63 protein-coding genes, 2 tRNA genes and 4 pseudogenes (1 of these 69 only partly in view) are annotated in these 56,059 nt (G+C 42.9%); 49 read left to right on the top strand and 20 right to left on the bottom strand.

What is annotated here, in order from left to right; translation table 11 throughout:
- Positions 1-641 carry the final stretch of a DEAD/DEAH box helicase gene (locus F967_RS00640; RefSeq protein ID WP_004797551.1) on the top strand. The gene continues 1,225 nt to the left of window position 1, outside the view, so the window shows 641 of its 1,866 coding nt (coding positions 1,226-1,866); its start codon lies beyond the left edge, outside the window; its stop codon occupies positions 639-641.
- 696 nt (positions 642-1,337) lie between these two features.
- Here the strand turns inward: F967_RS00640 and F967_RS00635 are convergent.
- The gene (locus F967_RS00635) at positions 1,338-2,267 is read right to left on the bottom strand and encodes an IS5-like element ISAba10 family transposase (RefSeq protein WP_004763228.1); all 930 of its coding nucleotides are present in this window, start codon (positions 2,265-2,267) and stop codon (positions 1,338-1,340) included.
- Positions 2,268-2,358: 91 nt separating this feature from the next.
- On the opposite strand from F967_RS00635, the gene F967_RS00630 reads away from it, so the two are divergent.
- From F967_RS00630 to F967_RS00610, 5 genes are read left to right on the top strand one after another with little or no spacing between them, the layout of a single operon-like run.
- Complete coding sequence (locus tag F967_RS00630) at positions 2,359-3,177, top strand: ABC transporter ATP-binding protein (RefSeq protein WP_004683298.1); 819 nt, start codon at positions 2,359-2,361, stop codon at positions 3,175-3,177.
- Positions 3,174-3,953 carry a lipid asymmetry maintenance ABC transporter permease subunit MlaE gene (mlaE, locus tag F967_RS00625; RefSeq protein WP_004678635.1) on the top strand — a complete coding sequence of 260 codons (780 nt, stop codon included), beginning with the start codon at positions 3,174-3,176 and terminating at the stop codon, positions 3,951-3,953. The genes F967_RS00630 and mlaE overlap by 4 nt, the downstream gene beginning before the upstream one ends.
- Positions 3,953-4,630 carry an outer membrane lipid asymmetry maintenance protein MlaD gene (locus F967_RS00620; RefSeq protein ID WP_004797548.1) on the top strand — a complete coding sequence of 226 codons (678 nt, stop codon included), beginning with the start codon at positions 3,953-3,955 and terminating at the stop codon, positions 4,628-4,630. Before mlaE ends, F967_RS00620 begins: the two co-directional genes overlap by 1 nt.
- A 20-nt stretch (positions 4,631-4,650) precedes the next feature.
- A complete protein-coding gene (locus F967_RS00615) occupies positions 4,651-5,283 on the top strand; it encodes an MlaC/ttg2D family ABC transporter substrate-binding protein (protein WP_004797545.1) in 633 nt (210 codons plus the stop codon).
- A gap of 11 nt (positions 5,284-5,294) precedes the next feature.
- Positions 5,295-5,582, top strand: coding sequence for an STAS domain-containing protein (locus F967_RS00610; protein ID WP_004797544.1), 288 nt, complete (start codon positions 5,295-5,297; stop codon positions 5,580-5,582).
- A gap of 45 nt (positions 5,583-5,627) precedes the next feature.
- On the opposite strand, the gene F967_RS00605 is transcribed toward F967_RS00610, so the two are convergent.
- From F967_RS00605 to recG, 3 genes are all read right to left on the bottom strand, one after another.
- Positions 5,628-6,641, bottom strand: coding sequence for a CorA family divalent cation transporter (locus F967_RS00605; RefSeq protein ID WP_004797540.1), 1,014 nt, complete (start codon positions 6,639-6,641; stop codon positions 5,628-5,630).
- 220 nt (positions 6,642-6,861) lie between these two features.
- On the bottom strand, positions 6,862-7,545 hold the full coding sequence (locus F967_RS00600) for a ComF family protein (RefSeq protein WP_212749253.1): 684 nt from the start codon (positions 7,543-7,545) through the stop codon (positions 6,862-6,864).
- Positions 7,538-9,583 carry an ATP-dependent DNA helicase RecG gene (gene recG / locus F967_RS00595; RefSeq protein ID WP_004797536.1) on the bottom strand — a complete coding sequence of 682 codons (2,046 nt, stop codon included), beginning with the start codon at positions 9,581-9,583 and terminating at the stop codon, positions 7,538-7,540. The genes F967_RS00600 and recG overlap by 8 nt, the downstream gene beginning before the upstream one ends.
- A gap of 18 nt (positions 9,584-9,601) precedes the next feature.
- Between recG and F967_RS00590 the strand changes: the two genes are divergently transcribed.
- Together F967_RS00590 and F967_RS00585 are read left to right on the top strand one after the other, a co-directional pair.
- The gene (locus F967_RS00590; RefSeq protein ID WP_004797535.1) at positions 9,602-10,420 is read left to right on the top strand and encodes an NAD-dependent epimerase/dehydratase family protein; all 819 of its coding nucleotides are present in this window, start codon (positions 9,602-9,604) and stop codon (positions 10,418-10,420) included.
- Positions 10,421-10,542: 122 nt separating this feature from the next.
- Positions 10,543-10,890, top strand: a pseudogene (locus F967_RS00585) (hypothetical protein).
- An 88-nt stretch (positions 10,891-10,978) separates the two neighbouring features.
- Here F967_RS00585 and plsB read toward each other — a convergent pair.
- A complete protein-coding gene (gene plsB, locus F967_RS00580) occupies positions 10,979-13,534 on the bottom strand; it encodes a glycerol-3-phosphate 1-O-acyltransferase PlsB (RefSeq protein ID WP_004797531.1) in 2,556 nt (851 codons plus the stop codon).
- A gap of 357 nt (positions 13,535-13,891) precedes the next feature.
- Here plsB and F967_RS00575 point away from each other — a divergent pair, with 357 nt between their 5' ends.
- Together F967_RS00575 and F967_RS00570 are read left to right on the top strand one after the other, a co-directional pair.
- Positions 13,892-14,764 (top strand): acyl-CoA thioesterase, encoded by an 873-nt coding sequence (locus tag F967_RS00575; protein ID WP_004678615.1) that lies wholly within the window; start codon positions 13,892-13,894, stop codon positions 14,762-14,764.
- Positions 14,765-14,898: 134 nt separating this feature from the next.
- The gene (locus tag F967_RS00570; protein WP_004760637.1) at positions 14,899-16,140 is read left to right on the top strand and encodes a dicarboxylate/amino acid:cation symporter; all 1,242 of its coding nucleotides are present in this window, start codon (positions 14,899-14,901) and stop codon (positions 16,138-16,140) included.
- Between the two features lie 54 nt (positions 16,141-16,194).
- Here F967_RS00570 and F967_RS14400 read toward each other — a convergent pair.
- The 6 genes and pseudogenes from F967_RS14400 to F967_RS00535 form a co-directional block, all read right to left on the bottom strand.
- Positions 16,195-16,704, bottom strand: a pseudogene (locus F967_RS14400) (metal-dependent hydrolase).
- 129 nt (positions 16,705-16,833) lie between these two features.
- Positions 16,834-17,610 (bottom strand): ribosome biogenesis GTP-binding protein YihA/YsxC, encoded by a 777-nt coding sequence (yihA, locus tag F967_RS00555; protein WP_004660333.1) that lies wholly within the window; start codon positions 17,608-17,610, stop codon positions 16,834-16,836.
- A 74-nt stretch (positions 17,611-17,684) separates the two neighbouring features.
- A complete protein-coding gene (locus tag F967_RS00550; RefSeq protein ID WP_004660334.1) occupies positions 17,685-18,137 on the bottom strand; it encodes an RrF2 family transcriptional regulator in 453 nt (150 codons plus the stop codon).
- A 79-nt stretch (positions 18,138-18,216) separates the two neighbouring features.
- Entirely contained in the window at positions 18,217-19,428 is a 1,212-nt protein-coding gene (gene hmpA / locus F967_RS00545) for an NO-inducible flavohemoprotein (RefSeq protein WP_004683279.1), read from the bottom strand.
- A 143-nt stretch (positions 19,429-19,571) separates the two neighbouring features.
- Positions 19,572-21,119 carry a helicase HerA-like domain-containing protein gene (locus tag F967_RS00540; RefSeq protein ID WP_004797525.1) on the bottom strand — a complete coding sequence of 516 codons (1,548 nt, stop codon included), beginning with the start codon at positions 21,117-21,119 and terminating at the stop codon, positions 19,572-19,574.
- A 19-nt stretch (positions 21,120-21,138) separates the two neighbouring features.
- A complete protein-coding gene (locus tag F967_RS00535) occupies positions 21,139-22,332 on the bottom strand; it encodes a PLP-dependent transferase (protein WP_004797523.1) in 1,194 nt (397 codons plus the stop codon).
- Between the two features lie 167 nt (positions 22,333-22,499).
- Here F967_RS00535 and F967_RS00530 point away from each other — a divergent pair, with 167 nt between their 5' ends.
- From F967_RS00530 to F967_RS00385, 31 genes and pseudogenes are all read left to right on the top strand, one after another.
- Complete coding sequence (locus tag F967_RS00530; RefSeq protein WP_004678598.1) at positions 22,500-23,228, top strand: type 1 glutamine amidotransferase; 729 nt, start codon at positions 22,500-22,502, stop codon at positions 23,226-23,228.
- Between the two features lie 226 nt (positions 23,229-23,454).
- Complete coding sequence (rpsJ, locus tag F967_RS00525) at positions 23,455-23,766, top strand: 30S ribosomal protein S10 (protein ID WP_000070912.1); 312 nt, start codon at positions 23,455-23,457, stop codon at positions 23,764-23,766.
- Between the two features lie 57 nt (positions 23,767-23,823).
- Positions 23,824-24,462: a 50S ribosomal protein L3 gene (gene rplC, locus F967_RS00520; RefSeq protein ID WP_004777442.1), complete on the top strand. Its 639-nt coding sequence runs from the start codon at positions 23,824-23,826 to the stop codon at positions 24,460-24,462.
- Between the two features lie 11 nt (positions 24,463-24,473).
- A complete protein-coding gene (gene rplD, locus F967_RS00515; RefSeq protein WP_004797521.1) occupies positions 24,474-25,076 on the top strand; it encodes a 50S ribosomal protein L4 in 603 nt (200 codons plus the stop codon).
- Complete coding sequence (gene rplW, locus F967_RS00510) at positions 25,073-25,393, top strand: 50S ribosomal protein L23 (protein ID WP_004678592.1); 321 nt, start codon at positions 25,073-25,075, stop codon at positions 25,391-25,393. The genes rplD and rplW overlap by 4 nt, the downstream gene beginning before the upstream one ends.
- A gap of 11 nt (positions 25,394-25,404) precedes the next feature.
- Positions 25,405-26,229 carry a 50S ribosomal protein L2 gene (gene rplB, locus F967_RS00505; protein WP_004678591.1) on the top strand — a complete coding sequence of 275 codons (825 nt, stop codon included), beginning with the start codon at positions 25,405-25,407 and terminating at the stop codon, positions 26,227-26,229.
- Between the two features lie 13 nt (positions 26,230-26,242).
- A complete protein-coding gene (gene rpsS, locus F967_RS00500) occupies positions 26,243-26,518 on the top strand; it encodes a 30S ribosomal protein S19 (RefSeq protein WP_004678590.1) in 276 nt (91 codons plus the stop codon).
- Between the two features lie 11 nt (positions 26,519-26,529).
- Complete coding sequence (gene rplV / locus F967_RS00495) at positions 26,530-26,859, top strand: 50S ribosomal protein L22 (RefSeq protein ID WP_004683272.1); 330 nt, start codon at positions 26,530-26,532, stop codon at positions 26,857-26,859.
- 1 nt (position 26,860) lies between these two features.
- Positions 26,861-27,680: pseudogene (rpsC, locus tag F967_RS00490) on the top strand (30S ribosomal protein S3).
- The gene (gene rplP, locus F967_RS00485) at positions 27,620-28,033 is read left to right on the top strand and encodes a 50S ribosomal protein L16 (RefSeq protein WP_004683271.1); all 414 of its coding nucleotides are present in this window, start codon (positions 27,620-27,622) and stop codon (positions 28,031-28,033) included. The pseudogene rpsC and the gene rplP overlap by 61 nt, the downstream one beginning before the upstream one ends.
- Entirely contained in the window at positions 28,033-28,230 is a 198-nt protein-coding gene (gene rpmC, locus F967_RS00480; protein ID WP_000849927.1) for a 50S ribosomal protein L29, read from the top strand. Before rplP ends, rpmC begins: the two co-directional genes overlap by 1 nt.
- Positions 28,227-28,484, top strand: coding sequence for a 30S ribosomal protein S17 (gene rpsQ / locus F967_RS00475; protein ID WP_004678586.1), 258 nt, complete (start codon positions 28,227-28,229; stop codon positions 28,482-28,484). The genes rpmC and rpsQ overlap by 4 nt, the downstream gene beginning before the upstream one ends.
- A gap of 92 nt (positions 28,485-28,576) precedes the next feature.
- A complete protein-coding gene (gene rplN / locus F967_RS00470; protein WP_004657680.1) occupies positions 28,577-28,945 on the top strand; it encodes a 50S ribosomal protein L14 in 369 nt (122 codons plus the stop codon).
- A gap of 9 nt (positions 28,946-28,954) precedes the next feature.
- Positions 28,955-29,272: a 50S ribosomal protein L24 gene (gene rplX, locus F967_RS00465; protein WP_004678584.1), complete on the top strand. Its 318-nt coding sequence runs from the start codon at positions 28,955-28,957 to the stop codon at positions 29,270-29,272.
- Positions 29,273-29,287: 15 nt separating this feature from the next.
- Complete coding sequence (gene rplE, locus F967_RS00460) at positions 29,288-29,824, top strand: 50S ribosomal protein L5 (RefSeq protein WP_004678582.1); 537 nt, start codon at positions 29,288-29,290, stop codon at positions 29,822-29,824.
- 9 nt (positions 29,825-29,833) lie between these two features.
- Entirely contained in the window at positions 29,834-30,139 is a 306-nt protein-coding gene (rpsN, locus tag F967_RS00455) for a 30S ribosomal protein S14 (RefSeq protein ID WP_004660360.1), read from the top strand.
- 11 nt (positions 30,140-30,150) lie between these two features.
- A complete protein-coding gene (gene rpsH / locus F967_RS00450) occupies positions 30,151-30,546 on the top strand; it encodes a 30S ribosomal protein S8 (protein WP_000062616.1) in 396 nt (131 codons plus the stop codon).
- Positions 30,547-30,559: 13 nt separating this feature from the next.
- Positions 30,560-31,093 (top strand): 50S ribosomal protein L6, encoded by a 534-nt coding sequence (gene rplF / locus F967_RS00445; protein WP_004678579.1) that lies wholly within the window; start codon positions 30,560-30,562, stop codon positions 31,091-31,093.
- Positions 31,094-31,107: 14 nt separating this feature from the next.
- Complete coding sequence (gene rplR / locus F967_RS00440) at positions 31,108-31,458, top strand: 50S ribosomal protein L18 (RefSeq protein WP_004678578.1); 351 nt, start codon at positions 31,108-31,110, stop codon at positions 31,456-31,458.
- Between the two features lie 2 nt (positions 31,459-31,460).
- Positions 31,461-31,958: a 30S ribosomal protein S5 gene (rpsE, locus tag F967_RS00435; protein ID WP_004678577.1), complete on the top strand. Its 498-nt coding sequence runs from the start codon at positions 31,461-31,463 to the stop codon at positions 31,956-31,958.
- A 6-nt stretch (positions 31,959-31,964) separates the two neighbouring features.
- Positions 31,965-32,141, top strand: a complete 177-nt coding sequence (rpmD, locus tag F967_RS00430; protein ID WP_000849088.1) for a 50S ribosomal protein L30 — start codon at positions 31,965-31,967, stop codon at positions 32,139-32,141.
- Positions 32,142-32,144: 3 nt separating this feature from the next.
- Positions 32,145-32,585, top strand: a complete 441-nt coding sequence (gene rplO / locus F967_RS00425) for a 50S ribosomal protein L15 (RefSeq protein ID WP_004760654.1) — start codon at positions 32,145-32,147, stop codon at positions 32,583-32,585.
- A gap of 45 nt (positions 32,586-32,630) precedes the next feature.
- Positions 32,631-33,950 carry a preprotein translocase subunit SecY gene (gene secY / locus F967_RS00420; protein WP_171062321.1) on the top strand — a complete coding sequence of 440 codons (1,320 nt, stop codon included), beginning with the start codon at positions 32,631-32,633 and terminating at the stop codon, positions 33,948-33,950.
- Between the two features lie 20 nt (positions 33,951-33,970).
- Positions 33,971-34,087, top strand: coding sequence for a 50S ribosomal protein L36 (gene rpmJ, locus F967_RS13395; RefSeq protein ID WP_000867907.1), 117 nt, complete (start codon positions 33,971-33,973; stop codon positions 34,085-34,087).
- A gap of 107 nt (positions 34,088-34,194) precedes the next feature.
- Positions 34,195-34,551: a 30S ribosomal protein S13 gene (gene rpsM / locus F967_RS00415; protein ID WP_004678572.1), complete on the top strand. Its 357-nt coding sequence runs from the start codon at positions 34,195-34,197 to the stop codon at positions 34,549-34,551.
- Between the two features lie 19 nt (positions 34,552-34,570).
- Positions 34,571-34,957, top strand: coding sequence for a 30S ribosomal protein S11 (gene rpsK, locus F967_RS00410; protein WP_001040166.1), 387 nt, complete (start codon positions 34,571-34,573; stop codon positions 34,955-34,957).
- Between the two features lie 12 nt (positions 34,958-34,969).
- The gene (rpsD, locus tag F967_RS00405) at positions 34,970-35,596 is read left to right on the top strand and encodes a 30S ribosomal protein S4 (RefSeq protein WP_004678568.1); all 627 of its coding nucleotides are present in this window, start codon (positions 34,970-34,972) and stop codon (positions 35,594-35,596) included.
- 18 nt (positions 35,597-35,614) lie between these two features.
- Positions 35,615-36,622, top strand: a complete 1,008-nt coding sequence (locus tag F967_RS00400; protein ID WP_004683263.1) for a DNA-directed RNA polymerase subunit alpha — start codon at positions 35,615-35,617, stop codon at positions 36,620-36,622.
- Positions 36,623-36,640: 18 nt separating this feature from the next.
- Positions 36,641-37,006: a 50S ribosomal protein L17 gene (gene rplQ, locus F967_RS00395; RefSeq protein WP_004641032.1), complete on the top strand. Its 366-nt coding sequence runs from the start codon at positions 36,641-36,643 to the stop codon at positions 37,004-37,006.
- Positions 37,007-37,460: 454 nt separating this feature from the next.
- Entirely contained in the window at positions 37,461-38,951 is a 1,491-nt protein-coding gene (locus tag F967_RS00390) for a flavin-containing monooxygenase (protein WP_004797514.1), read from the top strand.
- Between the two features lie 137 nt (positions 38,952-39,088).
- Positions 39,089-39,589 carry a DUF2059 domain-containing protein gene (locus F967_RS00385; RefSeq protein ID WP_004797512.1) on the top strand — a complete coding sequence of 167 codons (501 nt, stop codon included), beginning with the start codon at positions 39,089-39,091 and terminating at the stop codon, positions 39,587-39,589.
- Between the two features lie 52 nt (positions 39,590-39,641).
- On the opposite strand, the gene F967_RS00380 is transcribed toward F967_RS00385, so the two are convergent.
- Positions 39,642-40,814 carry an acyl-CoA dehydrogenase family protein gene (locus tag F967_RS00380; RefSeq protein ID WP_004683259.1) on the bottom strand — a complete coding sequence of 391 codons (1,173 nt, stop codon included), beginning with the start codon at positions 40,812-40,814 and terminating at the stop codon, positions 39,642-39,644.
- A gap of 186 nt (positions 40,815-41,000) precedes the next feature.
- On the opposite strand from F967_RS00380, the gene F967_RS00375 reads away from it, so the two are divergent.
- The 6 genes from F967_RS00375 to F967_RS00350 all read left to right on the top strand — a co-directional run bounded on the left by F967_RS00375 (position 41,001) and on the right by F967_RS00350 (position 46,541).
- Positions 41,001-41,258 carry an FAD assembly factor SdhE gene (locus F967_RS00375; RefSeq protein ID WP_010589142.1) on the top strand — a complete coding sequence of 86 codons (258 nt, stop codon included), beginning with the start codon at positions 41,001-41,003 and terminating at the stop codon, positions 41,256-41,258.
- Complete coding sequence (locus F967_RS00370) at positions 41,245-41,640, top strand: protein YgfX (protein ID WP_004797510.1); 396 nt, start codon at positions 41,245-41,247, stop codon at positions 41,638-41,640. Before F967_RS00375 ends, F967_RS00370 begins: the two co-directional genes overlap by 14 nt.
- A 207-nt stretch (positions 41,641-41,847) precedes the next feature.
- Positions 41,848-42,072 (top strand): hypothetical protein, encoded by a 225-nt coding sequence (locus tag F967_RS00365; protein ID WP_004678560.1) that lies wholly within the window; start codon positions 41,848-41,850, stop codon positions 42,070-42,072.
- 344 nt (positions 42,073-42,416) lie between these two features.
- Entirely contained in the window at positions 42,417-43,493 is a 1,077-nt protein-coding gene (locus F967_RS00360) for a hypothetical protein (RefSeq protein ID WP_004797507.1), read from the top strand.
- Between the two features lie 75 nt (positions 43,494-43,568).
- Positions 43,569-44,150 (top strand): rhombosortase, encoded by a 582-nt coding sequence (rrtA, locus tag F967_RS00355; protein WP_004797505.1) that lies wholly within the window; start codon positions 43,569-43,571, stop codon positions 44,148-44,150.
- A gap of 180 nt (positions 44,151-44,330) precedes the next feature.
- Positions 44,331-46,541: a TRAP transporter large permease subunit gene (locus F967_RS00350; protein WP_004797503.1), complete on the top strand. Its 2,211-nt coding sequence runs from the start codon at positions 44,331-44,333 to the stop codon at positions 46,539-46,541.
- Positions 46,542-46,645: 104 nt separating this feature from the next.
- Here F967_RS00350 and F967_RS00345 read toward each other — a convergent pair whose 3' ends face one another.
- The 6 genes from F967_RS00345 to rnr form a co-directional block, all read right to left on the bottom strand.
- A complete protein-coding gene (locus F967_RS00345; protein ID WP_004797501.1) occupies positions 46,646-47,530 on the bottom strand; it encodes a DMT family transporter in 885 nt (294 codons plus the stop codon).
- A 191-nt stretch (positions 47,531-47,721) separates the two neighbouring features.
- Positions 47,722-48,150, bottom strand: a complete 429-nt coding sequence (locus tag F967_RS00340) for a hypothetical protein (RefSeq protein ID WP_004797499.1) — start codon at positions 48,148-48,150, stop codon at positions 47,722-47,724.
- A 10-nt stretch (positions 48,151-48,160) separates the two neighbouring features.
- Positions 48,161-48,367, bottom strand: a complete 207-nt coding sequence (locus tag F967_RS00335) for a YheV family putative metal-binding protein (RefSeq protein ID WP_004660391.1) — start codon at positions 48,365-48,367, stop codon at positions 48,161-48,163.
- A gap of 38 nt (positions 48,368-48,405) precedes the next feature.
- Positions 48,406-50,445 carry a M3 family metallopeptidase gene (locus F967_RS00330; RefSeq protein ID WP_004797497.1) on the bottom strand — a complete coding sequence of 680 codons (2,040 nt, stop codon included), beginning with the start codon at positions 50,443-50,445 and terminating at the stop codon, positions 48,406-48,408.
- A gap of 90 nt (positions 50,446-50,535) precedes the next feature.
- On the bottom strand, positions 50,536-51,297 hold the full coding sequence (locus tag F967_RS00325; protein WP_004797494.1) for a VanW family protein: 762 nt from the start codon (positions 51,295-51,297) through the stop codon (positions 50,536-50,538).
- Between the two features lie 139 nt (positions 51,298-51,436).
- A complete protein-coding gene (gene rnr / locus F967_RS00320) occupies positions 51,437-53,857 on the bottom strand; it encodes a ribonuclease R (protein WP_004797492.1) in 2,421 nt (806 codons plus the stop codon).
- 259 nt (positions 53,858-54,116) lie between these two features.
- On the opposite strand from rnr, the gene F967_RS00315 reads away from it, so the two are divergent.
- Positions 54,117-54,206, top strand: a tRNA-Ser gene (locus F967_RS00315).
- A gap of 11 nt (positions 54,207-54,217) precedes the next feature.
- Positions 54,218-54,294 (top strand) — tRNA-Arg (locus F967_RS00310).
- A 42-nt stretch (positions 54,295-54,336) separates the two neighbouring features.
- Here the strand turns inward: F967_RS00310 and F967_RS00305 are convergent.
- Both F967_RS00305 and F967_RS00300 read right to left on the bottom strand, forming a co-directional pair.
- Positions 54,337-55,635: an SRPBCC family protein gene (locus tag F967_RS00305; protein ID WP_004797491.1), complete on the bottom strand. Its 1,299-nt coding sequence runs from the start codon at positions 55,633-55,635 to the stop codon at positions 54,337-54,339.
- A 117-nt stretch (positions 55,636-55,752) separates the two neighbouring features.
- A pseudogene (locus tag F967_RS00300) lies at positions 55,753-56,059 on the bottom strand (transposase); the annotation flags it as partial.

Raw genomic sequence — 56,059 nt, 5'->3', positions numbered from 1 at the left:
GCCGTGGTGGTTTCGGTGGTGGTCGCCGTTTTGAAGGTGAAGGTAACTTCAAGCGCCGTGAAGGTAGTGATGATCGTCCACGCCGTAGCTTTGATGATAAACCTCGTGGTGAGCGTCCAGCGTTTGGTGCTGAAGAGCGTCCACGCCGCGAGTTTAATTCTGATCGCCCACGCCGTGAAGGCGGTTTTGAAGACCGTCCAAAGCGTAGCTTTGGTGGTGAAGAGCGTCCACGCCGCGAGTTCAATTCTGACCGTCCACGCCGTGAGGGTGGTTTTAACGATAAACCACGTTTTGACGCGAATGATGACAACCGTGGCAACCGCGTAGACTATAAACCACGCCGTGAGGGTGGCTTCGGCGACCGTCCAAAACGTGATTTTGGTGATCGTCCACAACGTGAGGGTGGCTTCGGCGACCGTCCAAAGCGCGATTTTGGTGATCGTCCACAACGCGAGGGTGGTTTCAGTGACCGTCCAAAACGTAGTTTCGGTGGTGAAGATCGCCCAAAACGTAGTTTCGGTGGTGAAGACCGTCCAAAGCGTAGTTTCGGTGGTGAAGACCGTCCAAAGCGTGATTTTGGTGATCGTCCAGCACGTGAAGGTGGCTTCGGTGGTGACCGTCGTCGCAAAAATGACTTTTAATCGATAGAAACCGATGAAAAGAAGAAGCCAGTTGTAAAACTGGCTTTTTTGTTTGGGATTAGTCAGGTAAGATTGTCAAAATGTGTGCTAATTCAAATTTTGTATAAGAAATGAAAAGGGTTAATCAAAATAAAAGTCTTTTGAGTCAAATGTGGTTTTTCATATGCAATGATGGACTGCCATGCCTTTTTGTCATTTTGATGCTCTGTAATGGCCTGTTTTTCGCCTATGCACTTTTTGGTGACAATCACGCCGATTCCCTAAATGTCAATTCCAGTCAAACCACCAGTCAGGTCGTCTCAAAAAATAACTATATAAATTAGGGTCTGTTGACATTTCACAGATGCTTGCGACAGAGGATATTTTTTAGACGATACAAGGCATGGCTTATGAAATTTAGCTATTCTAAATGAATAAGGCATAACGCTGTAGCGGCAAAAAATGTCCCTGTCCCGCAGGGTTATGGCTAAAACCTCCCTAAACTGCGTTATGAAACTTGACAAGGGGGTCGCCATTGCCTACGTTTCATGCCTTGTTTATGTCGTTTTAGCCGATAACGCAAGACATGGCTGAAATGTCAACAGACCCTAACAATCTTCATACGTCGCTCATCAAAATAAAAACAACGATTTAGTCTTTCAGTGGGCTTTGTTGCACAAATAGACGAAAGGTAGAGTTGTTCTAATCTTCAGATATTTATGCAACAGCCACCGTTTTAGCTGTACCAAGTTGAGTAAATTTATTCAAAATATCGACTCTTATTTGCAAGTCAACCACCTGACGATTAAAGCATCGACTAGATACACCTTGTCCAAGTCGTTTCAAGGCAAACATTTTAGCCTCTATTCGGGATCGTCGATGATAACCAATATCTCGTTTCCACTGCTTTTGACCCTTGTCCCAACAGCCTTGTACTGCATGATTCCTTGCTTTACCAATTTCATTTTCTGCCCATAAAGCAGCATTGGAACGAGGAGGGATAATTACATTTGCTTGCCGTTTCAAAATCGCATCATAACAATTCACTGTGTCATAAGCACCATCAGCCGTGACAGATGCAATGGGTTCATCAATTTGATCTAAAAGAGGTTGGAGCATTTCAGCATCACCATATTGGCAGGTCGTGACTTCAACCGCTTGTATTTCTCCACTGTTTGCATCTGTCGCAAGATGTAATTTCAGCCATTGACGATGTTGGTTTACGCCATGTTTTTTACGCACCCATTCCCCATCACCTGTAACTTTGATCCCTGTGCTATCAACTAAAATATGCAAGTCTTCCTGTGGATTTTTTGCTGATTTATGTAGAAGTGGCTGGAGCTTATCTGCTCGCCGACTCAATGTTGAGAAGTCTGGAACATTCCAGTCGAGGTGAGCCATTTGCAAAAGGCTTTGAATGAAACCTTGTGTTTGGCGTAAAGCCAGTTGGAACAGGTTTCGTATCGTCAGGGCAAATTGAATTGCTATATCAGTGTAGGTAGGTTGCCGTCCTTTTTTTCCAGTAGGTGTTGCAGACCATTGCATTTGGGGATCAAACCAAATGGTGAAAGCACCCCGTTGACGTAAAGCCTGATTGTACTCAGACCAGTTCGTTGTTTTGTATCGGCTTTTTGATTCTGTATTCATCTAACATGTATGGGGATGAAATTTATTTATGCAACAAAGCCCTTTCAGTGTATAGTATGCGTGCATAAAAAGTGCAGGAATGAATGCCATTATGAATAACAAATCTCCTCTCGATAGCGAAGCCCTAATTGAAGTTAAAAACCTGAGCTTTAATCGAGGAGAACGCGTCATTTATGACGATATCAGCCTTAAAATTCGACGTGGTCAAATTACTGCCATTATGGGACCATCAGGTACAGGTAAGACCACTCTATTGCGTTTGATTGGTGGACAACTGAGCCCCGATCAGGGCGAAGTTTTGCTGGATGGCAAAAATATTGCTGCAATGTCACGTCATGAATTATTCGCTGCGCGTGCCCGTATGGGCATGTTATTCCAGAGTGGTGCGCTGTTTACCGATATGTCGGTCTATGAAAATGTGGCATTCCCGATTCGTGCACATACCAAATTGCCAGAACACCTCATCTCAGAACTGGTGGCATTAAAACTTGAATCCGTCGGTTTACGTGGGGCTGAGCAGTTGATGCCAACTGAGCTTTCGGGTGGTATGAACCGCCGTGTGGCTTTGGCACGTGCCATTGCACTTGATCCTGAACTGATCATGTATGACGAACCCTTTGCAGGACAGGACCCGATAGTGATGGGGGTGCTTACCCGTTTAATCCGTTCCCTGCGTGAAGCGTTGGATTTAACGACCATTGTTGTCTCACATGATGTCTCAGAGACACTGTCGATTGCTGACTATATTTATGTGGTGGCGGAAGGTAAAATTCAGGGTGAAGGTTCACCTGAACAATTAAAAAATCACGCATCACCATTTGTGCGCCAGTTTTTAACAGGTTCGGTTGAGGGACCTGTCGAATATCAATTTACTCACCAAGCATATTTAGATAACGAGGTTCGTCCATGAATGCGATTGCCTGGCTAGGTAGACTCGTTATTGAGCGAATAAAGGGAATTGGTGCTGCGGCACTGATGCTGCTGCAAGTTTTATTTTCCATGCCATCTAAAGGTGGCTTTCAGCGTTTTGTGTACCAGATGTATCGTGTTGGGGTGATGTCCCTGCTGATTATCGCAGTTTCAGGCTTGTTTATTGGTGCTGTTCTTGGCTTGCAGATGTATAGCATTCTGGTCACCTTTGGCAGTGAGGCGATGCTGGGTACAGCAATTTCACTGACACTATTACGTGAACTGGCATCTGTGGTGGCTGCCTTGCTGTTCGCAGGCCGTGCAGGTTCAGCATTGACCGCTGAAATTGGTTCCATGAAGCAGAGTGAACAGCTTGCCAGTATGGAAATGATCGGGGTTGATCCACTTCGTCAAATTGTTTCCCCACGTTTATGGGCAGGGATTGTCAGTCTGCCAATGCTCACCGTGATTTTTGCAACCATTGGCATTATTGGCGGCAAGATGGTGGGGGTTGATTTCTTGGGCGCTGATGAAGGTTCATTCTGGAGTGGTATGCAAAGCAGCGTGCAGTTCTGGCATGACATTTTCAATGGCACCATTATTAAAAGTATTGTATTTGCCCTGATTTGTACATGGGTAGCGGTCTATCAGGGCTATGCCTGTGACCCGACACCTGAAGGTATCGCGACTGCAATGACCAGAACGGTCGTATATTCTTCACTTTGTGTATTAGGTTTTGATTTCGTGTTGACTGCGGTCATGTTCGGAGGGATTTAATGAAATCACGTACTAGTGAGCTGGCCGTAGGTATTTTTGTCATTATCTTCGGTATTGCTCTATTTTTTCTTGCGATGAAGGTCAGTGGCTTGGTGGGTACCAATTTACGTGACAGCTACAGCATGACAGCGCAGTTTGATAATGTGAATGGTTTAAAACCACGTGCCAAGGTAACCATGAGTGGTGTCACCATTGGCCGTGTAGAATCCATTACCCTTGATCCAGTGTCACGTCTGGCAACAGTCAAGTTTGATCTTGATGGTAACTTGACCAGCTTTAGTCCAGAGCAACTCAAGGAAGTGCAAAAGAACGCACTTGAAGAGTTGCGCTACAGTGCTGATTATGAGCAGGCCGATGCTGCGAAACAAAAAGAAATGGAACAGCAACTCATCCGCAACATGACCTCCATCACCAGCCTGGATGAGGATGCTTATATTATGGTTGCAACCAATGGTCTTCTGGGTGAGAAATATTTGAAAGTGGTGCCAGGTGGTGGTGTGAGCTACCTTAAACGTGGTGACGTGGTTTCAAATACCCAGGGTACAATGGATTTAGAAGATTTAATTAGCAAATTTATTACAGGTGGTGCTGGTAAAGCCACAGCTGGCTCAACCGCAACAGAGGGTTCAACTTCGCAGCCAGCCGCTGCTGAAGCAGAACCATCTTTCGCTGAGTAATTTAGGTTAGGAGATTGTCCGTGAACACATTATTGAAACAAACGCTAACAGCAAGCGTATTATCGGCTATGCTTGCAACCACAGCATTTGCAGCACCAACAGAAACTCCACCTGATTTTGTCAAGCGTGTCGCTGATGGGTTGATTACCCGTTTAAAGGCAGATAATGCGAAATTACAAAATAACCCAGCTTTGGTAAGAACGATTATTCGTCAAAATCTCGACCCCTATGTAGACTCACAGGCGTTTACACGTATTGTGTTGGGTACTTATGCCAATAACCAATATACCAATGCTGCACAGCGCGCCCAGTTTGAGAAAAACTTCCGTGAAGTGATCATCGAAAACTATGGTGGTGCTTTTGCGAAATACACCAACGAAAGCTATACCATGCGCCCTTATAAAGCGTCAAACAGTAAAAACCCTGTGGTAACTTTAGACTTCCTGCACAATGGTGAAAAGATTCCTGTGTCGTTCCAGTTAACGGACAAGGGCGATCAGTGGAAAGTACGTAATATCAATGTATCTGGCGTTGACCTTGGTTTACAGTTCCGTAACCAATTTGCGGCAACGGTTCAGCGTAATGGTGGTGATATCAATAAAGCGATTGCAACTTTTAAACCTGATGCAGATGCTGCAGTCACTAAAAAATAAGTAGGTGAAGGGTGATTCAGTATATTGATCAGCAACTTATCGTTCCTAAGACGATCGATTTTGAAAATGCAGAGCAGATTTACCAATCAGGCTTAGCGCATATTCAACAACATCAGCATTTTCCTTTGATTGTTGATCTTGCTCAGCTTGAACAGGGCAGCACCTTGTCTCTCGCTGTATTAGTGCAATGGTTGCGTCAAACCCCTGAAAGTAAAGGGCTGCATTTTAAAAATGTCCCTGAGAAAATGCTGAAAATCATCCAGGCCAGCCATTTACAAGATGACTTGAAGCTAATTTGATCAAAATCTTGTCGAAATAAAAAAGCACCATCAGGTGCTTTTTTATTAAATCCATTTTTTCCAGCGGAAATACACCATCGGCAACACCAAAAATGCCATTAAAATGCCACTGACAATCCAAAAGCTGAGGTTGCCATGGGCAAAGGGCAGTACATCCGTGTTCATGCCATAAATACTGGCGATCAGCATCGGAGGGGCAAGCATGCTTGGCAAGATCGAGAATCGACGAATCGTGTCGTTCTGTTCTGTGTTAATGAATCCAGAGGTGGTATCGAGCAAGAATCGTACTTTCTGGAACAGGAAAGCATCGTGTTCCACCAGCGAGCGAACATCCTCACTTAACTCGCGAATATCGGCATCATAAATATGGCTGCCTAAAGCGCGTGGACGAGACAAAAAGGTCAGTACCCGACGTAGGTCAATCAAACACAGCTGGGCTTTTCCGAGCATGTCTTCCTGCTGTGCCAGACGCGTAATCATGTCATCCAGATCCAGCACCTTTTCACGGTGATGGTTATTCAACACTTCGGTTGAGTATCTTTCCAGATCCTTGTGGATATCTTCGAGGATATCGGCAAGTTCATCCAGCTTTGCCTCAAGCAGGCCCAATAAAATCCAGGTTGGATCTTTATAGTCCATGTCATAATCATTGCGCCGCGCACGCGCACGGAACGCACGGAACGCCACCAGCTTTTCACCGCGCAGGGTAAACAGGCGGTCTTTATGCAGAATGAACGCAACTGTTTGCACCATTGCCAGCATGTGGGATGATTCTTCCGCATCTCCATCCACCTGATAGTTTTTATTCTTTGTTAAAAAATAGGTGCTGATATGTAAAATACCATCGTCATCACGGTAAAATCGCGCCGATGAGGAAATGTCTTCAAGTGACTTTAAGGTGGGCAGGTTACGGTCATAGGCATCCAGCACCCATTGTTGTTCTTCCTGCGAGGGGGCGATGAGGTCAATCCACACCATTTCAGGGTGCAGATCAAAGCTGCCGTTGATGGTTGCATCTTCTAGACTACCGCGCTCTGTGGCATAAAAGGCTTCAAGCATGTCTTTTTTCCTCGCGCAGTCAATATCAGACTTTCTGCTTTCATAGATAGAAAGTCAGCGTGTATTTTAGACAAGGATGGGCTGAAAAACACTTGCCTAAACGTTATTTTGTTAAAAATCTTGTTACATAGTCTACTTTAGCAGCATGACAGTTATATAAAACGGTTTTAATTGTATGAATTCTATTTGGATGATCAGTCCACAATATTGGCACCACTGACTAAAGAGGTGGTGATTCCATGGTGTCAGCAAAACCTTGTAAGCTAGACTCACGATGTTGTGCGGCCGCCAAACACACACTATAGATTTGTTGGCAGCCGATTTGTTCCAGTGCCTGTGATAAGGCGGTAATGGAACTTCCCGTAGTCACCACATCATCCACAATCAGCACTTTTCGATAGCGAATTTTTCCTGATGGATTGCTAATAAATTGCTGCTCAATGTCTTCCAGCCTCTCCAGACGCGAAAAGCCTTTTTGTGAGTGTTGTGCCAGACGTTGTACAGGCTGCCAGACAGGAATATTCAGGTTATGTGCCAGTGCTTTCGCCAATAGTAGGCTCTGGTTAAAACCGCGCTCTACCAAACGATCTGTGGAAATTGGCATTGGCACAATGGCCTGAACTCTGGGAAGCTTGAGCTGTAGCAACAGGCCATTCAATAAACGTTGATGATGCAGTTTTTGTTCATATTTAAACTGTTGAATAATGCGGTCAATCGGATATTGATAATGACATGCAACAAATACCTGTTGCTGGTTACGGGTAATGTGCTGTTTCAACCACGGCAGTTGTTGCCAGCAATTGTGACAAACACCAAAATGCTGTTTGATCCCAATGTCACACAGGCTACATGGCGTGCAATAATCAAAAACCTGTTGGGCGGATGTGCCAAGTAATTTAAACATAAGCGTATCTTGGTGCTTGAGGCAACCAGCGTTTGAGCAGGCCGTCAGCATGTTGTGGATAATCCTTGAGGATTTGTGCCGCCACATAATGTGCCTGGCTGAGTAAATGGTCATCACGTTCCAGACGCGCCACGCGAAAGCCCATATCCCCTGTCTGTTTGGTGCCCAGCAACTCACCTGGACCGCGAATTTCAAGATCCTTTTCAGCAATCACAAAGCCGTCATTGCTTTCCCGTAAAATGGAAAGGCGTTCTTGTCCATTCTGTGACAACGGGGTTTTATAGAGTAGGGCGCAGAAACTTGCGGTTGCGCCCCGACCCACCCGCCCACGGAGCTGATGCAGTTGCGACAGCCCCAGCCGTTCTGCATTTTCAATCACCATGATGGATGCATTGGGTACATCCACGCCGACCTCAATCACCGTGGTGGCAATCAGTAATTGTAATTGATTGTCCTTAAAGGCCTGCATAACCGACTGTTTTTCATCTGCTTTCATTTTACCATGCACCAGCCCAATGTTGATGTCTGAAAAACGCTCTTTAATTTCCTGATAGGTGGCCTCGGCCGCCTGTGCATCCAGCGTTTCAGACTGTTCAACCAGCGTACAGACCCAATAGGCCTGCTTGCCCTCCCGACAATTGCTTGCGATACGTTGCAGAACCTGCTCGCGCCGATCCAGTGGAATGGTCACAGTTTGAATGGGGGTACGTCCTGGTGGCAGTTCATCAATAATGGAGGTGTCCAGATCACCATAGGCACTCATAGCCAGCGTGCGGGGAATTGGGGTTGCAGTCATCACCAACTGATGGGGTGTGAACTGGTCTGTACCTTTGTTGCGTAGGGCAAGCCGTTGATCAACCCCAAAACGGTGCTGCTCATCAATAATCACTAGACCGAGTCTGGAAAACTCGACATTGTCCTGAAACAGTGCATGAGTGCCCACAATCAACTGGGCATGACCCTGCTTGATCTGTTGTTCGGCCTGAGCGCGTGCCTTACCTTTCTGTTTGCCTGACAGCCATGCCACCTCAATGCCCAACGGTTCAAACCAGCGTTTAAAGTTTAAGTAGTGCTGCTCGGCAAGAATCTCCGTCGGTGCCATCAAGACCACCTGCCAGTCCGCTTCCAGCGCATGACAGGCAGCGACTGCAGCAACTAGGGTTTTACCTGCCCCGACATCACCCTGTACCAGACGCAACATTGGCTGATCCTGTTTAAGGTCGTGCAATATTTCCTTGGAAACCCGTTTCTGGGCGTTGGTCATCTGAAATGGTAGACCATCCAGTAAGTGCTTTGCCAAAACCTTGCTGCTGTTAAAACGCGGGGCGGCAATCTGGCGGATATAGGCACGGCGCGTCAACAAACTGACCTGATGGGCAACCAGCTCCTCAAAAATCAGCCGTTGCTGTGCAGGATGGGAACCCTGATTAAGCTGCAACATATTGGCATCGGTTGGCGGCTCATGGATGTAATGCAGAGCCTCTTTCAACTCATAGCCGTTACTGTATTTTTTAGGCAGTAGTTCAGCCAGCTCATCACTATGGTACTGTAAAGCCTGACGTACATATTCCCGTAGTTTGGGCTGGGTCAGGCCCTCGGTACTTGGGTAGATTGCGGTAAGCTGGGTTTTGGGTAAGGCAGTATGTTGCTGGATCACCTGAATTTCAGGGTGATACAGTTCCAGACCACGTGCACCGACCCGAACCTCGCCAAAAATCCGCAGGCGTTGCCCAATCTTGATACGGTCGGTCAGACCCTTGTAAATATGATAAAAACGTAAAGTGACCTTGCCAAAATCATCCTGTAGCAATGCCGCCAGTGACTTCTTTTTGCCAGGTGGAAAGTCAACAGACCTGACTTCACCCTCAAGCAGGTAACTGCGCCCAACCACCAACTGATTCATTGGAATAATCGTGCTACGATCTTCATAGTCACGCGGAAGATGAAACAGCAGGTCATCCGTGCTAAAAATATGAAGTTTTTCGAGCAGGGCCGCTGCGGCAGCACCAACGCCTTGTAATTGCTGGACTGAGGTCATCTTTGGTCAGGGATATGTATGCATATTTTATTTATTGGTTATGGTAAAACATCTCAACGTGTTGCTAAACACTTATTTGAGCAGGGTCACCACATTAGCACAATTAGTCGCAGTGCAAAAACAGATTGTTACGCGACACATGCGATACAGGATATTCACCAGCTCGACCTGACCGCATTTGCTCCGATTGATGTGGTCTATGTGTTGCTTGCCCCGTCACAAGCTGGGATTGAGGCCTACCAGCACACCTATGTGGACAGTGTTGAGCCAATCCTCAAGGCCTTAAAGTTACATCCTGTTCAGCGCATCATCATTGTTTCTTCGACACGAGTCTATGGTGAAAATGCAGGGGAGAGGATTGATGATGAGTCATTGATCCAGCCTGCCGATGAGCAGGGCAAGCTGTTACGGAAAATGGAGTTGTTGTGGCAGATGCATTATCCACAGCAGAGCATCATCGTTCGTCCAACAGGGATTTATGGAACATCAGTGGCCCGTCTGCAACGAATGGCTGAGCAAACATCAACCTACCCAGCCATTCATTTGAGTAACCGTATCCATATTGATGATTTGGCAAGGTTTTTGGCTCAACTTATGGATGTGGAGAATGCACAGCCCAGCTATATCGTCACCAATAACATGCCTTTACCCATGCATGAAATCCTGCTCTGGTTCCAGCAACAGCTTGATTTGCCTGCGTTGAGGTTGCTCTCTGAACAGCAGACAGGGAAACGCATTTATGCCACCAGACTGATGGAAATGGATTTTAAATTTGACCATTTGATTTGCTTTAATGACTATGCGGCGGCCTTGTCGGCACATGGCAATCCAGAATAATTCGATCAAACTGCAAGTGTTGTGATGCGGAATATGGCCTTTATTACCATTGGATGTCAGTGTATCTTCAAGATGGCTTGAATGATGCACAGAGTTTGCAGCAAAGTGGGCAAAGGTCAGCGATGAAAAAAATAATATATACAGTGCTTCTCGGATGGATTGCGACAAACAGTTGGGCGAGTGAACAGGTCTGCTGTGTATTTGACCCTGTGGGGACTCAGGGCGATATTAGCCGCAGGTTTCAGGATATTCGCCTGTATGCACAGCAAAGTCGGGTCCAGTTGAAATTTAAAACCTTTCAAATCAGCAAGGTTTCCCCCGTTAAACAACAAGAGAATCGGGATTCTTGAAAACAATCCGCCACAACAGGCATTGGTGCAGAGGGCTATGAGGCATTGGTAGCAAAAATCCGTAACCGCTATGTCGATTCAGGTTACTACGATGCCTATTTTGTTGACCTGATCAGATGACTGCGTTGTCTGGATGATCCGCAATGTCTAGAGTGTCGGAAATAAAAATACCTCAAAGCGAAGTTGCTTTGAGGTATTAATTGCAATATTAAGCTTTTTTACGTTTCAAGCGGCGTTTGGCCTGTTGTGAAGCCATTGCCGCCAGCGCTGTCGCCAGTTCCTCATCACTGAATGTGGTGATGTGCTGCAACATCTGCAAGGTCGCTTCGTCAAGCACCAACTGGGCACCTGCTGCCATTTCACTAAAGTTGTCATCATATTCAATCAAGCCCTGTTCATTGTTGCGAATATAATTCTGCTGCGTCAGCACTTTAATAAAGCTTTGGAACAGTGCCTTGTCAAAGAACTCTGGTGAGTTGAACTCGTACAGTACAGACAAACGTTGACCCAATAAATGGCTCAGCTCCTCAACCTGTTTGGTGGAGATATTGCCAGAACCACGCTGGGTAATCAGCGCAAGCGTCATGTAGTAACGTTCCAGGCTCTGTTTCACAGGCAATCCCAAGGTCACAAGTTTCTGGTGTTCTTCGCTATTTGGTGTTGGGCTGAACAGGTTGCCATCATGGTCCTGAAAGATCAGGCCAATCTGTACCAGCGCATTGATGTAGCTATCAATATGCTGTTGCAGTTCAGCTGGCTGCCATTTCATGAACAGTTCAGCTTTCAGGAATGGATACAGGGTACGGATGACGTTGCTTAAATCGGTCTTGTTAATTTTACCGTTGTGCTCAACCAGTGACGCAACCAGTGATGGTAGTACGAAAGCATGCAGGATATTGTTGCGGAAATAGGTGAGCAAGACCGCCTGATTGTCCTCAATTGCAATAATATCGCCCAACACATGCTGTACGCGCTTGATCAGTTTGAGCTTCATGCCATAGGCAATGATTTCCTTGCCCGATAATGAGGTGACTTGAGTGCGCTCATCATAAGGTTGCTGGGTGGCCAGATCACGGTAAATGTCGAGCTGTTTTGCACAAATCTCCTCATCCAGCGTATGTTTTGGCGTTGCCAACAAGATCAGCGAAAGCAGGGAAACAGGGTTGATCACCACCGCACGGTTGATGTTTTCCAGAATCAGGTTGGCTGAGCTTGACACCACACTGGAAATTTCTGCTGGAATTGGCGCATCATTTTTTTCGATCTGAATTTTATCTGCATTATGCTGCTTTAAAATATCATCAAGGAAAACAGGTTCACCAAAATTGACGTGTACCTTGCCAAAAATTCTTTCAATTTTACGTAAAGTTTTGACGATGCCAAAAATTGATTCTGCTTCTTTTGGCTTACCCTGCATCTCACCGACATAAGTTGAACCTTCCATCAGGCGTTCGTAGCCGATATATGTTGGAACAAAAACAATTGGCTTGGCGCGACCGCGTAAATGACCATGAATGGTCATTGCAAGCATGCCTGTCTTCGGTGGTAGCAAGCGACCGGTACGTGAACGACCACCTTCAATGAAGTACTCGATAGGCGTATTGCGTGATAGAATGCTGTATAAATATTCTTTGAGTACAGATGTATATAGTGCATTTCCGCGGAAAGATCGGCGTATGAAAAATGCACCACCTCCACGTAATAACTGACCTACAAAAGGTAGGTTTAGGTTATCACCCGCAGCAATATATGGAATCATCAAGCCACGTTTGTAAATCACATAAGACAGTAATAAATAGTCAATATGGCTACGGTGGCATGGTGTGTAAATAATTTCATAGTCTTTCGCAAGTTCGCGAACTGTACTGAAATTATGAACTTCAACGCCGTCATACAGTTGTGTCCATAATCGTGTTAAAGCCATATCTGCGAAGCGTACTGCTGACGCTGAATAATCAGAAACGATTTCATTGACATAGCCAATTGCGCGGCGTTCTGCCTCAAGCATGCTGATTTTATGCTGAATGCTTTCACGACGGATGGCATCCTGTACATCGGGTGCCTTAATGATAGACTGCATCACGTTGCGGCGGTCTGACAAGTCAGGCCCAAGTACGACTTCGCGTTGCTGGTCTAGGTAGCCATCTAGTGAACTTGCGATATACGTGGCAGGAGAGATGTTTGGATGATGTCTCTTGGCATAATCTACCAGTTCACGCAAGGATTGCGGTGCATGGAACTCTAAATAAGACTCACGACCATGTAGACCAATATTGACCAGTTGTTTGACTGTCCCAGGCGTTGCCCAAGTATCGGAGAACAACAGTTTAAACCATGAATCCTCTTTATCTGGTGAACGTCCCCAAAGTACTGTAACGGGAACTAATTGAACATCTACTTCTTGATTTTGTTCTAATGCTTCGATCAACTGTAGAAGGCGTGGGGGATATGTTTGAGTATTAAAAAAGTTATTTTCATTTTGATGTAAAAATAGAATCGAGTTTTTTTCATGATAAGTTCCAAAACTCATGGCATCTAAAGCTGGCTTTAGATGAAGGCGACGCGTTTCACCATCAACTACCAAAGCATTACTACGTGAATAATTTTGTAGTACATAGCAAATCACTTTATTTGAATCTGGTGTGCTTTGCTCAGTTGTTGTTGATTCTGTAGGAACTTCACCAAGAACATGTGGGGTGACCACAAGGTCAAGTAACTTACTCGAAAGTTGGCGATACATTTGACCAAATCCAGTCTTGGACATTACAGACTCCTAAATCATAATCCTGACAGTAAGCCATGATGAGCACGACATTCTGCGTTATTCTGACATAAAACGATATGTTATTTTCTGACAAAATATAGCGTATTTGGTAGATTTTATCGTTAAAAATCGTATTTTTAGCGGTTATAAATAAGAATAACGTGACGGACAAATCATTTTATCCTGAGTATATTTATGGGAATTTATGGCACAATCAAGTCAGGTTGCTCATGACGGTTGATCTGAATTGTCCTGACTTCGCCCTGTGCATGAGCTAGAAACAGTGTTTTATTGTGGCACTATAACTGTCCTTATGCCTGGGTTGATTTCTCCTCATTGGTGTTGGAAGGTGGTTACATGAATGCTTTGACTCAAGAACTGGTTGAACTTTTGACTTTGGAAAAGTTGGAAGAACATATTTTCCGAGGCAACAGCCGCAATCTGGTCGGTAAACGGGTATTTGGTGGGCAGGTGCTAGGGCAGGCGTTAAGGGCCGCATCCTATACTACAGATCGTCCAGCACATTCGTTGCATGCTTATTTTTTATATGGTGGTGATGTCGATGCACCGATCATTTATGAAGTTGATCCATTGCGGGATGGTAAAAGTTTTGCAAGTCGACAAGTGCGTGCGATCCAACATGGACGTACAATTTTTTCGGCGATGGTATCTTTTGCCAATCAAGAAGAAGGCTTAAATTATCAACATAAAGAACCAGAGTATCCGAGTCCTGAAGAGCTGAAGTCTGAGAAAGAATTAAAAGAAAGTATGCTCAATTTCGTTCCAGAAAATGCACGCACCAGTTTTATGCGCGAACGTCATGTGGAAATCAGACCAACTCGACCAGTTAATCCTTTTCAGCCGCAGCCTGAAGCACCATATTATGCGCACTACATTCGTACCCATGATCGTATTGCAGAAAATGTTGATGACGTGTCATTACATCAAGCCATCGTTGCATTTTATTCAGACTTTACTTTGATGACCACCGCACTGCGTCCACACGGGTTATCTTGGATTTCGCCAAATTTACAATGTGCAAGCATTGATCACACCATTTATTTCCATCGCCCGTTACGTGCTGATGATTGGATGCTTTACGATATGGAAGCAACGATTAGTGCTAGTTCACGTGGTCTTAATTTTGGACGCATGTGGCAGAATGGTCAGCTGGTATGTAGCACTGTACAAGAGGGGTTAATTCGATTGAGAGAAATTGAAACCCAGTAAATTAGAGCTGAAAAACTCAAATTAAAGCCATCGTTTAGATGGCTTTTTTGTCATAAGGTTGTGAGAAAAATTGCTCGATTCTTCAATATGAGCGTGCCATAGTATCCATAAGCTAAAATATTTTATTAATCAGCATGAATTTAAATACACAAATTCTAATCGCAGCCGTACTGGGTGTTATATATGGGTTCTTCTTAACTTTGTATCCGCAGACTAGTTTTGCTGAACATAGTTTGTATGGGTTGGGGATTTTAAGCAGTATTTTTATTGGTTTACTAAAAATGTTGCTCATCCCACTTATTTTTAGTTCGATCGTTGTAGGTGTTTCAAATTTACAGGCTGGTGGACAATTTGGACGAGTTTGGAAAATTACAGCATTGAGTTGTCTCACGACAACAACCTTAGCTTTGATTTTAGGAATCAGTTGTGCACATCTATTTGAAGTAGGCAAAGGCGTAGATATTCAAATCTTCCAAGAAGCCATGCAAAACCACCAGACGCCAGATACGCTGACGCCTTCAAGCTTTCTGACCAGTTTTATTCAAAATACCTTGATCAATCCTTTTAAAGCATTGAGTGAGGGTAATGTACTTGCAGTTGTGGTTTTTGCGTTATTCCTTGGAGTCGCATTAGTCAAAGGGGGTGAAAGCTTTAGCTTGGTTCGAAATACCTGCCAACAATTCTTTGTCATGATGATGATGCTTGTGGGTTGGGTGATGAAGCTAGCGCCAATCGGTATTTTTGCGCTGCTTGCTAAATTGATCGCGACCGAAGATCTTTCCGTGTTAAGTCGTTTAGTGGAATTCGCAGCGGTTGTCACAGGAACAACGATTTTCCACGGTGCTGTTGTTTTGCCGGCATTACTTTGGATTTTTGGCAAAATGAATCCAATCACTTTCTTTAAAGGTGCACGTACTGCTTTGGTCACTGCATTTGCGACCAGTTCAAGTTCTGCGACGATGCCACTCAGTATGAAATGTGCACAAGAAAATTTAGGTGTACGACCACAGACGGCAGGATTTGTGATTCCTTTAGGAACACAATTAAATATGGATGGTACTGCACTTTATGAGGCAGCCGCCGCTTTATTTATTGCAAATTTGATGGGCTTGGACTTGAGTTTAACACAGCAAATTATTGTATGTTTAACTGCCATGATTGCTTCATTGGGAGCACCAGGTATTCCCAGCGCAGGTATGGTGACCATGATTATGGTTTTACAATCGGTTGGTTTGCCTGCGGAAGCAATTGCGATTTTATTACCGATTGATCGAGTATTAGATACTGTACGAACAGTAGTGAATGTACAGGGGGATATGATGATCAGCGTTGTTGTTGATCGTTATGCTAAGCAAGCAGAAATTGAATCAAGTTGATGCGATTTAAGAAATAAAAAAGCAGGGAAGACTCCTGCTTTTTTATTGCAATGCTTATGCAGCTTGTTGTAAAGCGCGCTTTGCTGCTGTTGAATTATTTAAATAATTCACAGCATCTTGAGTATTGGCTTCTTTCACAGGATTATACCAAGGCATGAGATAGTCGATTTGTCGAGCGACCAACCAAATTGGATTTGGTAAAACCTGATTATCTTGACGACCAATTTTGTACCATTCCATCCAAACCCATGGTCTAAATAAGCTCGGTATTTTGTCGGCAAAACGAGGGTCTTGCCCCATGATATGTGCCGCACCATCAACCCATAAAGCAAGTACACCCACGATTACAGCTACACTCATGTAATAACGTTGTTAGCGGCAAAACCAAAACTCACCAGCAGGTAGAATGTTATTAATCTCATTAATAAAATAACTGGCAAAAGGCTGGTTGGGAATCCAGTCTACGGGTGTGTTTTCCCAGTCAAATTTTACCTTGCGTGGGAGAATTTTATAGTTAATCGAAGAACCAAGGACTTTGTTCTTCACAAATGATAATAATTTCATCGTTTAGTCCTAATCGATAGTGCAATGAACCAACACTAAGCAGTATATGAAAACTACCTAGTGCTTGTGTTTAGCAATACAGGACAATTAAAAATCATTTTATGCATCAAGTTGCATAAAATGCATTATTTATTCTTCTACGTCTATTTCTGAAGCTTCTGGGATCTGATCAAGGTCAAATTCTGCTGGTTGATCAAGTGTGAAATTTAAACGACCACCCATGACGCTTGCCAATTCTTCTAAACCAATTCGATTGAGTGAAGAGAATAATTGAATTGAGAAATCAAGTTTCATTTTCTTCAACTGCTGCTTAATTTCTAATAGTACTTTATTGGCAGGGCCACGGTTTAATTTATCTGCTTTAGTAAGCAGGATATGCACAAACAAATGACGTGAATGTGCCCATTCCAGCATCATTAAGTCAAAGTGTTGTAATGGATGTCGGATGTCCATCAAAAGTACCAAGCCTTGTAAGCTTTTACGATGGATTAGATAGTTCTCAAGTTCTTTCTGCCATACGATTTTCATGGCTTCAGGGACGGCTGCATAACCATAACCTGGTAAATCGACCAAACGTTGATCTGGATTACCTAAGCTAAAAAAGTTAATCATTTGCGTGCGGCCTGGTCTTTTTGAAGCGCGTGCCAGTTGCTTTTGATTAGTTAAAGCATTAATTGCACTCGATTTTCCTGCATTGGAACGACCTGCAAATGCGATTTCATAACCTGTATCTTCTACGCACAAATCCAGTTTAGGCGCACTCATCAAAAATTCAGCTTGGCGTAACCAAGTCAAAGACTGCACTGCATATGCGGTTACAGCAGGATCAGTCTTTTTTTCATAACTGATTTTTTGTTTAGGTGCGAGTTTGGCTTTGGTGTCTTTCGATTTTTCACTACGACGCATAGAAGCTTACTTTTTGAATTGAAATAGCAACAAGTATTATAAAGGATGTGAGAGATTCGTGCGAATCTTGATGTTTAGGCTTTTTGAACGAGTTGTAAAAAATCAATATTTGAATTTGTAGAAGAGGGAAGAATGCCATATTGCACCACTTCTCCAAGGGTATATTGATCAAGGCTTTGATAAAAACATTCTAAAGCTTGATCCAAAATACTTTTAAGTCCGCAATGAGAGCGCAAAACGCAAGGTGGCGTATTACATTCTACGATTTGATGATTGCCTTGTAAGATACGAACAATCTCACCTAATTTTAGACTTTTAGCCTCTGGATTTAAACGAAGTCCACCACCTTTGCCGCGAATCGTTACAATCCAATGCTGTTTTCCCATGAAGTGAACGATTTTCACTAAATGGTTTTGGGATACATGCAGGTCCCGTGCAATATCTGCAATCGTATACGGTACATCACTCGGACGAGCGACATACATTAAGATTCTGAGTGCATAATCAGTAAACTTATTGAGTTGCATGGGTTTTCACTCAATTTATTGCTTTAAACAGAAAGGGCTAGTCTAACATAGACTAGCCCTATGCAAAACGCAGCACCGATTAGCTGAGTTTTACGCCACCCGTACCGAATGCTTCGCTATGGATATTTTCAGCAGGGATGCCACGAGCAACTAAAGCTTTATGCTGCTCTGCCATAAATGGCATTGGACCACACAGATAATAGTCTGCATTGATTGGCAGTAAAGCGGCATCCATCGCTGCTAAATCCAGACGGCCAGCAACGTCATAATCTTCACCTAGCACATCACTTTCATGTGGGAACTCATAGGCAGTAAATGTGCTCAGGCGTGGATATTTTGCTTTTAGTTCATGGATATGCTTTTTCATGGCATGCACTTGGCTGCTGCGGCAAGCATGAATAAAGCTTACAGGTTGCGGCATATCTAAAGTCACCAATTGATTGAGCATTGCAATCATTGGCGTTAAACCTACACCACCACTAATAAATACATTACGTTTGCTGCTATCAATTAAATAGAAGTTACCTGTTGGTGCAGAAACTTCAATTTCTGAACCCTCAGCCAAACCATGCAACGTACTAGATACCCAGCCACCTGCTAACTCACCCTTTTCATCTTCACGTTTAACTGAAATACGTAAGTAATCTGCTTGAGGGCTGGTTGAAAGCGTATATTGACGTGGTTGTCTTAAATTGAGTTCAGGCACAAACACGCGAACTGAAATATATTGACCTGCTTCATATTTTGGTAATTCACCACCATCTACAGGAGCTAGATAGAATGAAGTAATTTCATCGCTTTCAACTACTTTTTTGGCAATTTTGAAATTACGCCAGCCTAACCAACTGCCTTTGGTTTGTTGATGTTGATCATAAATGGCTTTTTCAGTGCTAATAAATAAGTCAGCTAATTGACCATAAGCGGCAGCCCATGCATCAATCAATGGATCTTCCATCGAGATATTCAGTACTTCACTGATAGAGTGCAGTAGATTCTCACCCACAATACTGTAATCAGGTGATTGAATATTCAGGCTGACATGCTTATGGGCAATGAGTTCAACCACAGGCAACAGCACAGATGGGTCCTCAATATTTTCCGCATAAGCTAGTACAGCACCCGCAAGTGCTTGTGCTTGTGCACCACTACGTTGATGCCCCATATTGAAGGTTTCTTTTAATTCAGGGTTATTACCTAACATACGGTTGTAAAAGTAACCAGTGAGTGCCACACCATTTTCACGGAGTACAGGTACAGTTGCTTTTACAAGGTCAATTTGCTGCGGAGTCATGGGTGATCTCTCTTGGCTATCATTTATAAGATGTATTTAAAATATACCTTATAAAATTTATTTGCAAGATCTGTTTTGACTAAAACCATAAAAAAACTAGGGGATAACTGATTATCCCCTGATTTTTAAAATAATAAAGATTTTTATTTGCCAAATAATGAACCCAGTAAACCGCGAACGATCTTTTGACCTGTAGAGCCGCCTAAACTTCGTGCTGCACTTTTGGCAAAAGTTCCCACAATATCTTGGGTGAGTTTTTCACGATCTCGTTGTGCTTTCTCTGCGGCTTTTTGTTGCTCTTTCGCAAAGCGTTCTTGTTCTTTCGCCTGTTGTTTGGCTAAAGCATCTTGTTCTTTGCTTTGCTGCTTTTCTAACTCATCTGCCTGTTTCTGTTGAGACTGTTGTAGCACTTTCTTTTGCAACATTTCATAGGCACTGTCTCGATCCACGGCTTGGTCGTAGACTCCCGCCACAATACTTTGCCCAATAATCACTTGGCGTTCTTCTGGCGTGATTGGTGTAAATGAAGAGTAAGGTGGCATGACCCAACCGCGCTCTACAATTTGCGGTGTCCCTTGTTCATCTAAACAACTAATTAATGCTTCACCTACAGCAAGTTCGGTAATCGCTTGATCAACTTTAAATTCGGGATTGGCTCGAAAGGTATCCGCTGCGGTTTTGACCGCCTTTTGATCTTTTGGGGTAAAGGCACGTAGCGCATGTTGCACACGGTTACCCAGTTGGCCCAAAACGCTTTCAGGCAAATCCAGTGGGTTTTGGGTAATAAAATAAATCCCCACACCTTTGGAGCGAATCAGGCGGACCACCTGTTCGATTTTCTGTTGCAAGGCTGGACTGGCATTTTCAAATAACAAATGAGCCTCATCGAAGAAGAACACCAGTTTCGGCTTATCCATATCGCCAACTTCTGGAAGCTGCCCAAACAGTTCAGAGAGCATCCATAACAGGAATGTGGCGTATAGTTTAGGGGTATTCATTAATTTATCCGCAGCCAGAATATTGATATAACCCTGACCTTGCGTATCGGTTTGAATAAAATCGAGGATATTCAGGCTGGGTTCACCAAAAAATTGTTCTCCACCTTGATCACCTAACGCCAATAAATTACGTTGAATCGCCCCAAGACTAGCAGGAGAAAGATTGCCATATTCGGCTTTTAATTCGGCTGCATTTTCGCTGACATAGGTCAGCATTGCTTTAAGGTCTTTAAAATCAATCAGCAATAAGCCCTGATCATCGGCAATGCGGAAAACTGCCGAGAGCACACCCTCCTGGGTGTCATTCAGATTCAGCATCTGCGCCAACAATAACGGACCAATTTCTGAAATGGTGGTGCGAATTGGATGACCCTGCTGACCAAACAAATCCCAGAACATTACGGGTGATGCAGCAAAAGGCACCGATTCAATGTTTAGTGTTTTGAGACGTTCACCAAACTTGGGACTGCTTACACCTGCCTTGGCTAAACTGGAAACATCTCCTTTTGCATCAGCCAAAAACACAGGCACCCCGAGACGGGAGAAACTTTCAGCAAGCACCTTGAGCGTCACGGTTTTACCTGTGCCTGTCGCCCCTGCAATCAAACCGTGGCGGTTTGCAAATTGAGAATGTAAAACAATATCTTGTGTTGTATCTGTGGTTTTTTTAGCAATAACGATTGGTGTACCCATGCTTCACCTATTCTTGATCTCATTCGAGCTGTTTTAGTGCGTTTTGAATATCTTGGATTAAATCTTGTGGATGTTCTAGTCCTATACAGAAGCGAACCAATAAACCTTGTTGTAAATGTGTATTTTCAAGCGTACGCATCTGTTCTAAATCATAAAGCATAACCAGGCTGACAGGGCCGCCCCAACTAAATCCCAACTTGAATAAGTTTAAGCTATCGCAGAATTTTCGAATCGCAGTAATATCAAATTCAGGTTTAAAAATAACACTGACCAAGCCTGCACTTTTGCCTGTGGTGCAAACCTCTGTCCAGAATGAATGACCTGCGGAATCTGGATGGGCTGGATGCAGTACCTGAGTGAATTGGGGTTGGTGTTTTAACCAGTCTAATAAGGCCAAGGCACTTTTTGACTGCTGTTCATAACGCAGTGACATATGCGCCAGACTACGCTGGATTTGTGCGGTATCATCACCTGAAACGGAGATACCTTGAGTGGCATGCATGCGATAGAGCTTGTGATGTAACTGTTGATCACAGGTCACGACTGAACCCATGAGAATATCGCCGCCGCCACTTGGGTATTTGGTGAGTGCATGCACGGTGATATCGACCGCTAAATGTTCATCAGAAAAATCAAAGGCATTAAAAGCCAGTCCTGCACCCCATGTGTTATCCAAAACAGTCAAAACATTGGCTTGTTGCGCTTTTCTAACCAGATTTTTTAAATCGGGAAATTCCAGCGTGACTGAACCTGCTGCTTCAAGCCAGATCAGTTTACTTTTTTCTGTTGGCTGAAAGCTATTCGCATCAATTGGGTTGTAAATCTTGACCTGAATGCCATAGCGGTCTTGCAGATTCTTTAAGTGTTCCAGATTCGGGCCATAAATATTATCTGCAACCCAAACTTCATCACCTGAGCTTAAAAAAGCACTGTTTACCAAATTAATTGCAGATAATCCGCTTGGAGCAAGTAGGCAATATTTTCCACCCTCAATCTGGGCAATATTGTCGGCTAAGGTGAAAGTGGTTGGAGTACCATGTGTGCCATAACTATAGTCGTAGGGATCGGTCCAGTGACGGTCAAAAAGGTGCGCCGTGGTTTTAAAAATAATCGTTGATGCACGAAATAGGGGAGGCTGGATGGTTTCTATGTATTGGGGAGCTTGGCGTGGTGCATGGATAAGATCGGTCTGAGCATGATTATGTGTCGTCATGGGGCAAAATCTAGGCAATATAATGGTTTAGGTTAAGAGAAAATACACAATCCTGCCAGTGGTTTGCATATTTTGTACAGAATCGGTACAGAGTGGGGAGTTAGCACAAAACTGGCTTTATTTTTGCTAAGACTAATTATCATTCTAACGATAACAGGTTTTGGCGCATGAAGTCGCATTTAAGAGTGCATTATTTTCAGCACATTGCAGGTGAGGGTTTTGGAAGTTGCTATAGCTTCCTGAAAGCACATAAAGCAAAAATTACCGCTACAGAATTCTTTGCTTTGCCCGTCGATTTACCCCTTGAGTTGGAGGCATTGCCCCGTGTGGATGAGGTTGACCTGTTGATCATTATGGGTGGAACCATGAGTGTCAACGACGAGGCAAACTATCCGTGGCTCAGGCTGGAGAAACGCTGGCTGCGTCGCTATCTGGCCGCAGGCAAGCCTGCGATAGGGTTGTGTCTGGGTGGGCAGCTCATTGCCAATGCACTGGGCGCGGCGGTGAGTCGTAATCCTCAGCAGGAACTGGGCTGGATGGATGTAGGGAGGGCATCTTCCGTTCCAGAAGATTGCTTCCAAATTCCCGAGAAGATTAACATTATGCAATGGCATAGTGAAACCTTTGAAATTCCTAAAGGTGGTGTGCGTCTAGCGGAAAACAGGGTGTGTCGTAACCAGCTTTATCAAATAGGACGGAATGTTCTGGGTTTCCAGTTCCACCCAGAAATGACACCACATGCATTACAGCTATTGATTGAAAATGAGGAGGATATGGCAGTATTTAAGGGGGAGTATGTGCAATCCATTGCAGAGTTGAAAAAATCCAATCAAAGCAAATTTGAACAGGGCAATACCCTGCTGAATCAGGCGATTGACTATGTGGTGAGCGCATAGGCGGGCTTTAAAACCAAAAAAAGAAAAGAAGAATTGCATAAGACTTAAACAGTCGCTATAATGGGCGACCCTCAAATGGAGGGCGTTTTCTACGAAGAAAGTAGTCAACGCATTACAGTCGTGGCATCGATCACGACCTTAGTGAATTTCACTGCCCTTGACACTTGCCGAAAGGTGAGGTGCGTCATGGGTGATTCTTTATATATTTGGCTTGGAGTTTACTGGTATGTCTAACCAGAGAATTCGTATCCGTTTGAAGTCTTTTGATCATCGCCTGATTGATCAATCTGCTCAAGAGATCGTAGAAACCGCTAAGCGTACTGGCGCACAGGTGTGTGGTCCAATCCCGATGCCTACTCGCATCGAACGCTTCAACGTTCTTACTTCACCACACGTCAACAAAGACGCTCGTGATCAGTATGAAATCCGCACTTATAAACGCTTGATCGATATCGTTCAACCAACAGATAAAACTGTTGATGCATTGATGAAGTTGGATCTTGCTGCTGGTGTTGATGTTCAGATCGCTTTGGGTTAAGGCTTTCGGTTAATTAACTCTAAGTTAATTAGGCCGCTTTTTTAGAGGTTTATGCACATGGCTATTGGTTTAGTCGGTCGCAAATGTGGTATGACTCGCATCTTTACTGAAGCAGGTGTTTCTGTTCCAGTAACAGTGATCGAAGTCGATCCAAACCGCATTACGCAAATCAAAACACTTGAAACTGATGGTTATCAAGCAATTCAAGTAACTACTGGTGAACGTCGCGAATCGCGCGTAACGAACGCTCAGAAAGGTCACTTCGCGAAAGCGGGTGTTGCTGCTGGTCGTTTAGTTAAAGAGTTCCGTGTTACTGAAGCTGAGCTTGAAGGTCGTGAAGTTGGTGCTTCTATCGGTGTTGATTTGTTCACAGTTGGTCAAATTGTTGATGTAACTGGTCAATCAAAAGGTAAAGGCTTCCAAGGTGGTGTTAAGCGTTGGAATTTCCGTACGCAAGATGCTACTCATGGTAACTCTGTATCTCACCGTGTATTAGGTTCTACAGGTCAAAACCAGACTCCTGGTCGCGTGTTCAAAGGCAAGAAAATGGCTGGTCACTTAGGTGATGAACGCGTAACAGTTCAAGGTCTTGAAATTGTATCTATTGACGCTGAACGTTCTGTTTTAGTTGTTAAAGGTGCTGTTCCTGGTGCAACGAATGGTGACGTGATTGTACGTCCTACCATCAAAGCGTAAGGTGAAATAGAATGAATTTAAAAACTGTTTCTGGCGCTGCGGTTGAATTATCAGAAGTTGCTTTTGGTCGTGAATTTAACGAAGCTCTTGTACATCAGGTTGTTACAGCTTACCTAGCTGGTGGTCGTCAAGGTACTCGTGCTCACAAATCACGTGCAGATGTTTCTGGTGGTGGTAAAAAGCCATTTCGTCAAAAAGGTACTGGTCGCGCTCGTGCGGGTTCTATTCGTAGCCCAATCTGGGTTGGTGGTGGTAAAACTTTTGCTGCTCGCCCACAGGATTGGTCTCAAAAAGTAAACCGTAAGATGTATCGCGGTGCAATGCAATGTATTTTGGCTGAACTTGTTCGCCAGGATCGTCTTGTATTGGTTGAAGAGTTTGCTGTTGCTGCTCCTAAAACCAAAGACTTGCTTGCTAAATTGAACGACTTGAATGCAACTCGTGCATTGATCGTTACAGATGCTGTAGATGAGAACTTATATCTTGCAGCGCGCAACATTCCACACGTTGATGTGGTTGATGCTGCTGCAATCGATCCGGTTAGCTTGATCGCATTCGATAAAGTTGTCATGTCTGTAGCTGCTGCTAAGAAAATTGAGGTAGAACTCGGATGAACAACGAACGTCTATATCAAGTCCTACAAGGACCAGTATTCTCAGAAAAAGCACAAGTTTTAGGTGATACTGCTGGTGTTCAGGTGTTTAAGGTTGCATTAAATGCAAACAAGCTTGAAATCAAGAAAGCAGTTGAACAACTCTTTGGTGTTGAAGTTGTTAAAGTAAACACAACAATCACCAAGGGTAAAGCAAAACGCTTTGGTAAGACATTGGGACGCCGTTCTGATGTTAAAAAAGCATACGTCACCCTGAAAGCTGGCCAAGATGTTGAAATGGCTGACTTGGGCGATACCGCTGACAACGCAGCGGAATAAGGACGAAAATTATGCCAATTCAAAAATGTAAGCCAACGTCTCCAGGACGTCGCTTTGTAGAGAAAGTGGTTCATGACCATCTTCACAAAGGCGCGCCTTATGCACCGTTGGTAGAAGCTAAAAAACGTACTGGTGGTCGTAATAACAATGGTCACATCACTACACGTCATGTGGGTGGTGGTCATAAACAAAACTACCGTATTGTTGACTTTAAACGTAACAAAGATGGTATTCCAGCGACTGTAGAGCGCATCGAATACGATCCTAACCGTACAGCGCATATTGCTTTGTTGAAATATGCTGACGGTGAACGTCGTTACATCATTGCACCTAAAGGCTTACGTGCTGGTGATAAAGTTCAATCTGGTAACGATGCTCCAATTCGTCCAGGTAACTGCTTACCACTTCGCAACATGCCAATCGGTTCTACACTTCACAACCTTGAACTTAAAATCGGTAAAGGTGCTCAGTTAGCACGTTCTGCTGGTACTTCAGTTCAATTGTTGGGTCGTGATGGTTCTTACGCTATCGTTCGTTTACGTTCTGGTGAAATGCGTAAAATCCACGTTGAATGTCGCGCTGTCATTGGTGAAGTTTCTAACCAGGAAAGCAACCTACGTTCATTGGGTAAAGCTGGTGCTTCACGCTGGCGTGGTGTTCGTCCTACCGTACGTGGTATGGCAATGAACCCAGTTGACCACCCGCACGGTGGTGGTGAAGGGCGTAGCAAGGGTATTCAACCTGTAAGCCCATGGGGTCAAAAAGCGAAGGGGTACAAGACACGTACCAATAAGCGTACGACTAAGATGATTATTCGCGACCGTCGCGTCAAGTAAAGGAATCTGACTAATGCCTCGTTCATTAAAAAAAGGTCCATTCGTCGACGCGCACCTGTTCGCTAAAGTTGAAGCGGCAATTGCTGCAAACAACCGTAAGCCGATCAAAACTTGGTCACGTCGTTCAATGATCCTGCCAGACTTTGTTGGTTTAACAATTTCTGTTCACAATGGCCGTAACCACGTTCCAGTGATTATCACTGAACACATGGTTGGTCATAAACTAGGTGAATTCGCGCCAACTCGTACCTATCGTGGTCACGGTGTTGATAAGAAGTCTAAACGTTAATAGGTGCTATGATGGAAGTAACTGCAAAATTACGCGGTGCCGCTATCTCGGCACAGAAAGCACGTTTAGTTGCTGATTTGATCCGTGGTAAATCGGTTGCGCGCGCGCTAGATATTTTAAACTTCAGCAACAAGAAAGCGGCTGTGCTTGTGAAAAAGGCACTTGAGTCTGCAATCGCCAATGCTGAACACAACAACAGCTTAGATGTTGATGACCTTAAAGTAACTACGATCTACGTTGATGAAGGCATGAGCCTTAAACGTATCCTGCCACGTGCCAAAGGCCGTGCAGACCGTATTACTAAGCGTACTTGTCACATCACCGTTAAGGTAGGGGTTTGATATGGGTCAGAAGGTTCATCCAATCGGTATCCGCCTGGGTGTTGTGAAACGCCATAACGCTAACTGGTATGCGAGTCCGAAACAATACGCTGAATACTTGCTTAAAGATCTTCAGGTTCGTGAGTTTTTAACTAAAAAACTTAAGAACGCGATGATCAGCAATATTCTTATCGAACGCCCTACAGGCGCTGCTAAAGTAACAATTAGCACTGCTCGTCCTGGTATCGTGATCGGTAAAAAAGGCGAAGATATTGAGAAATTACAGCGCGAACTCACCAATATTATGGGTGTTCCAGCTCAAGTTAGCATCAATGAAATTGATCGCCCAGACTTGGACGCACGTCTAGTTGCTGAAGCTATCGCTTCTCAATTGGAAAAACGTGTAATGTTCCGTCGTGCTATGAAACGTGCGGTTCAAAACACCATGCGTGCTGGCGCAAAAGGTATCAAAGTTGAAGTTTCTGGCCGTTTAGGTGGTGCAGAGATCGCTCGTACCGAATGGTATCGTGAAGGTCGTGTACCTTTGCATACGCTTCGTGCGGACATCGACTATGCAACTATGCGTGCAGAAACAACTTACGGTACGATCGGCGTTAAAGTATGGATTTTCCGTGGTGAGATCCTGGGTGGCATGAAACAAGTCATGAACCCTGCTCCTGCTGAAGAACGTCCAGCTAAACGTGGTCGTGGTCGTGGTGAAGGTCAGGAACAACGTCGTGGACGTCGTAATGACCGTGCTGCTGACAAGGGAGAATAATCCATGTTGCAACCTAAACGTACCAAATTCCGTAAAATGCACAAAGGCCGTAACACTGGTCTAGCGCATCGTGGTAGTACAGTATCATTTGGTTCGATTGCAATTAAAGCAACTGAACGTGGTCGCATGACTGCGCGTCAGATTGAAGCTTGCCGTCGTACCATTAGCCGTCGTATTAAGCGTGGTGGTAAAATCTTCATCCGCGTATTCCCAGACAAACCAATTACCGAAAAACCATTAGAAGTTCGTATGGGTAAAGGTAAGGGTAGCGTGGAATACTGGGTGTGTCAGATTCAGCCAGGTAAGATCCTGTACGAAATTGAAGGTGTGAGCGACGAGTTGGCGCGTGAAGCTTTTGAATTGGCTGCCGCTAAACTCCCGTTTAAAACCACTATCGTGACTCGGACGGTGATGTAATGAAAACTAAAGATCTACGTGAAAAGTCGGTAGAAGAGTTGAAAGCGTTGCTTGATGAGCAACAGCTTAACCAATTCCGTCTTCGTATGGCGAAAGCAACTGGTCAACTAGGCAAATCGCACGAAGTGCAAATTGCTCGTAAAACAATTGCTCGTATTAAGACACTCCTTACCGAAAAACAGGGGAACGGACAATGAGTGAAAAAACAGTCCGCACGTTAACAGGCCGTGTTGTAAGCGACAAAATGGACAAGTCTATTGTTGTGCTTATTGAACGCCGTGTTCAACACCCGTTGTATGGCAAATCAATCCGCCGTTCAACTAAACTACACGCTCATGATGAGAACAATGTTGCTAAAACTGGCGACTTGGTGACCATCAAAGAAAGCCGCCCAATTTCTAAAACTAAAGCTTGGGCTTTAGTGGAAGTCGTTGAAGCAGCTGCTGAGTAATTAGACGTTCTTGTTGCATCATCGGACAATTTCGAGTACTCTTTGAGCCTTTCGAAATTGCGACCGGTGATGCTCGGTTTTGGAGTAGGGCAATGATTCAAACCGAAAGTATGCTCGACGTAGCAGACAACAGTGGTGCACGCCGCGTACAATGTATCAAAGTACTAGGTGGTTCACATCGTCGTTATGCTTCTGTTGGCGACATTATTAAAGTTACTGTAAAAGAAGCAATTCCACGCGCACGTGTTAAAAAAGGTGACGTGATGAATGCTGTAGTTGTTCGTACAAAATTTGGCATCCGTCGTCCAGACGGTTCAGTGATTCGTTTCGACGATAACGCTGCTGTTATTTTGAACAACAACAAAGCTCCGATTGCGACTCGTATCTTCGGACCAGTGACTCGTGAACTTCGTACTGAACAGTTCATGAAAATCATTTCATTGGCTCCTGAAGTTCTATAAGAGGCAATCATGGCTAAGATTAAAAAAGGCGATCAAGTAATTGTGATCGCAGGTAAAGAAAAAGGCAAACAGGGTACTGTTTTGTCTGTTTCTGAAGACCGAGTTAAGGTTGAAGGCCTTAACTTAGTGAAGAAGCATCAAAAACCAAACCGTGCTACTGGCGCTGAAGGCGGCATCGTAACACAAGAGGCGACGCTTCATATTTCAAACGTGGCAATTTTTAATGCTACAACCCAAAAGGCTGACCGTGTTGGTTACCAAGTGATTGATGGCACGAAAACTCGTGTTTATAAATCAAATGGTGAATCAGTGGCGGCAGCGAAGTAATAGGTTGAAAAGGCAATGGCCAGACTTAAAGCACGTTACAATGACGAACTTAAAGCGAAGTTAAAAGAAGAACTTGGCATTAAGAATGTGATGGAGATTCCTCGCATCACTAAAATCACCCTGAACATGGGTGTAGGCGCAGCTGCAACTGATAAGAAATTATTGGAAGGTGCTGTGGCTGATATGCAACTCATTGCTGGTCAAAAGCCAGTTGTGACCCTTGCGCGCAAATCAATCGCTGGTTTCAAAATCCGTGATGGTTGGCCAATTGGTTGTAAAGTTACTTTACGTGGCGACCAGATGTACGAATTCTTGGATCGTTTGATCTCGATCGCAATCCCTCGTATCCGTGACTTCCGTGGTTTCTCTTCGAAATCATTTGATGGTCGTGGTAACTACTCTATGGGTTTAAAAGAGCAGATCGTTTTCCCTGAAATCGATTTTGACAAAATTGATCGTATCCGTGGTTTAGACATCACGATTACGACCACTGCTCGTAGCGATGACGAAGGCCGTGCGCTTATGCGTGCATTCGGCTTCCCGTTCAAATAAGAGGTCGATATGGCTAAGAAAGGTATGATTAATCGCGAATTGAAACGCGAAAAGACAGTTGCTAAATACGCTGCAAAACGTGCTGAATTAAAAGCAACGATTGCAAACGTAAATGCAAGTGACGAAGAACGTTTCGAAGCGATGATGAAGTTACAAGCATTACCACGTAATGCATCTCCAGTACGTCTTCGTAACCGCTGTGGTTTAACTGGTCGTCCTCATGGTTACTTCCGTAAGTTCGGTTTAAGCCGTAACAAATTACGCGATACAGTAATGCAGGGTGATGTACCAGGCGTTGTTAAAGCAAGCTGGTAAGGAGCGACTAAATGAGTATGCAAGATACCGTTGCCGACATGCTAACCCGTGTTCGTAACGCACAAATGGCAAAGAAACAAACTGTTTCTATGCCTTCTTCTAAGTTGAAAGTTGCGATTGCAAACGTACTTCAACAAGAAGGTTATATTTCAAATGTAGAAGTGGCTCAAGAAGAGACAAAATCTACTTTGACTATTACGTTAAAATATTTCGAAGGCAAACCAGTTATCGAAATGGTTAAGCGCGTAAGCCGTCCAGGTCTTCGCCAATACCGTGGTAAAGATAAACTTCCAAGCGTTAAGCAAGGTTTAGGTATTGCAATTGTTTCTACAAGCAAAGGCATCATGACTGATCGCGCTGCACGTGCTGCGGGCATTGGTGGTGAAGTTATTGCTTTTGTTTCTTAATAGGTGATTCCTCATGTCTCGTGTGGCTAAAGCCCCAGTAACTGTACCTAATAGTGTAACAGTTACTCAGAACGGCCGGCAGGTCGAAGTGAAAGGCAGCAAAGGTACATTGTCTTTCAACCTGCATGCGCTGGTCGAGCTTAAACAGGAAGAAGGTAAACTTCAACTTGCTCCAGTGAAAGAGTCGAAAGATGCCTGGATGCAGGCTGGTACTGCTCGCGCTGTATTGAATAACCTTGTAAAAGGTGTTAGCGAAGGCTTCGAACGTAAGTTACAGCTCGTTGGTGTTGGTTATAAAGCTGCGGTGAAAGGTGACGTTGTTAACCTGGCACTCGGTTACTCACACCCAATTGATTACGCTTTACCTGAAGGGGTAACAGCGGAAACTCCAACTGCGACTGAAATCATCCTGAAATCAGCAAACAAGCAGTTGTTAGGTCAAGTGGCAGCGGAAATCCGTGCATACCGTTCTCCTGAACCATATAAAGGTAAAGGTGTTCGTTATTCGGATGAAGTTATTCTTCGTAAAGAAGCTAAGAAGAAATAAGGCGCGAGGTTCTTATGAACGAAAAGAAACAATCCCGTTTGCGTCGTGCGAAAAGCACACGCTTGCACATTCGTGCATTGGGTGCGACTCGTTTGTGTGTCAACCGCACGCCGCGTCACATCTATGCACAAGTTATCTCAGCAGATGGTGGCAAAGTTTTAGCGCAAGCTTCAACTTTGGATGCATCATTGCGTAGCGGTGCGACTGGTAACATCGATGCAGCAACAAAAGTTGGTGCTTTAATCGCAGAACGTGCGAAAGCAGCAGGTGTAACGAAAGTTGCATTTGATCGTTCTGGTTTTAAATATCATGGTCGTATCAAAGCCTTGGCTGATGCTGCCCGTGAAGGCGGCTTGGAGTTCTAATCATGGCGAAAGTTGAACAAAACGAAGGTCTCGTTGAAAAGCTGGTTGCCGTTGATCGTGTAGCCAAAGTTGTTAAGGGTGGTCGTATCTTCTCTTTCACAGCATTAACTGTTGTGGGTGATGGTAATGGTCGCGTCGGTTTTGGTCGTGGTAAAGCGCGTGAAGTTCCAGCTGCTATTGCTAAAGCACTTGAAGCTGCGCGTCGTAACATGATTACTGTTGATCTTGTTAACGGTACTGTACAACACCCTATTAATGCTCGTCACGGTGCAAGCCGCGTTTACATGCAGCCTGCTTCTGAAGGTACTGGTGTAATTGCTGGTGGTGCTATGCGTGCAGTTCTAGAAGCTGTTGGCGTACATAACGTATTGACAAAATGCTATGGTTCTACAAACGCTGCTAACGTAGTTAACGCAACTTTTAAAGGTTTGCGTGATATGACTTCTCCTGAGAAAGTTGCTGCGAAACGTGGTCTTTCAGTAGAAGAAATTCAAGGGTAATCAATCATGAAAACGATTAAAGTTACCCAGACTAAATCTTCTTCGCATCGTTTAAAAAATCATAAACTTTGCTTACAAGGTCTAGGTCTGCGTCGTATTGGTCATACTGTGGAAGTGCAAGATACGCCTTCTAACCGTGGTATGATCAACAAAGTCTACTATATGGTTAGTGTAGAGGAATAAGCCATGACTCTGCGTTTAAATGAACTTGCACCTGCAGAAGGTGCTAAGCGTGAACACCGTCGTCTGGGCCGTGGTATCGGTTCTGGCGTTGGTAAGACTGGTGGTCGTGGTATCAAGGGTCAAAACTCACGTAAAAGTGGTGGTACTCGTCCAGGTTTTGAAGGCGGTCAAACAGCGTTATATCGTCGTTTACCAAAATTCGGTTTCACTAGCCAAATCGCTTTGAAAACTGCTGAAGTACGCTTGTCTGAGTTGAATAAGGTTGAAGGTGATGTTGTTAGCCTTGAAACTTTAAAAGCTGCGAATGTTGTTCGTCGTGACCAAATTCGTGCTCGCATCGTGCTTTCTGGTGAAATCACTCGCGCATTCACTGTACAAGGTGTTGTGTTGACTAAAGGCGCTAAAGCTGCTGTTGAAGCTGCTGGCGGTAAAGTCGAGGAGTAATCTCGAGTGTCTATGACTCCTAGTTCTACTGGTCATGTAAACATGATGAAAGGCCAACCATTTCATGTGAAATACCGTGAAATTATTCGTCGATTAATGTTTTTGATTGGCGCGTTATTGGTCTTTCGACTAGGAGCGCATATTCCGTTGCCAGGTATTGATAACGTAGCGCTAGCACAGTTTTTTAAAGCTAATGAAGGTACTTTCTTAGGTTTATTTAACATGTTCTCTGGCGGTGCGTTGGAACGCATGTCAATTCTGGCGTTGGGAATCATGCCTTATATCTCTGCATCGATTATCGTGCAGTTGATGTCAACGGTGGTTCCTTCGCTGGAAGCTTTGAAAAAAGAAGGCGAACAGGGCAAGCGTAAGATCAATCAATATACGCGTTACGGCACCCTGCTGCTTGCACTTGTGCAAGGGGTGGGTATGTGTGCAGGTCTGATTAGTCAGGGAATTACCCTGACCTCAGGCCTAGCATTCTATGTTCCAGCAGTCACTTCGCTGGTTGCGGGAACAATGTTTTTGATGTGGCTGGGAGAACAAATTACCGAACGTGGTATTGGTAATGGCATCTCCATGATCATTTTTGCGGGTATTGTGGCAGGTTTGCCAAATCTCGTGATTCAGTCGTTTTCGTCTGTTCAGAATGGTCAGGGTAGTTTAATTGGTTTAGCTGTATTCGGTTTATTATCGTTGGCAGTCCTCGCTGCGATTGTGTTTATTGAAAAGGCACAGCGTCGTATTCCAGTAAACTATGCTCAAAAACAACAGGGTCGTCGTGTATTTACTGCACAGCAAACACATTTACCATTAAAAATTAACATGGCAGGTGTAATTCCAGCAATTTTTGCAAGCTCATTGTTACTATTTCCAGCGAGCTTGGGACAGTGGTTGGGAAGTGCTGATCCAAATGCAGGGATTGTAAAACGTAGTCTGCAAGATCTGGCATTGGTGTTATCGCCTGGACAGCCGTTGTATTTAATGCTCTTTGGCGCGTTAATTATTTTCTTCTGTTATTTCTATACTGCGCTGGTGTTCAGCCCGAAAGAAGTTTCAGAAAACTTAAAGCGTAGCGGAGCATATGTGCCTGGTATCCGCCCAGGTGAGCAAACGGCTCGTTATTTAGATCATATTCTTAACCGTTTGACATTTATTGGTGCAATTTACATTACAGTCGTATGCTTGATGCCGATGGTGCTGCAAAGTTCATTTGGTATTCCATTCCATTTAGGTGGAACATCGTTGCTGATTGTGGTGGTCGTGGTAATGGACTTTATGGCGCAACTTCAGGCGCACCTTACTTCGCATCAATATGATGACCAAACGTTAATGAGAAAAACGACTGCTCATCCTAAGGGATAAGCGCACTTAGAGGTTTCATCATGAAAGTACAAGCTTCTGTAAAGAAAATTTGTGGTAGCTGCAAAGTTATCCGTCGTAATGGGGTTATTCGCGTGATTTGTAGCGCAGAACCTCGTCATAAGCAGCGTCAAGGTTAATTTAATTAAGACCTGTTGATTTCAGTAGGCTAATTAGGTTATTATCCGCCCCTCAAGATTTTTGTGGGGCGGTTGATTATCTTGACTGCCTTTTTGGAGAAAATTGAATGGCTCGTATTGCCGGTGTAAACATTCCGGATAACAAGCATGCTGTTATCTCTCTCACGTATATTTTTGGTATCGGTCGCCACACTGCTAAAAACATTTTAGCTGCTGCAGGCATTTCTACTACTACTAAAATTCGTGAATTAGATGATGCTCAGCTTGATGCGATTCGTGCAGAAGTTGCCAAGGTTCCGACCGAAGGTGATTTACGTCGCGAAATTTCCATGAACATCAAACGTTTAATGGATTTAGGCTGCTACCGCGGTCTTCGTCATCGTCGCAGCTTGCCTGTTCGCGGACAACGCACCAAAACTAACGCACGTACCCGTAAAGGTCCGCGCAAACCGATTAAAAAGTAAGATTTCTGGAAGCTAAAAGATGGCTAAAGATACTCGCACACGCAAGAAGGTCACTCGTACCGTCTCTGAAGGTGTTGCACACATTCACGCGTCTTTTAATAACACCATTGTAACGATTACCGATCGTCAAGGTAATGCATTGGCTTGGGCCACCTCAGGTGGACAAGGCTTCCGTGGTTCACGTAAATCAACTCCGTTCGCTGCCCAGGTAGCTGCTGAAGTTGCTGGTAAAGCAGCTTTGGATTACGGTTTGAAAAATCTGGATGTCCTTGTGAAAGGTCCTGGTCCAGGTCGTGAGTCTGCGGTTCGTGCATTAGGCGCAGTGGGTTATAAGATTAACAGCATTACCGATGTGACACCAATTCCTCACAACGGTTGCCGTCCACCTAAAAAACGTCGCGTGTAAGGAGAAACATTCATGGCTCGTTATATTGGTCCAAAATGCAAACTCTCTCGTCGCGAAGGGACAGACCTGCAACTTAAATCAGGCGTTAAACCGTTTGATGTAAAAACTAAAAAAGCGAACAAAGCACCTGGTCAACATGGTGCGGCTCGTGGTGGTAAACAATCTGAGTATTCACTACAATTACGTGAAAAACAAAAAGTACGTCGTATGTACGGTGTGTTAGAGCGTCAATTTAGTAACTACTATAAAGAAGCAGCTCGTGTTAAAGGTGCAACAGGTGAAAACTTGTTGAAATTGCTTGAAAGCCGTCTGGACAACGTTGTTTATCGCATGGGTTTTGGTTCTACACGTGCAGAAGCTCGTCAGTTAGTTAGTCACCGTTCTATTACTTTAAATGGCCGTCGTGTAAACATTGCGTCTATTCAAGTAAAAGCGGGTGATGTAATTGCTGTTCATGAGGGTGCTAAACAACAATTGCGTATCAAAAATGCAATTGAATTAGCTGCTCAACGTGGTCTCCCTGCTTGGATGGAAGTTGATCATTCTAAGTTAGAAGGTACGTTCAAAGCTGCACCTGATCGTTCTGATCTACCTGCTGAAATCAACGAAAGCTTGATTGTAGAATTGTATTCTAAATAATCCTTGAGGTAGCAATAAATGACGCGTACTGCAAACGAGTTTCTAACTCCGCAAGCGATCAAGGTCGAAGCGGTGAGCGGGACCTCGGCAAAAGTGATTCTGGAACCTTTGGAGCGTGGCTTTGGTCATACTCTAGGTAATGCTTTACGTCGCATTCTATTGTCTTCTTTGCCTGGCGCTGCTGTGGTTGAAGTAGAAATAGAAGGCGTCGAGCACGAGTACAGTACTTTAGAAGGCTTGCAGCAGGACATCGTCGAGCTCTTGCTGAACCTAAAAGGATTGTCTATTAAGCTGTTCGATCAAAACGAAGCATATTTAACATTGGAAAAGCAGGGTGCAGGTGACATAACAGCAGCTGACCTCCGTTTGCCTCACAATGTTGAAGTGGTTAACCCTGATCATTTAATCGGTACTTTGAGTTCTTCTGGTTCATTGAAAATGCGCCTTAAAGTGGCTCAAGGTCGTGGTTATGAGACATCTGACTCTCGTTTCCCAGAAGGTGAAACACGTCCTGTAGGTCGTTTACAGTTAGATGCTTCTTATAGCCCAATCAAGCGTGTTTCTTATACAGTAGAAAATGCGCGTGTAGAACAACGTACCGATCTTGATAAGTTAGTGATCGATCTTGAGACTAACGGAACGGTTGATCCTGAGGAAGCGATCCGCAAAGCGGCAACAATCTTGCAACAACAAATTGCAATTTTTGTTGATCTTCAGAAAGATCAAACCCCTGTTGCTCAAGAGCCTCGCGAAGAAGTTGACCCAATTTTGCTTCGTCCAGTAGATGATCTCGAGCTTACTGTTCGTTCTGCTAACTGTTTGAAGGCAGAAAATATTTACTACATTGGTGATCTTGTTCAACGTACTGAAGTTGAGTTGTTAAAAACTCCTAACTTAGGTAAAAAATCGTTAACAGAGATCAAAGATGTTTTGGCATCGAAAGGTTTACAACTCGGCATGCGTTTAGAGAACTGGCCACCAGCTAGTCTCCGTATGGATGACCGATTTGCCTATCGTAGCCGTTAATTAAGTAGGACTATCACCATGCGTCATCGTAATAGTGGTGTGAAATTAGGCCGTACAAGCAGCCACCGTAAGGCGTTGTTTCAAAACTTAACAAATGCTTTAGTAGAGCATGAGTTAATTAAGACAACTTTGCCTAAGGCGAAAGAACTTCGTCGTGTTGCTGAGCCTTTAATCACTTTAGCTAAAAACGATACTGTTGCAAACCGTCGTTTAGCGTTTGCTCGTACTCGTTCAGCAGCAACTGTTGGTAAATTATTTACCGTTCTTGGCCCTCGTTACAAAGAACGTAACGGCGGTTATCTTCGAGTTCTTAAAGCGGGCTTCCGTGCAGGTGATGCTGCACCGATGGCTTACGTTGAACTTGTAGACCGTGAAGTAAAATAATACTTCTACGTGTAGAACAGTCAGTTGTTCCAAAAAAGGTCGGTTTATTCCGACCTTTTTTATTATCTATCTTAAATGAGATTAAGCCATATTTTCTGGTTTATATAACGATTAGATCAGATTGAATGAACCATTTTTCTGTGATCGGACCGTATATTAAGTTAATTTTAGCTAAAAATGTTTCATTAGGCAGAGCTATGGTCATCTGTCCTCAGTATTATTTTATGGTTAAAAGAATGTGATGATAATGAAGCGTAGAAAGCAGATTTATTTTTAACCCTATAAACATTACCAAAAGCTAAACCCAAGCAAAAATCTCAGGATTTTTTTACCACTTTTTTTCTCAAAATGTCCCGAACTGATATAAAAAAACCGATGAATGATCAAACTTGACATTGTGTATTGTCAAATTTGTGCTTTAATAAAGACATGATTTACACAGGGTATAAAAAAAATGGAAAAGCAAGTTGATATATTAATTATTGGTGCAGGTATCTCTGGGATTGGATTAGCTGTGCATCTCTCTAAGAAGTGTCCACAGCGTAAATTCGAAATCTTAGAACGTCGTGATAGTTTTGGCGGAACATGGGATCTCTTTCGTTACCCTGGTATTCGTTCTGATTCGGATATGTCAACTTTTGGTTTTAACTTCAAGCCATGGGCAAAAGATAAAGTATTAGCTAGCGGCGCTGAGATCAAAGGTTATTTAAGTGATGTCATTAGTGAAAATCAGTTAAAAGATAAAATTCACTTTGGCCATCGTGTTCTTTCAGCAAACTATGATTCTACAAAGAAAAAATGGTTAGTTGAGATCGAAGATAACAACAAGAAAAAACAAATTTGGTCAGCCAACTTTGTCATGGGTTGTACAGGTTACTATAACTATGATCAAGGTTATGCACCTAAATTCCCTAAACAAGAAGATTTCAAAGGTCAGTTTATTCATCCGCAACACTGGCCAGAAAATTTAGATTACACGGGTAAGAAAGTTGTGATCATCGGCAGTGGTGCAACTGCAATTACCCTTGTACCTTCAATGGTCAAGGGTGGGGCGGGACACGTGACGATGTTACAACGTTCACCAACCTATATTGCAACAGTTCCTTCAATTGACTTTATTTATGAAAAAACACGTAAATTTATGTCTGAAGAAATGGCTTATAAATTTACGCGTGCGCGTAATATTGGTATGCAGCGTGGTATTTACGCATTGGCACAAAAATATCCGAAAACTGTGCGTCGTTTATTATTGAAAGGTATTGAATTGCAGCTCAAGGGTAAAGTGGATATGAAACACTTTACACCAAGCTATAATCCGTGGGATCAACGTTTATGTGTTGTACCTGATGGTGATTTATTCAAATCTTTACGTGAAGGCAAAGCAAGTGTTGAAACAGATCAAATTGAAAAATTCACTGCAAATGGTATCCAATTAAAATCTGGAAAACATTTAGAAGCGGATATTGTGATCTCGGCAACTGGTTTAGAAATTCAGATTCTAGGTGGGGTGCAAGGTTCAGTTGATGGTAAGCCAATGAATACATCTCAACATATGCTGTATCAAGGCATGATGGTGAGTGATGTCCCTAACATGGCGATGATCATTGGTTATATCAATGCTTCATGGACATTAAAGGTTGATATTGCAGCTGATTATATCTGCCGCTTAATCAATCATATGGATAAAAATGGTTTTGATGAAGTGATTGCACACGCTGATCCTTTACAGCGTGAAAATGATACGATCATGGGTAAAATGTCTTCTGGTTATATCGCACGTGCAGCTGATGTAATGCCTAAACAAGGTAAACAAGCACCGTGGAAGATCACCAATAATTACCTAGTTGATCGCAAAGAACTGAAAGATGCTAAGTTTGATGATGGAGTTTTAGAGTTCCATAAGCGTGGTGAACAGGCAGATCGTAAGCCGAAGCTAGTGTCATAATCTGACATAGGTGAAATTGAGAACCTCATGTAAATACATGGGGTTTTTTATTGATATGACTTTGGATATTCTTTCAATCAGAAAAATATCGCGTATATTTGATGACATTAAAAAAACTGAGAATCAGGGAAAGAGTAATGAAGCAATGGGTGGTTTTAGGGGCATTATTGTTCAGTACGGCTGTTTTGGCAGATGATATAAAACAAAAGGAAGTGATTGCACAGAAACTTGTTGAGGTAGATGGAACGGAGCAGGGGTTGGAAGCGACAGACAAGTTGATCCTGAATCAAATTAAAATGCGCTTACCTAAAGATATTCCAGCAGAGTTTTATGCAGACTTGACCAAGAATCTCAATTCTGAACAAAGAAAGCAGTTTATTGTGCAACGTTATGTAGAGACGTTTAGCCAGAAAGAGTTACAGGCTGCACTCTCATTCTATCAATCTACAGAAGGGAAAGCCTGGGCCAAGAAAGCCAGTGAAATTGGCAGTGAAGTGGCGCATTACACCACTCAAAATGCGCGTATCGCACTCAACACCACCATGCAGCAGCATGTGGAAAACCCAACAGTTAAACAGTTGATGACCCGCATGAATCCAGCACCTGTTCAGCAACCTGAAAAAACTGAACAGAAATAAATAAAAAAAGGGAATAGTGAATCAACACTATTCCCCTTTTGAATGTTTAAGCTTATAAGGTACGGGAAATCAACTCTTTCATGATTTCGTTGGTACCTGCATAAATACGGTTGGCACGGTTATCGATGTAGGCACGTGCGATTGGATATTCCAACATATAACCATAGCCACCATGTAACTGTAAGCAATCATCCACAACTTTTGAGAACATATCTGAAATTTTGTATTTGGCTGCCGCTGCGGCATCTACACCTAAGCTTTCTTCGAGTTGTAATTCCATACAACGATCTAAATAAGTACGACAGAAATCAATTTCAGTACGTAATTCAGCTAATTTAAACCGCGTATTTTGGAATGTACTAATTGCTTTGCCAAATGCTTTACGATCTTTGGTGTATTGAACAGTATGCGCAAATGCTGCTTCTGCACCTGCCTGGCAAATAATCGCAACCAACATGCGTTCCCATGCCAGTTCTTTCATCAACATGATGAAGCCCATACCTTGCATACCAAGTAGGTTTTCCTTAGGTACGCGTACATTGTCAAAGAACAATTCGCAAGTATCTTGCCCTTTCATTCCGATTTTATTCAAAGGTTTACCTTTACTAAAACCAGCGCGATCAGCTTCAACGATGATTAATGATAAATTTGCTGAGCCTTTTTCATTGTTGCCTGTCTTGCACACCACAATCGCCATATCGCAGAGATAGCCATTGGTGATGAAGATTTTAGAACCATTAATCACATATTCATCACCATCCAGTGCCGCAGTGGTGCGTACAGCCTGTAAATCTGAGCCTGTACCTGGTTCAGTCATTGCAATAGCGGTGACCGTTTCACCTGTCGCCATTTTAGGCAGCCATTTTTGTTTTTGCTCCTCATTGCCAAAGTTGTTGATATAGTTGGCAACGATGTCTGAATGTAAGGAAAATCCTGTGCTTGAGTCCATAGCATAGGCCTGCTCTTCAATCAGGATCATGCTGTATAGACGATCCACACCTGAACCACCATATTGTTCTGGCATGGTGGTGCAGAGTAGGCCCAGTTCACCCGCCTTGTTCCATAAATCACGGTCAACATGCTGTTGTTTCTCATATTTCTCAATATTTGGAACAACTTCTTTCTCATAAAATTTACGGACTGTTTCGCGGAATGCTTCATGCTCAGAAGTAAATAGCTTACGCGGTAACATATTTGGAATTGGACGAATTGCACCTGATTGCATTTGTTATTTTTTCCTTGAGTATTGGATTTAAACATTCATTGCCACGATACAAGAAATTGAAAATAGTGGACAATGTGATCAATGCTCAATTTGATTGATGTATTTGGTCACTTGAGAAAAATCCCAGCGAAATTCTTGAGGGGATCGGGTAAACTAGGCCCAAATAGTTGCATAGGGGAATAAATGATGTCCGATGAAATGACACTTGAAGAACGTAAGGTGATTTATCGTTCACGGCGTGGTTTAAAAGAAATTGATGTGTATTTTGATCCCTACGTCAAAAACTATTATCTCAGTGCAGATCCTACAGAAAAGGCTTTGTTTGCGGAACTGGTTGATCAGGAAGATCCTGACCTGCTGGACTGGTTCATGGAAGTGGGTGAAGCGCCAAGAACTGAAATCAAGGAATTGATTGTAAAGTTAAAACAGTATGTCCATGGCTAATCGTGTTTTTGAGTTGCAATCCAGTCGATTTATGATTGTTTTGCAACTTTTAATTTTTATCTTCCTGGCAATTTTACTTTATCACGTACTGCCTTTGGGGATTTGGCTGCTGTGTCTGGGAATCATGGCCATTGTCTGGTTCAGGTTTCTTCAGCAACCTCAGGTCAGGCGTTTTGAACATCTGCATGGTCAGGATTGGTCATTTGAGTTTGTCAATTCGGATTTGCCTGTACAGCGTTGGCAAATTGTGAAAATGATCGACCATCATTGCTATATTGTCCTGTATTTTTCTTCGTCCCAGAACAAAAAATGCATCATTTGGTGGGATCAATTGCCCGTTACACAGTGGAAAAACCTTAAACTACTGATAAAAATGCTCTAATTGTTCGACAATTATACGACTGTATAAAATTAGTAAAAATAAATATATCAATTATTTAATATACTTTTGAATAAAATTTACTGAAATTGTTAGATTAAATACGCTAAAAATTCATGAAAATTATGATTGTCAGACAATTTAGCCCTGAACTTGTATTCCTTTTCGTTAAAGTACAAACACCAACGTAAAGTATGGTGGAGGTCCAAAATGATGGAAATTCCAACATGGTCGTTTCTCGTGATTGCAGTGGTTTTCGCAATCATTATAGGAAGAGCAGGAACTTTACTCAGGGAACTTCTTGAATCACATCAACGTAAAATTGTAGTGACCAAGAGAAAGAGATTGAAAGTGTCATCAATATACACACTCCCAGTGAATAATGATGATGAACGCCAATCTAGTGTCCACCAAAAGTGGATACGCAAAGTGTAGGAGGTCTCTATGGAGATTTCAATGTGGATGTTTCTGGTAATTGCAGTCGTTATGTCGATTGTTGTAGGAAGAGCTGGAACATTACTCAAGGATTATGTTCAATAAAACTAGAATATAAAGAGTTTTAGGTTTTTACCAGTTAATAAGTAGCATGTGCTGAACCGTCGCAATGCTACTTTTTTTTGCCTAAAATTTTTGTATTACCAATCATCTGTCAATTTTTTTATTTGTGAAATGTGTCAAAATGTCCACGTTAAAATTAGAGCAACTACTCTTTAATTCGGGTATTGCATCTGATAAGGTACACCTAAAAGGAAAAAACAAATTAATTAGAGGACAGGAAGATGTCTAAACTCCATAAAATTGGACAGGGCGTGGCGGTTGCGTTACTTACAACTTCAATATTATCAGGGTGTTCACAAGTCATTAAAACAGGGGCTAACATTGCATTAAGTTTTAGTGAAAATCATATTGTTCCACCAATTTTGGCGATGGATGATGCTGAAATGGTGTGTAATTCTGGAAATGCCTTGACACCAGCGATCATGTCAACCAAAGACATGGGGGCTGATCCAACCCGTATGGCGGTATTGTTATATTCTGCGGCAGGAATGTGTGCCGAGAATGCGGCACTGGAAGCAGAATTACGTTATTTGCGTGCATCCAAGGCGGGGCAGGTTGCTGAGGCTCAGGATGCGCGTATTGAGCAGAAGCGTTGGGCGGGTATTGCCGCTGAACGCCAGTATGCCGGTTACCAGCTGTTTGCAAACCGCTGGGAAGCAAAATACAAGTATAAGTTAGGTGACTCTTGTCCAACCATGCGCAATGACCTTGACCAGACTGTTTACCTATTGGGTATGGTCAGTGGTGTGCAGGCCATGACCAATGACATTAACTCTGGTGGTGCAATCAACGTACCTAAAGATATTGCAGGTATTGCGGAACGTGGTATGGCGTGTCTGGACAATGAAAAATTCTGGGGTGCGCCAATGGCAACCCGTGCCGTGATCTGGACATTGTTGCCAGGCGCGGGTGACGGCAAGCCTGAACCTTATGCAACCATGAAAGAATCCATGCAGATTGGTGAGAAGAAAGGTGTACGTCTGGCTCATGCCCTGTATGCGGTTGCGGCACAGGCAAGTGGTGATGACGCCAAACTCCGTGATGCGTTCCGTTCTTATGCGGCGGCATCCACTGAAGATAAACCTGCAAATCCCCAGTTCCGTCTGATTGATAAAATGGCGGGTTTGATGGTACGTGGTATTGCAGACCGTTACTGGACTGAAAATACAGGTGTAAGGGCAGGTGATGAGGGGCTAACCACGTTCTGGGATGACAAACAGGAAGACTCATCTTTAGATGACTTATTTGATGGCGGTAGCGGAGCGGAAGCTCCAGCAGAAAACCAGCCTGCTGAGTAACCTGAATTAAAAGACCTTTTATATGGGAAACATCTAAGCTTATAAAAGGTCATTTTTTTCATGAGGTAGATATAAATGAAAGATCAAAGATGGATAGGGAAAGTCATTTTGATCGCTGTATGTATTTCAGTGTCAGCGTGTCTGCAAGTCTTTGCTGATCATTTCATTTATTGGAAACCAGGTTTGCTGGCAGAGTTCTGGCGTCTATGGACGGCGCACTGGGTGCATGTTGGATGGATGCACTTCTTTCTGAATATGTTGGCGTTTTCTTTCCTTCCCTTTATCTTTCCCCATGCCCGCAACTGGCATTTAGGTGCATTGCTGTTGGTGTTGCCACCATTTATTAGTCTAATCTTTTATTTTTACCTGCCTTATATAGAGGCCTATGCTGGTCTTTCTGGCGTGTTGCATGGTTTATACACCGCAGTCAGTCTGGCGTATTTGCAGTATCCACATGAACGTAAGTTTGCAATATTGGTTCTGGTGCTGATTGCGGCGAAAATTATTTGGGAAAACACTTTTGGCCAGACAGGAACAGCCCAACTGATCGGCAGTCCTGTACTGACCGAAGCGCATTTAATTGGTGCCATTGGTGGTCTGTTATGTGGTTTAGGTTATTTATTGGTAAAAAGGAAATATAGAGAACACACAAATTGATAAAAACAACCAACAAAAAAGTGATTGTAGTCATTCTTTTTTGAAAAAGTTTGCTGCAAATTTAGGCGGTTTAAAAAGGGATTGGTTAAGACGAGGGTAAATTCATTTATCTATCAACCATGGACATCGCATGATTCAACATCTTTGGATGGATGTTGAGAACAATAAAGTGGAATAGACATGCAACATGATCAAGAAAAAAAATCTGGATTAGGTCTGCTCAGCCATATATGGACAGAGTGGATTTCGACCTTTGTCATACTTTTCTTGCTTCTAATGACATTGGTTATTGGAACGGGTGAGATGATTCATGGTCAGCTTTTACGTATGGGAGAGCGCCTTTATGGTGATCCTGACACAGGAATGCAATATTCATTTCTACGTGCTGAACCAGAGAAACCAACCTGTGACAGAAATCCAAATATAGATGCACAAGTTCAAGAGCAGATGAAAATCAATGCTGCTGATGAGTTTGCGAGTATGTTTGGTGTAGCTTCTGAGTCAGATGTTCGAGCTTCGCTGATAGCGGCTCAGCAACAATGTGATGAGAAATACCAATTCTATGATAAGGCAATGAAGCATATCGAAGCCAATCCTAGTGTTCGTACTTATCGTAAAATTGAAACTAGTTTCTTTGGTATCTTTAAATTAGGTACAGAGAACCGCGCGTTATTCCTCGTTATTATGGTTGTATTTGCTGCAATCAGTGCAACATTGAAAGCGCATCACATTGGTTTACGTAGTCCTGCTACTAAAACTGATTTCCGTGTTTATGGTATTGCGATGTTGTTGGGTAATGCATTACTCACATCATCTGTGATTAGCCAATATAAATCGGTCATGAATTCAGGTGTTCCGATCACACCAGAAATGAACGTGATTTATTGCTTGTGGATGATATTGTTTGGTGTGCTGACACTCATCAGTTTATTCCAAATGATCAAACCACCAGTTGTAACTCGTGAAGGTGGTAATGTCGGTTTAGCCCTCCTCAGTATTCCTTTATATGCCTATATGGCGATTATCACTGGGGTTGCATTTACTTTCTTCATGGACTATCCAATGGGGCAAGGTATTTATCTGGGGCAGTTGGTTGAATTGTCGAATATTTTCTTGAATCTAGCCTTGTTTATTTGGGTGGGTATGTTGCTCAAGCAAACACGTATTGTTGATTTATTCCTCAATATCTTACGTCCTTGGAATCTGGCTCCAGAGACTTTAACTTGGTTGATCCTTATTGCAGCGGCATTACCAACAGCCTATACAGGTGCATCAGGTATTTTCGTTATCGCTGCGGGTGCGATTATTTATAAAGAAGTGTGGAATGCGGGTGGACGCCGTCAGTTTGCATTAGCTGCAACAGCATTGTCTGGCTCACTTGGTGTAGTTTTACGTCCATGCTTATTGATCGTAGTAGTCGCTTCACTAAACAAAGAAGTAACGACTGATTTGCTTTATAAATACGGGATGTACACATTCCTGTTAACCTCAACGTTATTCTTGGTGATTGCATTATTCTTTGCGGAACAAAAATTCCGTATTGCACCATTTAAAGTTGCATTGCCTAAATCATTACGTGCATTCGTACCTGTATCACCATATATCGTGATTTTTGTTTTGATTTGGTTATTCTACAAACATGCATTAGCAACTGATCTCAATGAATTTACTGCACCTGTAATGATGCCTGTGATTCTATTGATGATGGTATTGTTTGATAAGTTACGTAAAGAACCTGCACCGTTGGCACCTGTTGGTCATTGGGACAGTACTTTGAATAGCTACACATTGCCTGCGGACGGTAGTCAACCTGCACCAAAAATTAATCCAGAAGATGACCCACGCAAACCAGAGCGTAACATCTCATTTGCTAAAGCATTACATGCTTCTTCAAGTGAAACAGTAGGCCATATTGGTGCACTTGTGATTCTGATGGCGCTTTCAGTGAGTGTCGGTGGTTTCCTTGAGCAAATTCATATCATGGAAGCATTCCCACAAGATATTAATAATATTGTTGTCGTGATTACGTTGATTGTATTATTGATGATCTTCGTAGGTATGATCATGGATCCATTTGGTGCGGTGATTCTGATCACGGCTACAGTCGCACCTGTTGCATATCAATATGGTATTGATCCTGTTCATTTCTGGATGATTGCGCTTATTGGTTTTGAGTTGGGTTATGTCACACCTCCAGTTGCATTAAACCATCTCTTAGCTCGACAATCGATTGGTGATGCAGAAGTGGCTGAAGCAGATGCAGAAGTTCGTCATTTGTCTTTCTACTATCGATATGAACGTTGGATATTGCCTTTATTGGTGATGGTACCTGCAATCTTAATTATTGCTTACGTTCCGTATTTCTTTAAATTGTTTGGTTGGTATAACTAAACTAACAATAAAAAAAGCACCTTCGGGTGCTTTTTTTATTTCTAAGCTTTAAAATGCTTTAGACATTGTCAATGTTGATAAGTTATTTTTAAAGATCAAATATTTTAGCGTTGAATAATTTTCCTTTGACGTTGAGTCAATGGACTACATAATAAAATTGCCAGCAAAATAATACAAAATCCAATCACACTGTATAAATCGGGTACTTCATTCCAAAGTAAGAAGCCCCATACACCTGCAAAAATAATTGCCATATAATTCACAGGTGCAATTTGTCCTGCTGGCGCAAGTCGATAAGCATGAGACATAAAAATTTGGCTGACATTAGCAAGTATCCCTGCGCCAATTAAAAACAATAATTCTTGTAAATGATAAGGTCGCCATACCCAAAACATTGGAATCACAGAAAGTGCTGATCCTATCAAGCAGAAATAAAATACGATGCGTTCAGGTGGTTCAGTTTGAGTTAATGCCCGAACAGTTACAAAAGCCATTGAGGCAAGTAAGCTTGATGCAATACCAATCACCGAAATCCAGTTCAGTAGACCTTGATCGGGTTTAGCAACGCAAAATACGCCAATAAATCCTAAAACAGCTGCACAAATCATAGCAATGGTGATTTTTTCTTTTAGAAATAGCCATGCAATAACTGGAATAAAAATTGGGGAAGAGTAGGTAAATACCATTGCATTTGATAACTTTAAATGCGCAATGGCGTAAAAGAAACCATACATGGCTGCAAGTCCAACAATACTACGCCATGTATGCATCCATAGTTTTTCTGTTTTTACAAAGCCAGTGCCTTGTTTAAAAATAAAAGGCAGAAATAGGATGAGTCCAACCACATTACGAAAAAATACAATGGTGTAGTTATCAACACTATGGGAAGCATATCGGATACAAATGCCCATCACTGAAAAGAGCAGTGCAGAAATGGTGAGACAACCAATCGCCAGAAACAGGTTGCGATCAGCTTGATGAGAGTTCATATCGAATGCTGGCTGGGAGAAACTGAACCTATTGTATGCTTCTCTGCAAGAGAAAGAAATGAGCTGTGGATTTCATTAAAGGCGGTCTAACATTGCTGGGAATCCTGATGGCCCACACCTTTCAAAAACCGATTCAATAATAAAAAGCCTTAACTGAGGTTAAAGCTTTTTGACCTTTTATTTCATGGGATTTATTTCTGCGCCGCGATTTGCGCTTCCAGTAGTTTGACCTGTTCCTCTTTAAGCTTAAGCAGTGCATCGACATCATCATGCTGCTGCTTGAGTTCCTGCTGTTGATCCTTAAGCTGCTGATGAATATCATCCAGTTTGGCAATTTCCTCTTTCGCCAAACTGTCATTTGCTGGAAGCGGCTCTTTAATAATTGATTCCTCAATCAACTGGATTGGTTTGGCAACTTCGCTGCTGGCTGCTGTTGGTTCAGCTGTAACAGCGGTTTGCTGTTTTACTGTCGCAGCTGGTTGTGTAGCTGTGGTTGTCGATTGCTGATCTTTTTGTGATAAAAACCATTGCACAGCAAGAAACAAAACCACCACAACACTAATTCCACCAATTATCATCCATAATAATCTGGAATTTTGAGTTTGGTATGTGGACATCATTTTTAACCTTCTAGTCAAAATGACGAGGTTTGAATTGTATCACTCCAATTTCATCTGGCTCAGCGGGTTGTTGCTCTTCCACGTGGGTCGGGCGTTTTTCACTATAAGCACATTCGATACATTCAATCCACTCGTCATCCACAGTTATGATCTTAACTACACGATCTAACGCGCCACATTTAGGGCATTTTGCACCCGCGATGAACTGTCTTTTCATGTCAGTTAATACCATGCTGTGAACAATAATGACGTAGTTTAAGCGGTTTTATCGGTGTTCGTCCAACCTTGATGGCGTAATAATGCATCTATTTTTGGTTCTCTTTTTCTGAAATTGCGAAATGCATCAAGTGCAGTATTTTTTCCGCCAACTGCTAGAATAAACTTTCTAAACTCTTTTCCAGTCTCGGTATTAAAAATACCTTCGCTTTCAAAGCGGTCAAAGGCATCACTGGCTAAGACCTCAGCCCATTTATAGGAATAATAGCCCGCAGCATAGCCACCCGCGAAAATATGGCTAAAACTATGCTGGAAACGGTTATAGGGAACCGTTGGCACCACTGCAAATTTGGCTCGAATATCGTTCAGCGTTTCCTGAATCTGCTGGCTGTTTAAAGCAGGTGTTTGGCGGTGAATTGTTAAATCAAACAGGGCAAATTCAATCTGACGTAGCGTTTGCATACCAGACTGGAAGAAACGTGCATTGAGCAGGGCAGATAGCAATTCTTGTGGCAATGTTTGCTTGGTTTCGGTATGTTCACTGAGCACATCAAGGCTTTCATTATCCCATGCCCAAAATTCCATAAACTGACTTGGTAACTCCACTGCATCCCACGCCACACCATGCGTCCCTGCCACTGAGATGTTATCCACTTCGGTCAGCATGTGATGTAAACCATGACCAAACTCATGGAACAAGGTAATCACTTCATCATGGGTCAGCAAGGCAGGTTGATTACCAATTGGTGGGGTAAAGTTACACACCATATAGCAAACTGGTTTTTGTAGACCACTAGCAGTTTGTACACGGGAACGGAAACCACTCATCCATGCACCACCACGTTTGTCATTGCGTGCATATAAATCAAAGTAGAAACCGCCGACCACTTGACCTTGATCTTCAATTTCGAAATAACGTACATCATCCTGCCAAACAGGCGCCTGGCGTTCAATGATCTGGATACCGTAAAGGCGCTGTACGATCTGGAATAAACCTTGAACCACTTTAGGTGCAGGGAAATACGGTTTAAGCGCTTCTTGAGAAAGATTGAACTGTTGTTGTTTCAACTTCTCAGAATAATAGGTTGCATCCCAAGGTTTGAGTTCTTCAATTCCATCTTGTTGTGCAATACTTTTTAGTTCAGCAATTTCAGCCAGTGCAGGCGTACGCGCATGCTCTGCCAAATCTACTAAGAATTGATGAACAGTTTCAACATCAGGTGCCATCTTGCTGGCCAGCGAATATTCAGCGAAATTATTGAAACCCAGCAGTTGCGCCATTTCTTGACGTAAGCTCAGGATTTCTTCCATCACAGGCGTGTTATCAAACTCGGTTTTATCCGATTGATCTGATGCACGGGTGACATAAGCCTTATAGAGTTCTTCTCTTAATTCACGATCATCAGCATAAGTCATGATCGCAAAATATGCAGGAAAGTCCAATGTCGCAACCGCTTGCTCAAGCTCACGTTGTTGTCCGTATTGTTTTAACAGTTCAACACTGCTTTGAGGTAAACCTTTAAGTTGTGCTTCAGTTAAAGGCTTGAAATAGGCTTGGGTTGCATCGAGCACATGGTTAGAGAAGTCTGAAGACAGCTGTGATAAACGTGCCGAGATTTCTGCATAACGCTTTTTAGCTTCGCCTTGGAGTGCAACACCAGACAGTTTAAAGTCACGTAGCGCGAGTTTAATGGCGCTTTGCTGTGCTTCACTGAGGGTTTGAAAAACAGGGGTATCATGAATCTGTTGATAGGTTTGATACAGCGCTGTGTGTTGTCCAAGCTGCGTATAGTATTCACTTAAACTTGGTAACAGGGCTTGGTACACTTCACGGGTTTCGGCATTGTTCATGACTGCATTGAGATGTGACAAAATGCCCCATGACTCACTCATGTTATTTTCAAGCTGATCAACTTCGGTCAAGGTTGCCAATTGTGCCTCGCTGTTTTGTGGCACTTCCTTGAGTTGATTTAAGAAGTTTTGACCGTTTTGAATGGTTTGTTCAATTTGTTGTTTTAGGTCAGCAAGTTGAATTTGATCAAATTGAGGAACGGGAAGTGTCGCTTGTTGGAGTGTCATTGTATTTTTGCCATATCATCTTTAAACATAGGTATAGATGTAGGGCTTAGTGGGTGAGAAATCAAGACATATAATGAAAAACTCATATCTCTAGTGCACATCATCTACATATTGATATTCAGCGTCGATCTGTTGTGGTTTGTACATGAGCTTGGCAAAGTTTTTGGTCATACATTCTGTTTCAATGATTTCACCACTTTTATATTTTTCTTTTTTATGTCGCCAGATTTCATTTTGCCGATAATAACTTTCTCCAACTTTGACAAAACGATGATTTTTTTCAAAGACATGATAAATATAGCCAAGATCATGTGAGCAACGTAACTCACCTTCAAGGCATTTCTCAGAGAACCAAAGATTGATCTGAAAAGTGTATTCTGTTGGGTTATAAAATTGATAATCAATATAGTTATAGAAAATAGCAGCTCCGCTACCGAAAGGTAATACACGTCCTTGATCTGGGAAAGGATCGAAAGAATGTTGTGAGCGCTGTATGACTTCCAATGGACTATGTAGCACCAACCAATGAATTAAATTGGCAATTTGACAGATTCCACCACCAATTCCACCACGAGCTTGCCCAAAACTAAGTTCCATACCCTCAACATAGCCTTGTTTGATTGTTGGCAAACCGACGAGCTGACAGAAAAAAAAGGTTTCGTTAGGTTTAATTAGAATAGTTGAAATTCGTTCGCTTGCGATTTTTAAATTAATCACTTTATTCTTCTGCCAACGCTGCTCACTGTCACCCAGTTTACGAATTAGGACAGATTGGTGTTTCTTCACTCTAAAGGTTAATGGATTTGAGTGAAAGCTTTGAGCATATTGACGACCATCAGTTTTCCATTGCACATAACGAAAGCCTCGCCGTATCCAAATTATGATGAAATAAAGGGCGGGGTGATATTGGCTGATTGGTTTTTTAAGAAATAGGCGAATAAGTTTCATTTTTAAAGGAGGACAAGTCCATCACTGAACTTGCCCTAAAGAATTACTCCTGCTTAGCTTTCGCATTGGACTTTTTCTTTTTTACTTTCTTCTTGGCTTTTTCTTTGCTTTCAGGCTTGGCCGAAGCTTTTTTAGCAGGCTTTTTGGTATAAGAACTTGGTTTGCTCTTATCCTTTTTCTTGCGTACAGGCTTCTCACCATCTTCACTGACTTGAGAAGTTGCGGATGGTTTACTAAAAACCTCTTCAGTAGCCAGAGCTTTGGTAGATGTGGTGCGAGGTGCTTTCTGACGAATCACACGCCCCAAATGCGTCAACTGTTGAACCAATTTGAAGTCAATTTTACGTTCTTCCAGATTGACGCCTGCAACCTGAATCTTGACTTCATCGCCGAGACTAAAGGATTGACCGCGATTCTGACCAATCAGGCTTTGGCTGGCTTGATCATACAAGAAATAATCTTCACCGAGCTGGCTGACATGAATCATACCATCCACATATAAATCTTTGAGTGTAACGAATAGACCAAACTCAGTCACCGCACTAATAATACCAACAAACTCATCGCCTAAATGCTGTTGCATATAATGGCATTTCAACCATGTGGTGACGCTACGTGAAGCTTCATCGGCACGACGTTCAGTTTGTGAAAAATGCTCGCCAGCTTCATCTAAAGCGGCACCAGACAATGGATAAGCTTTCTTATCGAGATAGGCTTTAATTGCGCGGTGTAACAATAAATCTGGGTAACGACGAATTGGTGAGGTGAAATGCGTATAAGCTTCATAAGCAAGACCATAATGTCCTGCATTATTCGCACCATAATAGGCTTGCATCATTGAGCGTAACAACACCGCATGAATACTTGGTGCATCTAAACGATCTTTGGTTGCTTCAATGACTCGTTGATAATCGGCTTGTGTTGGTTGCTCTGGGAATGGCAAACCGAGTAATTTGACGAAATCACGGACTTTTTGAATACGTGAGAATTCTGGCGCTTCATGTACACGATACAACATCGGAATATCATGTTCTAATGAGTATTCAGCTGCGGCAACGTTCGCCAATAACATACATTCTTCAATCAGTTTATGCGCATCATTACGAGTACGTGGCAAGATTTCCTTGATTCCACCTAACTCATCAAAGGTCATATAGGTTTCAATGGTTTCAAATTCCATCGCATGACGTTTGGCACGTAGTTCTTTTAGTGTCTGATAAAGCTGGAATAGGGTATTTAACGATTTATGAACGCTTTTATCTTGCGGAATGGCATCGGTTGCACCGTCAAAATAAGCAGCCACCTGATTATAGGTCAAACGTGCTTTGGAATGCATCACCGCAGGGTAGAACTCATAACCTGTGACTTTACCTGCACGTGACAGTTTTAAATCGCAGACCATACACAGACGGTCAACATGCGGATTGAGAGAACACAATCCATTTGACAATGCTTCTGGCAACATTGGCAAAACAAAGTGTGGGAAATAAACCGATGTACCACGTTCTTCAGCTTCTTCATTTAAAGGCGAGTCTAAACGGACATAATGGCTCACGTCTGCAATTGCCACTACAACACGGTAACCACCACCTGGACGTTTTTCTGCATAGACTGCATCATCAAAGTCACGTGCATCTTCACCATCAATCGTGACGAGTGGTAAATCGCGTAAATCAACACGACCTTTGCGATCTTGTTCTGAAGGTTCTTTAAAACTTTCAGCTTCTTTAATGACGGCCTCTGGAAATTCATAAGGCAAACCAAATTCTAAAATGGTTTGTGGAATAATAATTTCAGTGTCAGCTTTGTCCGCCATCGACTGTACAACATGACCTGTCGCTAATTCTTCACGAGTCGGGTAATCATCAATCGCAACTCGTAGCATATCGCCAACTTTGGCATTGGCATGTTCAATCAATTCTTTTTCTAAGGTAATTGGTTGGTGCTGATTTGGATTGCTTGGCTGAATAAAGTATTCACCTTCATGTTCAGCGACTTTACCAATAATTTGTTTGACACGACGTTGGACGACTTCGGTAATAAAGCCCCAAGATTTACCTTTACGGTCAACAGAAGTTTGGCGTACTTTAACGCGATCACCATTAAAGACTAGACGTAATTCACGTTCAGGTAATAGTACATCATCCTGACCTGCGATATTGGCCGTACCTAGACCTTTACTATTGATATAGACCGTTGCTTCATGGCTTGGTAAATCGGTTGCAGGTTGGTATTTAAAACCATCTTTCATTAACTGACCGTCACGAACCATTGCACTTAAGCGATGGTTCAAGGCATCAATACTTTTTTGATCTGGGATATTAAAGTGGTCAACCAGCTCTGCATGAGACTGTGCAGTTTTTAATTGTTCTAATGTACTTAGAATAAGAGTTCGGCTAGGAATAGGATTATCGTAACGTTGCGCTTCTGCTTTTGCTTCGGGATCAACCCAATTTGTAGTCATATCGTTTCATTTCACATCTGGCAGATCGGTTTAGCATAAGTCATTCAAACTCTAACTGCACGTCAAAGATTGCAAGATTCTGTTTATTGTGCCGATCTAAATAAAGGAGAGAACACTATATTAACAAGCGTAGCGCTAAAAATGACGAAAAAATATAAGAATTGGTTAAAAAACATTTGATTGATTTAAAAAAAGAGAAAAAAACAGGAACATCCCTTGTGTAATACGGTTTTAGTTTGTATTATTGCGCTCGTGTTACGGTGAGATGGGTGAGTGGCTGAAACCACATCCCTGCTAAGGATGCATACGGGTAACTGTATCGAGGGTTCGAATCCCTCTCTCACCGCCACTTTACTTAAAGCGCTCATAGCTCAGCTGGATAGAGCACTTGGCTACGAACTAAGGGGTCGGGAGTTCGAATCTCTCTGAGCGCACCAACTTAAAGAAATTAACCGCTTAATTGCGGTTTTTTTTGTGCCTTATGCCTTTGCCTTAATTTTCTGTACAAACACTGCATTACCGCCAACTGCTGGCAATACGTCATGATACGGCAGGCTTCGCATTGCCCTGAGTAAAAAAGGTGCTTTTTCATCAATTTTCATGCTAGTGGTCATTTTCAATAATGCACCCTGATTAAGCTCGGTAAATCTCATCTGGCCTTTAATAAAACGCAAGTCACCACCATTAGCATAAAAATTATTTTCGCTGGCATTTGGATAATTAAAATGCAGTTTAAAGGCAAATGGAATATTAATGACACCTAAGCCCACATTGACCTGAATATCTGCATCCTGTCCCTGATTCTGAATAGGGGTGGTCACCACCTTTTTGATTTGCCGAGGGAATAAATCCTTATAGGCCAATGGAGTGAGCCATTTCTGTAGCTGTTGTGGTGTCTGTTTATAAAACTGATAGGTGGTGGAAAACCGCATGGCTTCACGTCCATGCGTGTACATGATGCTGGTCGGGGCGTGCAGAAAGCTAACGGGTTGCTGTGATGTCTGGCTGAGCTGGGCGATTTTTGTGAGCTGGGTTGCATTGAGTTGAGGGCTTGGCATTTGCCTGCCATCAAGTGGGGCAGTGTTTTTTCCAATAAAACGGGTTCTTAAAGCCTCTAGAACAAAGGCGTTGCCAGTACTGGGAACCCCAAGCTTGACCTCAGGAATTGCGTTTAAAATTTTCTTTAAAATAAATCCTTTCGGTTGGTTGAGGTCCCCCCACTGGGTGAGTGTCACCAGGGTCCGATGCTCATCCAGTGCAAACCATTCCAGTTTTCCGACCCCATAGGGAATGGGAGCGTCAATGACCAAACTGGCGATGCTGTTCGGCTTGATCTGGTGTTGCAGCGTGACGTCCTCATTGAAATTGAGTACAGGAATTGGTGTTGGAATTGATACCTTGTATTTCACCTGTACGATATTGCCCGACTGTTCAATGGTCTTGGCCGATTTTAGGGTTGGAAACAGTCCCACATAATGACTAAAGTCTGTCAGCGTTTTCGCCACCTGTTGTGTATTGGCAGGGACGATGATGGCAGCGGAAGTAAAGCTGACAGTGGGTTGAGGATTGCTTTTCAGGGTGGGTACTGAAGTTTTTACCGCAGGGTGACCATAAATAAAAATAGTGTCCTGGGTATAACTGGCCAAGAGCTGTGGATTATTCTGAAAAGGCTGCAAGGCACTTGGGATATTGTCTGTCCATGTAATGATTTGAGTAAAACCAATTTGACTTATCCCGAATAAGATACCTGTACATAGCAGGCGGGTAAAATAAGACATAACATTCCTTTGATTTTTTATAAGTGAATGAGCTGGAAATTCAGCATTGATGTGGTTCCGTTAATTAGACCACTCAATTCAGTTTTATAAGTGATAAATCCGCTCTAAATATTTAAATTATGCTGCCATTACTTTTAGTAAATGTTGATCATAAAATTCATTTGGTGTTGCCTTATTCAAACTTGAATGAGGATGTATCATGTTATAAAAAATCCAAATATACAGCAATTGATTGTTTCGCTTGTTTAACCGTATCGTAAGCCTTCAAATAGACTTCCTCATGCTTCAAGCTGCGCCATAACCGCTCAATCATCACATTATCTCTCCACCGTCCTTTCCCATCCATACTGATACGGATATTTCGCAATTTTAACTCATTCAAAAATGCCTCGCTTGTGAATTGACTGCCTTGGTCTGTATTAAA

Source organism: Acinetobacter sp. CIP 102637, from assembly GCF_000368425.1.
GTDB lineage: Bacteria > Pseudomonadota > Gammaproteobacteria > Pseudomonadales > Moraxellaceae > Acinetobacter > Acinetobacter parvus.
This window is presented reverse-complemented; position numbering and strand designations above follow the sequence as displayed.

Excerpts from the sequence above, each read along its gene's own strand:
- F967_RS00635 (WP_004763228.1), bottom strand. The coding sequence starts at position 2,267 with ATGAATACAGAATCAAAAAGCCGATACAAAACAACGAACTGGTCTGAG.
- F967_RS00630 (WP_004683298.1), top strand. The coding sequence starts at position 2,359 with ATGAATAACAAATCTCCTCTCGATAGCGAAGCCCTAATTGAAGTTAAA.
- mlaE (WP_004678635.1), top strand. The coding sequence starts at position 3,174 with ATGAATGCGATTGCCTGGCTAGGTAGACTCGTTATTGAGCGAATAAAG.
- F967_RS00620 (WP_004797548.1), top strand. The coding sequence starts at position 3,953 with ATGAAATCACGTACTAGTGAGCTGGCCGTAGGTATTTTTGTCATTATC.
- F967_RS00605 (WP_004797540.1), bottom strand. The coding sequence starts at position 6,641 with ATGCTTGAAGCCTTTTATGCCACAGAGCGCGGTAGTCTAGAAGATGCA.
- F967_RS00600 (WP_212749253.1), bottom strand. The coding sequence starts at position 7,545 with ATGTTTAAATTACTTGGCACATCCGCCCAACAGGTTTTTGATTATTGC.
- recG (WP_004797536.1), bottom strand. The coding sequence starts at position 9,583 with ATGACCTCAGTCCAGCAATTACAAGGCGTTGGTGCTGCCGCAGCGGCC.
- F967_RS00590 (WP_004797535.1), top strand. The coding sequence starts at position 9,602 with ATGCATATTTTATTTATTGGTTATGGTAAAACATCTCAACGTGTTGCT.
- plsB (WP_004797531.1), bottom strand. The coding sequence starts at position 13,534 with ATGTCCAAGACTGGATTTGGTCAAATGTATCGCCAACTTTCGAGTAAG.
- F967_RS00575 (WP_004678615.1), top strand. The coding sequence starts at position 13,892 with ATGAATGCTTTGACTCAAGAACTGGTTGAACTTTTGACTTTGGAAAAG.
- F967_RS00570 (WP_004760637.1), top strand. The coding sequence starts at position 14,899 with ATGAATTTAAATACACAAATTCTAATCGCAGCCGTACTGGGTGTTATA.
- yihA (WP_004660333.1), bottom strand. The coding sequence starts at position 17,610 with ATGCGTCGTAGTGAAAAATCGAAAGACACCAAAGCCAAACTCGCACCT.
- F967_RS00550 (WP_004660334.1), bottom strand. The coding sequence starts at position 18,137 with ATGCAACTCAATAAGTTTACTGATTATGCACTCAGAATCTTAATGTAT.
- hmpA (WP_004683279.1), bottom strand. The coding sequence starts at position 19,428 with ATGACTCCGCAGCAAATTGACCTTGTAAAAGCAACTGTACCTGTACTC.
- F967_RS00540 (WP_004797525.1), bottom strand. The coding sequence starts at position 21,119 with ATGGGTACACCAATCGTTATTGCTAAAAAAACCACAGATACAACACAA.
- F967_RS00535 (WP_004797523.1), bottom strand. The coding sequence starts at position 22,332 with ATGACGACACATAATCATGCTCAGACCGATCTTATCCATGCACCACGC.
- F967_RS00530 (WP_004678598.1), top strand. The coding sequence starts at position 22,500 with ATGAAGTCGCATTTAAGAGTGCATTATTTTCAGCACATTGCAGGTGAG.
- rpsJ (WP_000070912.1), top strand. The coding sequence starts at position 23,455 with ATGTCTAACCAGAGAATTCGTATCCGTTTGAAGTCTTTTGATCATCGC.
- rplC (WP_004777442.1), top strand. The coding sequence starts at position 23,824 with ATGGCTATTGGTTTAGTCGGTCGCAAATGTGGTATGACTCGCATCTTT.
- rplD (WP_004797521.1), top strand. The coding sequence starts at position 24,474 with ATGAATTTAAAAACTGTTTCTGGCGCTGCGGTTGAATTATCAGAAGTT.
- rplW (WP_004678592.1), top strand. The coding sequence starts at position 25,073 with ATGAACAACGAACGTCTATATCAAGTCCTACAAGGACCAGTATTCTCA.
- rplB (WP_004678591.1), top strand. The coding sequence starts at position 25,405 with ATGCCAATTCAAAAATGTAAGCCAACGTCTCCAGGACGTCGCTTTGTA.
- rpsS (WP_004678590.1), top strand. The coding sequence starts at position 26,243 with ATGCCTCGTTCATTAAAAAAAGGTCCATTCGTCGACGCGCACCTGTTC.
- rplV (WP_004683272.1), top strand. The coding sequence starts at position 26,530 with ATGGAAGTAACTGCAAAATTACGCGGTGCCGCTATCTCGGCACAGAAA.
- rplP (WP_004683271.1), top strand. The coding sequence starts at position 27,620 with ATGTTGCAACCTAAACGTACCAAATTCCGTAAAATGCACAAAGGCCGT.
- rpmC (WP_000849927.1), top strand. The coding sequence starts at position 28,033 with ATGAAAACTAAAGATCTACGTGAAAAGTCGGTAGAAGAGTTGAAAGCG.
- rpsQ (WP_004678586.1), top strand. The coding sequence starts at position 28,227 with ATGAGTGAAAAAACAGTCCGCACGTTAACAGGCCGTGTTGTAAGCGAC.
- rplN (WP_004657680.1), top strand. The coding sequence starts at position 28,577 with ATGATTCAAACCGAAAGTATGCTCGACGTAGCAGACAACAGTGGTGCA.
- rplX (WP_004678584.1), top strand. The coding sequence starts at position 28,955 with ATGGCTAAGATTAAAAAAGGCGATCAAGTAATTGTGATCGCAGGTAAA.
- rplE (WP_004678582.1), top strand. The coding sequence starts at position 29,288 with ATGGCCAGACTTAAAGCACGTTACAATGACGAACTTAAAGCGAAGTTA.
- rpsN (WP_004660360.1), top strand. The coding sequence starts at position 29,834 with ATGGCTAAGAAAGGTATGATTAATCGCGAATTGAAACGCGAAAAGACA.
- rpsH (WP_000062616.1), top strand. The coding sequence starts at position 30,151 with ATGAGTATGCAAGATACCGTTGCCGACATGCTAACCCGTGTTCGTAAC.
- rplF (WP_004678579.1), top strand. The coding sequence starts at position 30,560 with ATGTCTCGTGTGGCTAAAGCCCCAGTAACTGTACCTAATAGTGTAACA.
- rplR (WP_004678578.1), top strand. The coding sequence starts at position 31,108 with ATGAACGAAAAGAAACAATCCCGTTTGCGTCGTGCGAAAAGCACACGC.
- rpsE (WP_004678577.1), top strand. The coding sequence starts at position 31,461 with ATGGCGAAAGTTGAACAAAACGAAGGTCTCGTTGAAAAGCTGGTTGCC.
- rpmD (WP_000849088.1), top strand. The coding sequence starts at position 31,965 with ATGAAAACGATTAAAGTTACCCAGACTAAATCTTCTTCGCATCGTTTA.
- rplO (WP_004760654.1), top strand. The coding sequence starts at position 32,145 with ATGACTCTGCGTTTAAATGAACTTGCACCTGCAGAAGGTGCTAAGCGT.
- secY (WP_171062321.1), top strand. The coding sequence starts at position 32,631 with ATGAAAGGCCAACCATTTCATGTGAAATACCGTGAAATTATTCGTCGA.
- rpmJ (WP_000867907.1), top strand. The coding sequence starts at position 33,971 with ATGAAAGTACAAGCTTCTGTAAAGAAAATTTGTGGTAGCTGCAAAGTT.
- rpsM (WP_004678572.1), top strand. The coding sequence starts at position 34,195 with ATGGCTCGTATTGCCGGTGTAAACATTCCGGATAACAAGCATGCTGTT.
- rpsK (WP_001040166.1), top strand. The coding sequence starts at position 34,571 with ATGGCTAAAGATACTCGCACACGCAAGAAGGTCACTCGTACCGTCTCT.
- rpsD (WP_004678568.1), top strand. The coding sequence starts at position 34,970 with ATGGCTCGTTATATTGGTCCAAAATGCAAACTCTCTCGTCGCGAAGGG.
- F967_RS00400 (WP_004683263.1), top strand. The coding sequence starts at position 35,615 with ATGACGCGTACTGCAAACGAGTTTCTAACTCCGCAAGCGATCAAGGTC.
- rplQ (WP_004641032.1), top strand. The coding sequence starts at position 36,641 with ATGCGTCATCGTAATAGTGGTGTGAAATTAGGCCGTACAAGCAGCCAC.
- F967_RS00390 (WP_004797514.1), top strand. The coding sequence starts at position 37,461 with ATGGAAAAGCAAGTTGATATATTAATTATTGGTGCAGGTATCTCTGGG.
- F967_RS00385 (WP_004797512.1), top strand. The coding sequence starts at position 39,089 with ATGAAGCAATGGGTGGTTTTAGGGGCATTATTGTTCAGTACGGCTGTT.
- F967_RS00380 (WP_004683259.1), bottom strand. The coding sequence starts at position 40,814 with ATGCAATCAGGTGCAATTCGTCCAATTCCAAATATGTTACCGCGTAAG.
- F967_RS00375 (WP_010589142.1), top strand. The coding sequence starts at position 41,001 with ATGTCCGATGAAATGACACTTGAAGAACGTAAGGTGATTTATCGTTCA.
- F967_RS00370 (WP_004797510.1), top strand. The coding sequence starts at position 41,245 with ATGTCCATGGCTAATCGTGTTTTTGAGTTGCAATCCAGTCGATTTATG.
- F967_RS00365 (WP_004678560.1), top strand. The coding sequence starts at position 41,848 with ATGATGGAAATTCCAACATGGTCGTTTCTCGTGATTGCAGTGGTTTTC.
- F967_RS00360 (WP_004797507.1), top strand. The coding sequence starts at position 42,417 with ATGTCTAAACTCCATAAAATTGGACAGGGCGTGGCGGTTGCGTTACTT.
- rrtA (WP_004797505.1), top strand. The coding sequence starts at position 43,569 with ATGAAAGATCAAAGATGGATAGGGAAAGTCATTTTGATCGCTGTATGT.
- F967_RS00350 (WP_004797503.1), top strand. The coding sequence starts at position 44,331 with ATGCAACATGATCAAGAAAAAAAATCTGGATTAGGTCTGCTCAGCCAT.
- F967_RS00345 (WP_004797501.1), bottom strand. The coding sequence starts at position 47,530 with ATGAACTCTCATCAAGCTGATCGCAACCTGTTTCTGGCGATTGGTTGT.
- F967_RS00340 (WP_004797499.1), bottom strand. The coding sequence starts at position 48,150 with ATGATGTCCACATACCAAACTCAAAATTCCAGATTATTATGGATGATA.
- F967_RS00335 (WP_004660391.1), bottom strand. The coding sequence starts at position 48,367 with ATGAAAAGACAGTTCATCGCGGGTGCAAAATGCCCTAAATGTGGCGCG.
- F967_RS00330 (WP_004797497.1), bottom strand. The coding sequence starts at position 50,445 with ATGACACTCCAACAAGCGACACTTCCCGTTCCTCAATTTGATCAAATT.
- rnr (WP_004797492.1), bottom strand. The coding sequence starts at position 53,857 with ATGACTACAAATTGGGTTGATCCCGAAGCAAAAGCAGAAGCGCAACGT.
- F967_RS00305 (WP_004797491.1), bottom strand. The coding sequence starts at position 55,635 with ATGTCTTATTTTACCCGCCTGCTATGTACAGGTATCTTATTCGGGATA.